Raw genomic sequence first — 56,379 nt, forward strand, 5'->3', positions numbered from 1 at the left:
AGCCGTTGCCGTCCTGGTCGAAGGTTGCGAACCGGGCGGCGATCCGTCGCTCGTACTCGGTGCTGACCATGTCTGTTCGGGCCGCCTTACGTGACGTGGGGGTTCATCTCGCAGGGAGCGTACGACGCGGCGGCGGCCGGAGAGCGCGAAAACGACGGTTGCGCCAAGACCGGGGGAATTCTGCGACAACAACGTGGCACTGTCGTAATCGTCGGCTATGGGGCGCGGGGCGCCGCTAAGCCGACAGCGGGTCCTCCTCGTCGGTGGTCGCGCTGTCGATGTCGGCGTAGACGTCGAAGAGCCGTCGTACGCCGAGGGCGCCGAGGACCCGGTTGACGTGAGAACCGTCACTCGCGCCGTGGGCGGGCAGTATCAGCCGCAGGCGGCCCCGGCAGGAGCGGATCAGGCGGCGGGCGGCGATGAGGACGCCGACCCCGCTGGAGTCGCAGAAGAAGACGTCGGACAGGTCGAGGACCAGGCTGTGGTGGCCCTCGGCGACCGCGTCGTGCACCCGCTGGCGCAGCACCGGCGAGGTCACCAGATCCAGTTCGCCCGACACCCCGAGCACGGCCCACTCGCCCTGTTCGACGTCGGTCACCTTGAAAGCCACGGCTCAGCCCTCCGCTCGCCGGATCTCCGGAACCGCCCGGAAACGGAGCGTGTTCCTACGCTTCTTGTCGCGCGGCTGCCCAGCGGCCGTTCCCCGAAACCCCGGATGACAAACGAACACCGATCGAGAAGGGTCTTGTTTCGGTCACGGTCAGTCCTGTTCGATCAGAAACAGAAGGTTTGGCCGGAGACGCGCGTGAGAGCCGAACAGTGGAGGAGTACCGGAAGCGCCTACTACCACCTGCGGTCCGTCAGGGGGCGCGCATTGCCATAAAGGGGCGTGCGTTGCCGGACGTGCCGACTACATTCGAGGTGACGGTGGAGACACGCTGGACACGGGCACGGGGAGGGGGCCGCATGGTGAAGAAGGACGTACCGCCCCGCTGGGACCGCAAGATGCAGCAGCGGCTCGCCCGCGGCGAGGCGGCCGCCCTCGGTGAGCTGTACGACCGCTTCGCCTCGCTCGTGCACGGGCTCGCGCACCGCGTCCTCGGGGACGAGCGGGCCGCCGACGGCATAACCCGCGAGGTCTTCGCCCACGTCTGGGAGCACCCCGACGCCTACGACCCCCGGCAGGGGCCGTTGCGCTCCTGGCTCGCCGCGCTGGCCCACCGGCTCGCCGTGCAGCGCCTGAGGGCCACCGAGACCGCCGCGCTCGCCCCCGGCGACAGCGGCTCCCCGCAGGCCGCGGAGGAGCTGGAGCACAAGGTGCGGCGGGCTTCCGTCGCGGCCCGCGCGGACTACATCGTGCACTCCATGCCGACCCCGCTGCGCGCCGCCCTGGAACTCGCCTACTTCCAGCGCCGCGACTACCGGCAGACCGCGGTGGACCTCGGCGTCACCGAGGACGAGGCCCGCCGCCGGCTGCGCCTGGGCCTGCAACTGCTGTCCACCGCGCACGACGCCGGGACGCCTCCCGGATACGGAGGTGGGCGGTGACCGGCGCCGAGTTCTCCGGGGCGCACGACGGCACCGGCTCCGGGGACGGTGACGTGCCCCGGGACGGCGGCGGCGACTTCGGCCGGCCGCCGCGCATACCGCTGCCCCGCAGCTCCGTCGAGGACGGCGGGCAGCCGCTGCCCGAGACCGCCGGCCCGCCGCCCGTACCGCTGAAGCTGTCGCACGACGTCCTGAAGTCGATGCTCGGCGCGTGGGCGCTGGCCGCGTGCTCGACGGCGGAGTCCCTCGCCGTCGAGGCCCACCTCGGGGACTGCGGGGCCTGCGCGGACGAGGCGCGGCGGCTGCGCGAGGCGGTCGGCCTGCTGCACCAGCCGGAGAGCCTGGACCTCGACCCCGGCCTGCGCACCCGGGTCCTGGAGGCCTGTCTGGACCGCCGGCCGGCCAGGATCCCGATTCCCGCCTGGGCGGCGCCCTACGACGCGGAGACCGCCCGCCTGGACGCCCTGCTCCAGGACATCGGCGACGCGGAGTGGCACACGCCCGTGCGGCTGCGCTGGTTCGACGGCGAGGCGGCGGCGTCCCGCCGTACGACGGTCGCCGGCGTGATCGCGCATCTGCTGACCGTGGACGGGCTGGTGGCGACGGCGCTGGGCCTGGACGACCCGCTCGGGGAGTCCCGCGCACAGGGCCCGGCCGCCCGTACCGAGGCGTTCTGGCAGGCCTCGCACTTCCCGCCGACGCGTGCGGTGCGGGTGCCCTGGCGGGAGCAGAGCCACCGGCTGGTGCAGACCGTCTCCTTCACCGGCGGCGGCGCCGGGCGCCTCGGGGTGTCGTACGGCGACTTCGAACTGCCGTTGCACGACGCGATGCTGGACCGGGCCTTCGAGTGCTGGGTGCACGCGGAGGACATCGCGGAGGCCGTGGACTATCCCTACGGGCCGCCGGCCCCCAGGCACCTGCACCGGATGATCGACCTCGCGGCCCGGATGCTGCCCGCGGTGCTGGCCGAGCGCCGACGGGCGGGGCTGGCGTCGCCCGGCCAGACCCCCCACCTGGTCCCTGCGGGACGGCCCGGCCGCAGCCTGCGGCTGGAGATCGAGGGCCACGGCGGCGGCGAGTGGGTGATCCCGCTGGACTCGCCCGGGGCGGTGGGCTCGGCGGAGTTCGAGGTGGCGCACGTGGCGCTGGACGACGTGGAGTTCTGCCGGCTGGCCGCGGGCCACGTCCCTCCGGAGGAGGCGGCCGCGGGTCAGCTGGGGGATCGGGCCGCGATCAGGGACGTACTGTTCGCTGCCGCGAGCCTGAGCCGGATGTAGGAGCGTTCGCCCACGGGGCGGGGTGGTTTCCGCCGTACGGCCGACTGCGGCCGGGTGGGGGCCGTTCGCGCAGTCCCCGCGCCCCTGAAAGCGGGGCGCAGCCCCGTCTTTTCAGGGGCGCGGGGAACTGCGCGGCCAGCCACGAACCCCCCGCAGCCGCCATCTCACAGAACCCCCCGCCCCTCGGGCGACGCCCAACCCCCCGCACGGAAAAGTGCCCTCAGCCGAAAACGACCGTCCGCCGGCCGTTGAGCAGGATGCGGCGCTCCGCATGCCACTTCACCGCGCGCGCCAGCGCCTGGCACTCCACGTCGCGGCCGATCGCGACCAGCTGGTCGGGGGTGACGTCGTGGCCGACCCGTTCGACCTCCTGCTCGATGATCGGGCCCTCGTCCAGGTCCGCCGTGACGTAGTGCGCCGTCGCACCGATCAGCTTCACGCCCCGCGCGTGCGCCTGGTGGTACGGCTTCGCACCCTTGAAGCTCGGCAGGAACGAGTGGTGGATGTTGATGATCCGGCCGCTCAGCTGCTTGCACAGGTCGTCCGAGAGGACCTGCATGTAGCGCGCCAGCACCACCAGTTCGACGTTCTCCTCGCGGACGAGGTCGAGCAGGTGGGCCTCGGCGTCGGCCTTCGTCTCCTTCGTCACCGGGATGTGGTGGAAGGGGATGTGGTACGAGTCCACCAGCTCCGCGAAGTCGGTGTGGTTGGAGACCACGGCCGCGATGTCCACCGGCAGGGCGCCGATACGGGCGCGGAAGAGCAGGTCGTTGAGGCAGTGGCCGAACTTGCTGACCATGAGGACGATGCGCATCCGCTCGTCGGCCCGGTTGATCTGCCAGTCCATGTGGAAGGAGTCACCGATCGCCGCGAAGCTCGCCCGCAGCTTGTCGACCGTCACCGGCGCGTCGGCCGAGAAGTGCACGCGCATGAAGAACAGACCCGTGTCGTGGTCCCCGAACTGCTGGCTGTCCTCGATGTTGCAGCCGGTCATGAACAGATAGCTCGACACGGCGTGCACGATGCCCTTTTTGTCCGGGCACGAGAGGGTGAGGACGTACTGGTCGGCCGGGGCGGCCTGGGCTCGGGTGGACTGATCGGTCATGCACCACAGAATCTCATGCCCCGCCCGCCCCGGCGGTCCCTGTCCGCCACGCGGACCGGCGGCTCAGGCGGTCCGGGTCATGATCTGCAGCACGTCGAGGCTGCGCGGCGGGACGTCCGGATCGTCGCCGTCGCTCGCCGCCAGGCGTATGTGCGCGTCCCGGGCGGCCCGGACCGCGTCCGGCCACCCCTGGTGGTCGAGGTACGCGGAGACCTGCGCGTCCGGCCCCACCTGGTGCATGATCCGCAGCACCCGCAGCACGGCGGTGTCGACGAGCGCCGCCTCCTGCGAGTCGCGGAATATCGTCCCGACGTATTTCTCCGCGGACCAGTTGTCCAGCCAGGTGTCCTCGACCAGCCGGTAGACCGCGTCGGTCACGTCCCCGTACCCCTCCTGCCCGGCCAGCCAGACGTTCCGCTGGAAGTCCGGGTCGGAGAGCATGTGCAGCGCGGAGCGCACATTGCTGCGCCAGCGCCACCACGGCATGTCGTTGAGTGGCATGCCGCCCATGGTGGAGGAGCGACGGCCGCGACGGGAAGAGTTCTCCGAACCTTGCACGGTCGTCGATCGTACGTTCCTCGTCACACACCTTTAACAACACCCCCGTAATTCACCTGTACGTCACCCCTCGTTGACCATGGGTCACTTCCGGGTTAGCGATGTGGCGGAATCGTGCGTGTCCATGACCGGCAGGCGCCCCACCTCAAGCACCACCCCCAGCAGCATCCCTTCCGCGGCCCACCGGCGCGTCAGAGCCACCGCTCTCTCCGTCGTGGCCATGACGGCCTGTGCCTCACTCGCGGCCGGCTGCGGCGTCGTCCCGGGGCTGTCGGCCTCGACGGACGACTCCATCAAGGTCATGACCTGGGCGCCACAGGGAACCAGCGCCACCAACAAGCCCGGCATGCCCGCCATGGCCTCCGCCTACATCAAGTGGGTCAACTCCCAGGGCGGCATCCACGGCCACAAGCTCAAGCTCGTCACCTGCAACGACCACAACTCCAGCGTGGGCGCCGCGAACTGCGCCCAGCGCGCGGTCGACGAGAACGTCGTCGCCGTGGTCGGCTCCTACAGCCAGTTCGGCGACTCCTACTTCGCCCCGCTGGAGGGCGCGGCCATTCCCTACATAGGCGGCTACGGCGCGTCGAACGAGGAGTTCACCAGCCCCGTCTCCTACCCGGTCAACGGCGGCTCGCTCACCCTGCTGGCCGGGCTCGGGGAGGCCCTGGCCGACACCTGCGGCCCCGTCACCCTGGTCCGCCCGGACAGCATCGCCGGCGACCAGCTGCCCCAGCTGCTCGACTCGGGCCTGCAGGCGGCCGGCCACGCCAAGGCGATCGACCAGCTCGCGGCCGAGGACCTCACCGAGTACGACCAGCAGTCGCAGAAGGCGCTGCAGAGCGCCAGCTCGGACTCGGGGAAGACCGGCTGCGTGGTGCCCGAGCTCGGTGACCACACGGCCACCTTCATGGACAGCTTCCAGCGGGCCCGCCAGGGCCGCCCGGCCGTGAAGACGGCCGCCGAGGTCGGCAGCGTCGACCAGACGGTGATCAACTCCACCGGCGGCGCGGGCGGCCCGTACGAGGGGTCGTACATCACCGGCTGGTACCCGGTGGCCTCGGACTCGCGCTGGGACGAGATGAAGAAGGTCATCAACGAGGAGGCCTTCGGCGACAACCGGATCGACCCGGCCGACGCCGGCGTGCAGACCACCTGGATCGCCTACCAGGTCCTCACCGCCGCGCTGGAGAAGATCGGCGACGGCGAGGTCAGCGCCGACAGCGTGCGGCACACCCTCAACGACGGCCTGAAGGTCTCCACCGGCGGCCTCACCCCGTCCCTGTCCTGGCCCTACCAGGGCAAGCTGGCCGCGGCCGGCTTCGCCCGGCTGGTCAACGCCGACGTGAACGTCCAGACGGTCAAGAGCGGCCTGCTGCAGTCGGCGAACAAGCAGGCCCTCGACATGACCAAGATCCTGGAGAACGCCGACCTGAGCTGACCGGCACGCGCACCCGCGCGCGCCGGCCGGCCGTGGTCACAGCTGGGTCGGCTGCCGCTGGGTCAGTCCGTACTTGCTCGCGATCGTGTTCCACAGCGCGGCCGCCTTCACCTTCTGGCTGCTGGCGGTGCCGCTCTCGCGGTTGCCGGCGGCGGTCTGGCCGGTGGTGCGGGCCTGGCCCTTGCGGCAGCCGTGTTTGCCCTTGGCCTGGTCGGCCCAGGCCGCGTAGTGGTTGTCGGCGTTCGCGGAGGCCTGCCAGGCCTTGGTGAGGGAGGCGGTCAGCTCGGCGTTGTCCGGCAGCTTGTCGACGGACAGCTTCGACAGCCGGGTGACCAGGTCGGCGCGCTGCTGGGCGGCGTTGCGCAGGTCGGATGCGGAGCCGTCGAGGTTCTTGCACTGCTTGACCTGGGCGACGGCGTTGATCACCGAGGCCCGGCTGCTGCCGCTGTCGGCGAGCAGCTTGTCCAGGGCGACGGCCTGCGCCTTCGCGGGGTCGGCCGCGGCCGACGAGGAACCGTCGGAGGCCGGGGCGGACGCGGCCACCGTCTTGTCGGCGTCGCCGGAGCCCCCGCCGCCCCCGCTGAACAGGGCCCCGGCGCCGATGCCGAGCACGGCGATGCCGATCCCGACGGCCGCGATCAGCGGCACCTTCGACCTGCCGCCCCGGCCACCGCGGCCGCCGTCGTCGTCATGGTCGTAGGACGCCGGGGGCGGGGTGTACGCCGGCGGCTGCTGGTAGGCGCCGTTCTGGGGCTGCTGCTGGAAGCGCGGCAGCTGGGCCGTGGACGCGGCCGGGGGCTCGCCGCCGGGCGCGCTGCGGAAGAGGTTGTCGAACTCGGCGGGCGGCTGCCGGTCGGCGCCGCCGTCCTGCGGGCCGGCGGCCGGGTACGGCGCGATGTACTGCGTGGCGTCGGCGTCGGCGTGCGCCGCGGGGGCGGGCGGGCCGCCGAGGTAGGTGGTCTGCTCGTGGGACATCTCGGGCGGCAGCGCCCCGGGACCCACCGGCGGTATGAGCTGGGTGGCCCCCTCGGAGGCCGCCGGCACCGGCGGTATGTACTGCGTGGCGCCCTCGCCCACCGGCGCGGGCGGCACTGGCGGAAGGAACTGGGTGGCGCCCTCGTCGGCGGGCGGCAGCGCACCGCCGTAGCCGCCGTGGCCCCCCTGCGGGACGGCGGGCGGCAGCGCGGCGCCCGGAGCGCCGTAGGGGTCCTGGCCGAGGGCCTGGGGCAGCGGGGCGCCGTACGGCTGCTGGGGCTGGGGAGCGCCGTAGCCGTACGACTGCTCGTAGCCGCCGCCGTACGACGGGGCGGGCGCTCCCTCCGGCGGGAGCGGACCGGCGCCGGGGGCCTGGGCCTGGGGCTGGTCGGTGTGGGGCCGGGCGGCATGCGGCTGGGCGGCCTGCGACTGGGCCGCGTGCGACTGGGCGCTCCAGGCGGCCGGGAGCTGCTCCGGAGCGGCCCACTCCTGGCCGGCCGCCTGCGGCCAGCCCTGGCCGGGCTGCTGGGGCTGCGGGCCCTGCTGGTGGCCGGGGCCCCACGGCTGGCCCCACGACTGGCCCTCGGGCGGCGCGGCGGCCGGCGCGGGCGGCTGCGCTGCGGGGACGGGTCCGCCCGTCATACCCGGCAGCAGCGGCTCGCCACCGTCGGAGGGCAGCACGATGCCTTCGCGCGCGGGCTCGCCCTGTCCACTCTGCGTCACCGGGACTCCTACTAATGGGGGACCTTGTGAATCGGGCTCACGCTACCGGGTCACCTCAGCAGGGTGCCACGCAGCCAAGGGCGCGATCTTGTTCCCTGTGACAGCAGTAACAAAACCGCCCCGCGGTGCGCTGTACATGCCGCTTCTTGCGCGACAAGGCGTGGTTTCCCACATGTTCACGCAACCGCGGGGCAGGAATTCATGCGGCCGCCTGCAGATCCAGACGCGCTCCGAACTCCCTGACCACGGGTTCGTCCCGGAACGGCTCCAACCGCTGCTGGAAGTCCTCCAGGTACTCGGCACCCCGGTTGGAGCGGACCGTCTCCAGCAGCTCGACCGCCTTCGTCCCGGTGGCACAGGCCTGTTCGATCTCGCGCTGCTGCACCTGCGCTGTGGCGAGGAGCACATAGCCGATCGCCCGGCGCCGCGCCCGGGTCTCCGGGTGCCCGTCCAGCGACTGCTGCGCGCACCGGGCGGCCGCCTCGGCCTGGCCCAGGTCGCGGTGGCAGTGCGCCAACTCGTCGGCCAGATAGGCCTCGTCGAAGTGCCTGATCCACGCCGGGTCGTCCCCGGACGCCGGATCGGCCGCCTCCATCGCCGACACCGCCCGCCCGGACGCCACCTGAGCCGACCGCACATCGCCCAGCAGGGCATGGCCGCGGGCCTCGGCCGCGAAGAACATCGCCTCCGCACGGGGGGTCACGCGACCCCGCGCCCCCTCCTGCGCCGCCCGCGCCAACTGGGCGATCTCGCGCGGGTTTCCGAGCTGCGCGGCGAGGTGGCTCATGGAGGACGCGAGCACGTAGCCGCCGTAGCCACGGTCGCCGGCCGCCTGCGCGAGGCGCAGCGACTGGATGTAGTACCGCTGGGCCAGCCCGGGTTGACCGGTGTCGACGGCCATGTACCCGGCCAGCTCGGTGAGCCGGGCGACCGCGGCGAACAACTCCCGTCCCACGGACTCCCGGTAGGACCCGGCCAGCAGCCCGGACACGACACTGTTGAGGTAGTGCACGACGACCGGGCGCACATGCCCGCTGCCGAACTGGTGGTCGAGGTCGGTGAGCGCCTGCGTCATCGCCTTCACCGCCGCGACGTCCGACTGCCCGACCCGCGGCCCCGCCTGCCGCGCCACCTGCGCGTCCGGCGCCGAGATCAGCCAGTCCCGGCTGGGCTCCACCAGCGCGGACGCGGCGACCGACGAACCGGACAGGAAGTCCCGGCGCCCCACGTCGCTGCGCCACAGCTCGCAGACCTGCTCGATGGCCCCCAGTACCGTCGGCGAGAACTGGAGACCGACGCCCGACGCGAGGTTCTTGCCGTTGGCCATGCCGATCTCGTCGATCGTGACCGTACGGCCCAGCTTGCGCCCCAGCGCCTCGGCGATGATCGCGGGCGCCCGGCCCCGCGGCTGCTGGCCGCGCAGCCAGCGCGCCACGGACGTCTTGTCGTACCGCAGGTCGAGACCGTGCTCGGCGCCGCACATGTTGACCCGGCGGGCCAGCCCGGCGTTCGAGCACCCCGCCTCCTGGATGAGCGCCTGCAACCGTTCGTTCGGCTGCCGCGCGACAAGCGGCCTTGCGGCCATGGCGTACCCCCTGCGAACTCCCTGTAGGGAAAAGATCCGGCCTTTGCGATCACTGCCCAGCGGACATACCGAAAATGCGGGACATGCGAGGATTGCCGGGTAAAGGCAGCGGAATTGCGGGGACGACCGCCACCGACCCCCCACGTGTGACTACCCGCTCACGCCCCGGTTCCTCCTGCGCGCCCCCACACATGCATCCATGCGCCCCAGTTGCGGAGAAGATGCTCCTCCCCCGCGCGCGTTACGCCCGTAACTCCAGGTGGGTGCGGGAGTTGTGTTGAGCGTGGAAGAGACGATCGTCGGCGCCGAAGCCGCTCAGATTCCGAAGCAGCGCGGGGAATCGCTGCTGGACACCGCCGTACGCTACGCCGAGGAGCGCCACTGGGACGTCTTCCCCGGCACCTGGCTGGAAGCGGTCGAGGGGGTGCAACGCTGTTCCTGTGGTGAGGTCGCGTGCGTCGCGCCCGGCGCGCACGCGGCGCGCCCGGACTGGGCGACGCAGGCCACCGGCAGTGCGACGGTGGCGCGCCGGATGTGGCAGAAGCAGCCGACGGCGTCGATCCTGCTGCCGACGGGACGTACCTTCGACGCGCTGTCCGTCCCGGAGACGGCGGGGTTTCTCGCGCTGGCGCGCATGGAGCGGATGGAGCTGACGCTGGGGCCGGTGACCCTGACGCCCGACCGCCGGATGCAGTTCTTCGTTCTTCCCGGGGCGTCGGTGAAGGTTCCGGATCTGGTCCGCAAGCTGGGCTGGTCGCCCGCGTCGCTGGACCTCACGGCGCTGGGCGAGGGTGCGTACGTGCCGGCGCCGCCGACGCGGTACGGGTCGCGGGGGGCCGTGCAGTGGGCGTGCCGGCCGACGGCTGCGAACCGGTGGCTGCCGGATGCGGAGGAGCTGATCTCGCCGTTGGCGTATGCGTGCGGGAGGGATCGGTAGGGCGCCTATGGGGCTGCCGGGTGCGGTGTGTGCGCGAGTACAGGTCGCGTGTGGTTGCTCGCGCAGTTCCTCCCCCAGCCTTCGGCCGGGGGCACCCCCAGCACCCATTACGGGGCGCTGTCCAGCCGCCCCTCTCACAGCTGCCCAGCTGCGGGCAGGCGTGCCGCAGGGCGGCACGGGTGGGCGCAGCGGCACCCTGCCGGCGCCGGTAAGCGACACCCCCCGCCTCAGCCCCCACCCACCCGCACCCTCGAAACCTCGCCGCCCCCTTAGGGTTCATCCATGACCGATGCCGTACGTGTTCGTGGGCTCTGGAAACGGTTTGGGCAGCAGGTGGCCGTCGGCGGGATCGACCTGTCGTTGCCGGCCGGGAAGTTCGTCGGGCTCGTCGGACCCAACGGCGCCGGCAAGACCACCACCCTCTCGATGGTGACCGGACTGCTCCGCCCGGATCAGGGCTCCGTCGAGGTCGTCGGCCACGACGTGTGGCGGGACCCGGTGGCCGTGAAGGCCCGCATCGGCGTCCTCCCCGAAGGCCTCCGGCTCTTCGAGCGGCTCTCCGGCCGCGAACTGCTCGGCTACTCCGGCCGCCTGCGCGGCCTCCCCGGCGCCGAGGTCGACAAGCGGGCCACCCAGCTCCTCGACGTGCTCGACCTGGCCGGCGCCCAGCACAAACTCGTCGTCGACTACTCGACCGGCATGCGCAAGAAGATCGGGCTCGCCGCCGCTCTCCTCCACAACCCCGAAGTCCTCTTCCTGGACGAGCCGTTCGAGGGCGTCGACCCGGTGTCCGCGCAGACCATCCGCGGCGTCCTGGAGCGGTACACCGCCTCCGGCGCGACCGTGGTCTTCTCCTCCCACGTCATGGAGCTCGTCGAGTCGCTGTGCGACTGGGTCGCGGTGCTGGCGGCCGGCCGGATCCGCGCGACCGGGACGCTGGAAGAAGTACGCGGGGCGCATCCCAACCTCCAGGCCGCGTTCCTCGAACTCGTCGGGGCGAGCGGGCGGGACGCGGCCTCCGACCTGGACTGGCTGGGCGGCGGGGCGGCCCGATGACCGACGTGACCGCCACCGTCGTACGGCTGAAGCTGTCGCTGCTGCGCAACGGGCTGCGGCAGTCCGGCGGCCGGCGGGCCGCGTTCGTCGCGTCGGCGGTCGCCGCGCTGCTGTTCGCGGCCCTGCAACTGCTGGGCCTGGTCCTCCTGCGCGGCCACGCGCACGCGGACGCGGTGGCCGTCCTGGGGGCCGCCGTGCTGGCGCTGGGGTGGGCCTTCATGCCGCTGTTCTTCCCGGGCGGCGACGAGACCCTGGACCCGACCCGGCTGGCGATGCTCCCGCTGCGGCCCCGGCCGCTGGTACGGGCCCTGCTGGCCGCCTCGCTGGTCGGCATCGGTCCGCTGTTCAGCCTGGTGCTGCTGGTGGGCTGCGCGGTGTCGGTGGCGCACGGTGCGGCCGGCTACGGCGTCGCGGTCGTCGCCGTGGCCCTCGCCCTGCTGGTCTGCGTGGCCCTCGCGCGCGCCGTGGCCACCGCGAACGTCCGGCTGCTCAGCAGCCGCAAGGGACGTGACCTGGCCGTCCTGAGCGGCCTGGTCATCGCCGTCGGGGCGCAGCTCGTCAACTTCGGCGCGCAGAGCCTCGGTTCGGCCGGACTGGGACGGCTCGCGCCGGTGGCCGACGTGGTGCGGTGGCTGCCGCCCGCGTCGGCGATCGGCGCGGTGCACTCGGCGAGCGAGGGATCGTACGGCACGGCGGTCCTCCAGCTCGCCCTGTCCCTCGCCGCGCTGGTGCTGCTCGTCGGCGCCTGGGCCCGGACGCTGACCCGGCTGATGACCTCACCCGACGGTTCCACGCTCCAGGCGCCCGACGCGGCCACCCGGAGCCGTTCACCGGAAGGCGGCGGTCTGGGGCGGCGGCTGCCCGGCGGGCGCACCGGTACGGTCATGGCGCGCAGCCTGCGTTACGTCTGGCGCGACCCCAAGACCAAGGCCGCCTGGGTGACCTCGCTGGCCATCGGCCTGATCGTGCCCGTCTTCAATGCCCTGCAGGGCACCGGGTCGATCTACTTCGCGTGCTTCGCCGCCGGGATGCTCGGCATCCAGATGTACAACCAGTTCGGGCAGGACACCTCCGCCTTCTGGATGGTGGCGACGACCATCTCGTCCCCGCGGGACGCCTACGCCGAACTGCGCGGGCGGGCGCTGGCCCTGCTGCTGATCACCCTGCCGTACGCCACGCTGGTGACCGTCCTGACCACGGCCCTGCTGGGCGACTGGCCCCGGCTGCCCGAGGTGCTCGGCCTCTCCTTCGCCCTGCTCGGCGCGATGCTGGCGACCGGCGCCTGGACCTCCGCCCGCTTCCCGTACTCCATCCCCCAGGAGGGCCACAAGAACGTCGCCCCCGGCCAGGCCGGCCTCGCCTGGATCGCGATCTTCGGCGGCATGGTCTCGGCGGCCCTGCTGTGCTCACCCGTCATCGCCCTGACGATCGCACTGAACGTCAGCGCGGGGGGCGACGAGTGGACCTGGCTGCTGCTGCCGGTGGGCGCGGCCTACGGCGCGACGATCACGTGGGCGGGACTGCGCGCGGCGGCCCCGCGCACGGCGGCCTGCTTGCCCGAGATCCTGCTCGCCGTCAGCAAGGGTTAGCTGCAGCACCGCGCCCCGTAATGGGCGCTGGGGGTACCCCCGGCCGAAGGCTGGGGGAGGAACTGCGCGAGCAACCACCACGCACCCGCACCCGCACCCGCCGAACCTCCCGCACTCCCTCCCCCAGAGGCGCCCTTCACTCCCCCACCCGATCAAGAAACGGCTCAACGGCCGCCCGCCAAGCCTCCGGCCGGTCATAAGGCAACAGATGCCCGGCGTCCGCCACCTCGGCGTACTCCCCTCGGGGCAGCACCCGGACCATCTCCTGCGCCTCCGCCCGCCCCAGCTCGCCGTCCACCCCGCGCACGACCAGCGTGGGGCACGGCACCTGGGCCAGCTCCTCCCAGTGCGCGTCGTACACCCAGGTCTCCCGGGACCTCAGCATCCGGTCGGGATCGAACACGGGCCGCCAGCCGTCGGCGCACTCGTGCATCACCTCGGCGTAGAACTCCCCGCGCGCGGGGTTCGGCCGCTCCACCCAGGGATCGTCCTCGCCGAACCACTTGCGTACGTCGGCGAGCGTGGCGAAGGGAACGGGCCACGACCTGAACCAGTCGGCCCACTCGCGCTGCGAGGCCGCGCCGAGCGCGGAGGCCCGCATGTCGCAGATGATCAGGCCCCGCACCAGTTCGGGGCGCTTCGCGGCGAGCTGCCAGGCGGTCAGCGCGCCCATGGCGTGGCCGATGAGCACGGCCGGGGCGAGGTCCAGCTGCTCGACGGCGGCCGCGGCGTCCTCGACGTACGCCTCGCGGGTGTAGGCGGCCTGCGGGGGCTTGTCGCTCTGGCCGTGGCCGCGCTGGTCCAGGGCGACGGCACGGTGGCGGTCGGCGAGCCAGCGGGCGGTGGACGCCCAGTGCGAGGCGCGGCCCATCAGGCCGTGCAGTAACAGCACACCGGGAGACGAGTGGGCCGGATCCTCCGCCTTGGGCGGGTCCGCGAACTCCCAGGCGGCGAGGTGTACGCCGCCGGCTCCTGTCACGTCGATGCGCCGTGCCATGGGCCTGGCACCCCCCTAGCTCCGCGTGCCTAGTGTCGCCTCGTATCGCTTCGTGGTGCTCCGGTACCGCTGCAGACTATCGAACTCCTATTCGAAAATCGGGTTCCTGCGGTCAACACCCCTCATTCGAGTGACCCCCGCCCAGGCATGATCGGCGCCGGCGGGGGGATTTGTTCTGCGGGGGGCGGACCGCTCGGGGAAAACGGTCCGAGGGGATGACCCTGAGAGCTCGGGGCTCCGGGTCAGCACTGGGGAGGACAGGCCCCGGTACCGAAAGGTACCGGGGCCAATCCCACGTCTTCGGCACATCCTCCCCGCCCCCCTCAGGTCATATGCCTCTCGCGACAGCCTTGCACGCGAAACGTTCCGGCGCTGCGATTCGGCACACTGAATCTTGGATTCGACGCGTTCGACACACCGGGGCGGGGCACCGAAGGCAAGGGCCAACTCCCGCACAGGAAACGGAAGTTGAATGATCATCCGACTACGACGGCGCTCCGGCTTCGACCGTGCTCCGGCTTCGACGGCGCTCCGGTTCCGGCGCTCAGCGCTTGGCGACGAACACGTGGGAGGCGACGTCCGCCTCCAGCTCGGCCGCCTCGCCGCCACTGCCCACCAGCACCCCGCCGGCCGCCTCCGTCACGCTCACCACCGAACCGGGCTGCACACCCGCCCGCCGCAGCGTGTACATCAGCTGCGCGTCGGTCTGGATCGGCTCGCCGATCCGGCGCACCACCACCGTCTTGCCGTCCGCGCCCGGGTCCAGGTCGGCCAGCGACACCATGCTCTCGTCCAGGAACGGGTCCGCGCCGTCCTTCTCGCCCAGCTCCTCCAGGCCCGGGATCGGATTGCCGTACGGCGACTCGGTCGGGTGCCGCAGCAGCTCCAGGACGCGCCGCTCCACGGCCTCGCTCATCACGTGCTCCCAGCGACACGCCTCGGCGTGCACCTGCTCCCACTCCAGGCCGATCACGTCGACCAGCAGGCACTCGGCGAGCCGGTGCTTGCGCATCACACGCGTCGCCAGCCTGCGCCCCTCGTCGGTCAGCTCCAGGTGCCGGTCGGTGGCGACGGACACCAGACCGTCCCGCTCCATCCGCGCCACCGTCTGGCTCACCGTCGGCCCGCTCTGGTCGAGCCGCTCCGCGATGCGGGCGCGCATGGGGACGACGCCTTCCTCTTCGAGCTCGAGGATGGTGCGGAGATACATCTCCGTGGTGTCGATCAGTCCGGACATTCGTGCCCCTCGATTACCTCTGCCGGAAGCCCCGGCGGCGTGCGCTGGCCCTGCAACCAATTCTGCCGGATCCCACTGACAAGCGGGGGACACCGGAGGAACGGGGGCGCGGGCCGTCCTTCGCCCGCCGGCCGGTGGGGGCTGGTCGCGCAGTTCCCCGCGCCCCTGAGGGGCGCTGTCCCGGCCGTTTCCTTCAGCCGCGGGCAGTCGCACGGAACCACCGGCCGTATTGACACCACACTGGTCCAGACCTGAGGGTGATCCGCGACACAGAGACACAGACGCTGACGCTGCGAAGGGGCACCGCATGAGCGACGGCACGCCCGCCGACCTGTTCTTCGACGCCGCCATCGGCCTCCTGCAACGGGTCCGCGACGAGGAGGCCGAGGCCATCGCCGCGGCCGGCACCCTCCTCGCCGACACCGTCACCTCCGGCGGCCGCCTCTTCGCCTTCGGCGCCGGGCACTCCTCCCTCGCCGCCCAGGACGTCGTCTACCGCGCCGGCGGCCTCGCCCTCATGAACCTCCTCGCCGCCCCCGGCCTCGTCGGCGTCGACGTGATGCCCGCCACCCTCGGCTCCCGCCTCGAACGCGTCGACGGACTCGCCACCGCCGTCCTCGACACCTCACCCCTGCGCGCCGGCGACGCCCTCGTGATCATCTCCCTGTCCGGCCGCAACGCCCTGCCCGTCGAGATGGCCATCAGCGCCCGCGACCGCGGCGCCAAGGTCATCGGCGTCACATCGGTCGCGTACGCCGGCGAGACCACCTCCCGGCACACCTCCGGCACCTACCTCAAGGACCACTGCGACATCGTCCTCGACTCGAAGATCGCCGTCGGCGACGCCGAGCTCACCCTCGACACCATCCCGGCCCCCTTCGCACCCGCCTCCACGGTCGTCACCAGCGCCCTGCTCCAGGCGGTCCTGGCCACCACCGCCGCCACCCTCGCCGACCGCGGCACCGAACCCCCGCTGCTGCGCTCCGGCAACGTCGACGGCGGCCACGAATGGAACGCCCGCGTGTTCGAGGAGTACCGCGACCGGATCTTCTACCGGCAATGAAGCCGCCGGCCGCTACTGCTGCCGGTCCTTCACGAGGTGGGCGAGATCCAGCGCGGTAGCGATGCGTACCCCCACGTCCTCGGCGTACGTCGCGTCGGCCCGCTCGAAACGGCTGCGGCCCGCCCCGCGCAGGAACGTCACCACACCCAGCGTCCGCCCCCGGCTGCGCAGCACCGCGCACAACGCGTGCACCGCGTCCCCGGGCCACTGCCGCTCCAGCGCCCAGGCCCTCGCCCGGTCAAGCGGCACCGAACCGGCATCCGCCCGCACACTCCCGGCCCGCGCCACGCACTGCAACGCCGGATGCCCCTCCTCGTAGCGCACCGGCAGCCCCGCCGCGCCCGTCAGCATGCTCGGCCCCGGCGCCCCCGACGGCGTGGCCGCGATCCGCACCAGCCGCACCGGCCCCACCTCACCGTCGGCCCGGGAACCGCCCACCACCCGGTCGATCACCGCATGGTCGGCGAACCCGGCCAGCGCGAAGTCCAGATGGACGGTGGCCGCCTCCGCCGGGTCCTCGCACTCCGCGGCCGCACGGGCCGCACGATGCAGCTGGTTGGCCCGGAAGCGCAGCATCGCCGCCTCCTGCTCGGCGTGCTTGGCCTCCGTGACGTCCTGGAACAGCCAGCCGACCCCGAGCGGCACCGGCTCCTCCGCAAGCGGCGACGCCAGCCGCAGGAACCCCGACCGCCAGCAGCGCCGCTGCTCCCCCTCCGGCGTCCGCACGCTCAGCCACATCTCGGCCGGCGCGGGCGGCGCCCCCTCGGCCAGCACATGCGTCAGCGCGCTCTCCAGGTCCTCGACACCCAGCGCCAGCAACTCCCCCAGCGGCCGCCCGAGCGCCGACGTACGCCCGGTACCGAGCGCCCGCGCGGCATACGCGTTGACCACGGCGGGCCGCAGATCCGCGTCCACGACGACCACACCCCAGGCCGCGTCCTCGAACAGCGCCTCGCTCAGCGCGATCGACCGCTCCAGGTCGATCTGCGCGTGCACCTCGCTGAACGCGCAGTACACCCCCGCCGGCTTCCCGTCCGGCCCGCGCACGGCCGCCGACTGCGTCCGTACGAGCACCCGTCCGCCGTCCTTCGTGAGCAGCGCGAACTCGTGCACCTGACGCCCCGGGGCATGCATGGCCGACAGCAGCCGCCCCTCCACCTCGTCGGCGTCCGCCTCCCGCACCGCCCACCCGGCGAACCCGTGCCGGCCCACCGCCTCGGCCGCCGTCCACCCCAGAATCCGCTCGGCCTCGCGGTTCCAGTGCGTGACGAAACCGTCCGCGTCGAAGGCACACAGTGCCGCGTCCATGCCGTCGAGCAGCGCCGCGAGCAGGTCGGAACCACCCGAGTCCTCCGGAACATCCCGCTCCGACTCCGGCTCGGGCTCGTCGGGCCCCAACTCGTCCGTGGCCCCACTACGCCGGGAAGCACTCACCTGGACCCCCATCAGGCTCACTCACTGCCCTTCATTCAACTCGAACGTGACGCAGCCCACACTGTGTTCCCGCAAGATTGAAGGAATCGTTGCAACCCACCGCCCGCCGCCCCCTCACAGCGCGAGCCGCAGATCCACCCACTCGTCCCCCTCCCCGTCGAGCACATACCGCTCCACCTCGGCAAACCCGTACCGCCGCGCGAACCGCAACCCGTCCTCGTTGACGCCCAGCACACACGTCTCGACGACCTCGGCCCCCTGCACACGCGCGTACCCGAGCGCATGCTCGTACAAGGCCGCCCCGAACCCCCGCCGCCGAAACTCCGGCAACACCCGCGCGATCACCGTCACCACCCCACCGACGACAGGCCGCACGGTCGAACACCCCACCAGCACCTCCCCGTCGTACGCGTTCTCCAGCCGATACCCACGCGCAAGCCGCTCCCGCGCCTCCCCGACCGACATCGCAGCAGGCGGCACGACGACGTTGTGCACATACAGCCACTCCTCCAGCGCCTCGTCCCCGCCCACAAGCCCCACCCGGAACCCGCTCACGCCGCACCCTCCGACTCAGAAACCGATCAACCAGCACCGCAGGAAAGCACCACGGAGCCGTACGCTGCACGCGCATGAAGGATCTCGGCAATCAGAGCGCGTACTGGGACGGCGCCGGAGCCACGAAGACGTTCACCCACCCCGTGAACCTCACCTGGCTGACCGAAGTCAACCGGACCGCGCGGATCCTGGACTACGGCTGCGGATACGGACGCGTCACCGCCGAACTGAGCGAACACGGCTTCTCCGACGTGTCCGGCGCGGACCCCTCTCCCACACTGATCGCACGCGCACGCCGACTGAGGCCGGACCTGCGGTTCACGGTCCTTTCGTCCCCACCGGAACTGCCATCCGAGCCCGAGACCTTCGATGTCGTCCTGCTGTTCGCCGTGCTGACCTGCATCCCGGACGACGACACCCAGCAAGCACTCTTCACCGAGCTCAACCGCCTCCTGACACCCGGCGGGCTGCTCTACGTCAGCGACATGGTCCTGCAGGACGACGAACGAAACCGGAATCGCTACGCCACCCACGCCAACCGGTTCAACACCCCTTACGGGGTGTTCACCACCGACGACGGCGCGGTCTGCCGACACCACGACATCTCTGAGCTGCACACCCTCCTGTCCGACTTCGACCTGGTGGACGAGCGCCCGATCAAGATCACCACGATGAACGGCCACCAGTCGCAGGCCGTGCAAATACTGGCCCGCAAGCGGTGAGGCTCGGTCACCTAGCAGGGAAATCGGGCCGACCCCCACATGCCTGCCCCGGCCACCTCACCATGGCCAACCGCGTGGCGACTGGCCTCGGCAAGACACACACCCTCGACGCGCTGTCCGTCGGCCACGCCCCAGGGCCGCCTCAATGTCTCGCACTGGCATCTGCGACTTCCACAGCGGGGCGACGGGTACGGCTACAGCACCCAGCGTGAAGCGTCTCCGCAAGCATCTCCAAAAAACAGTTGAGTCCGTCCCAGGAGCTTCTTAGGGTGGCGAGTACGCCGAAAGGAGGTGATCGGGTAAATGAGTGAAACCCGGACGCGCGAGGTGGCTGCGGGCTAGCGGCTCGCCACCACACGATGTGCGGTGCCGGACCAGAGTGTGCTCGAAACACTCAGCCGGCCCAATCCCAAGCAGTCACCCGACCCGCGAGCTCGCCGGTACGTCCGGCCGGCTTCTCCGCCGTCAGGCGGAGGGACCCGAGCTCGCGGGTCGTCTGCGTTTTCAGGGCCGGTAGGTCCCTGGGGCGTCAGGGGCTGAGGCGTTCCACGTGCCAGGTGCCGGCGGGGTCGGCGACGTAGCGGAGGCGGTCGTGGAGGCGGTTCTGGCGGCCCTGCCAGAACTCGACGGTCTGGGGCGCGATGCGGAAGCCGCCCCAGTGCGGGGGGACCGGGACCTGTTCGCCCTCGGGGTAGCGGGCGCTGAGCTCCGCGTAGGAGGCGTCGAGTTCGGCGCGGGAGTAGATGACCGTGGACTGGGCGCTGGCCCAGGCGCCGAGCTGGGAGCCGTGCGGACGGGTGCGGAAGTAGGCGGCGGTCTCGTCGCGGCCGGTGCGGCGGGCGGTGCCGGTGACGACGACCTGGCGGGCGATGGCGTGCCAGGGGAAGACCAGCGAGACGTACGGGTTCGCGGCGAGGTCCTGGGCCTTGCGAGAGTCGTAGTTGGTGTAGAAGACGAAGCCGCGGGTGTCGTACTGCTTCATGAGAACCGTTCGGGAGCTGGGGCGGCCCTCGGCGTCGGCGGTGGCGATGACCATCGCGTTGGGTTCGTAGATCATGCCGTCGGCGGCGGCCCGCGCGGCCTGTTCGAACCAGCGGGTGAACTGGTCCATGGGGTGTGCGGCCAGGTCGTGCTCTTCGAGGCCCTCGGCCCGGTAGTGCTTGCGCATCGCGGCGGGGTCGAGGATGGGTTCGTCGGAGGCGGCGGCGTCGCGGTCGGTCACGCGGTCATCTTGCCGTATGCACATATGGGGCCGGGGCACATGTGACGCATACCCATGGTGGCACTGAGTGCCGCTGGGCTCCCCATCTCTGGCACTCGGGGTTATGGTGCAGTTGCCTCCGCCTACACCCTTGAGGAGCCGCCCCATGTCGGACTTCGTGCCTGGGCTCGAAGGAGTCGTCGCGTTCGAGACGGAGATCGCCGAGCCGGACAAGGAGGGCGGCGCCCTGCGGTACCGGGGCGTCGACATCGAGGATCTGGTCGGGCACGTCTCGTTCGGGAACGTGTGGGGGCTGCTCGTCGACGGGGCGTTCAATCCTGGGCTGCCGCCGGCCGAGCCGTTCCCGATCCCCGTCCATTCGGGTGACATCCGGGTGGACGTGCAGTCGGCGCTCGCCATGCTGGCGCCGGTGTGGGGGCTGAAGCCGCTCCTGGACATCGATGCCGACCAGGCCCGGGAGGACCTGGCGCGGGCCGCGGTCATGGCGCTGTCGTACGTCGCCCAGTCGGCGCGCGGGCAGGGGCTGGCGATGGTGCCGCAGCGGGAGATCGACAAGGCGCACTCGGTGGTCGAGCGGTTCATGATCCGGTGGCGGGGGGAGCCGGATCCGAAGCATGTGGCGGCTGTGGACGCCTACTGGACGTCGGCTGCCGAGCACGGGATGAACGCGTCCACGTTCACGGCGCGGGTGATCGCCTCTACGGGTGCCGATGTCGCCGCGGCGCTGTCGGGTGCGGTGGGGGCCATGTCGGGGCCGCTGCACGGGGGTGCGCCGTCGCGGGTGCTCGGGATGATCGAGGAGATCGAGCGGACCGGGGACGCGGTGGGGTACGTCAAACGGGCGCTGGACCGTGGTGAGCGGCTGATGGGGTTCGGGCACCGGGTGTACCGGGCGGAGGATCCGCGGGCGCGGGTGTTGCGGCGGACGGCGCGGGAGCTGGGAGCGCCGCGGTTCGAGATCGCGGAGGCGTTGGAGAAGGCGGCGCTGGAGGAGCTGCACAATCGGCGGCCGGACCGGGTGCTGGCCACGAACGTGGAGTTCTGGGCGGCGATCATGCTGGACTTCGCGGAGGTGCCGGCGCACATGTTCACGTCGATGTTCACGTGTGCGAGGACCGCGGGGTGGTCGGCGCACATTCTTGAGCAGAAGCGGACGGGGCGGTTGGTGCGGCCGTCGGCGCGGTATGTGGGGCCGGGGGTGCGGAAGCCTCAGGACATCGGGGGGTTTGCGGATATCGCCCACTGAGGGGGCCGGCTGGGGTGCGTGAGCGACTGCGGGCGCATCGTGGCCGGTCGCGCAGTTCCTCCCCCAGCCTTCGGCCGGGGGTGCCCCCAGCGCCCCTGAAGGGGCGCTTCAGCCCAGCGTCTCGTCCAGCAGTGCCGCCCACTGGGCCACCACTCGCTCCCGTCGCGCCTTGTCGTCGGTCAGGAGGTTGGCCAGGCCCAGGCCCCGGGCCATGTCCAGGAGGCCCTGGACGGTTTCGCGGGTGCCGGGGCGGGTTTCGTCGGCGGCGAGGAGGTCGACGGCGATGCGGTGGGTCTCGCGGCCGACGCGGGCTTCGAGTTCGGTGACCCGGGGGCGGAGCTGGTCCTCGTTGGAGGCGGCGACCCAGAGATGGAGGGCGGCGCGGAAGAGGGGGCCGGTGAAGAGGTCGACGATGGCGGAGACGGCTGCCCGGCGGTCGCCGGTGGTGCCCTCGGGGAACAGGGCGCGCAGGGCCGTGGAGCGTTCCTCGGCGACGTATTCGACGGCGGCCGTGAAGAGGTCCTCGCGGGTCGGGAAGTGGTGCTGGGCTGCGCCCCGGGAGACGCCGGCGCGTTCGGCGACGACGGCGACGGTGGAGCCCGTCCAGCCGTGTTCGGCGAGGCAGGCCACGGCGGCTTCCAGGAGCCGCTGCCGGGTGGCCCGGCTGCGGTCCTGTTTCGGGGCGCGTTCCGCCGTGCTCACAACCGTGTTCACCGCCGTGCTCCCACCCGTGTTCACACCACCCACGCCGCGTCCCGTCGTTCGAGGAAGGCCGTCATCCCCTCGCGGGCCTGGTCGGAGGAGAAGAGCCTGGCCGAGAGTGCGGTGAGGGTGGCCGCGTCCCGGTCGAATGTCTCCAGCACCCTAGCCGTGAGCAGCTGTTTCGTCGCGGCCAGGGCCTGGGGTGCGGAGCGGCGGAGGCCGTCGAGGACGGGGGCGAGGGCGGTGTCGACGTCGTCGGCGGTGGTGGTGAGGAGGCCCAGGTGTACGGCCTCGGGCGGGGTGAAGCGTTCGCCGGTGAGGTAGTAGCGGGCGAGGGTGCGGGGGTCGGTGCGCGGGAGGAGGGGCAGGGAGATCACCGCGGGGGCGACGCCGATGCGTACCTCGGTGAAGGCGAAGGTGGACTCGGTGGAGGCGGCGGCGATGTCGCAGGCGGCGAGGAGGCCGAGGCCGCCCGCGCGGACGTGGCCGGTGACGCGGGCGACGACGGGCTTGGGCAGTTCGACGATCTGGCGGAGGAGGCCGACGAGCGCGTCGGGGTCGGGCGGGTCGCGCAGGTCGGCGCCGGCGCTGAACGTCGTACCGGTGTGGGTGAGGACGACGGCGCGGACGTCGGGGTCCTTGGCGCAGTCGGTGAGGGCCTCGGCGAGTCCGGCGACGAGGGCGGCGGACAGGGCGTTGCGGGTGGTGGTGGCGTCGAGGCTGAGGGTGGTGACGGCACGCGCGTGTGTCCGTCCGATCAGCGTTCCGATCGACGTCATGGGCGCTCCTCGGGTTCCGTGGTCTTGGTGAGGGCGCGCAGTTCGCGGCGGAGTATCTTCCCGGAGGCGGCGCGGGGCACTCCGGCGATGAAGGTGACCTTGCGGACGCGTTTGTAGGGCGCGACGCGTTCGGCGACGTAGAGCATGGTCTCGTTCTCGGTGAGGTCGTCGGCGGTGGGCCGGCGGACGACGAAGGCGTGCGGGATCTCGTTGCCGTCCTCGTTGTAGGCGCCGACGACGGCGGCGTCGGCGATGCCCGGGTGGGTGATCAGGAGGGCCTCCAGTTCGGCGGGGGCCACCTGGAAGCCCTTGTACTTGATGAGTTCCTTGACCCGGTCGACGATGTACAGCCAGCCGTCGGCGTCGACGTGGCCGACGTCGCCGGTGTGCAGCCAGCCGTCGGCGTCGATCATGTGGGCGGTGGCGTCGGGGCGGCCGAGGTAGCCCTTCATGACCTGGGGGCCGCGGATGGCGATCTCGCCGGGTTCGCCGATGCCGAGGTCCTTGTGCGGGTCGTCGAGGGAGACGATGCGCATCTCCGTGCCGGCGATGAGCTTGCCGACGGTGCCGGGCGGTGCCTCGCGCAGCGCGTCGAGGGGGACGATGTGGGTGCCGGGGGAGAGTTCCGTCATGCCGTAGGCCTGGCCGACGGGCGGCAGGCCGAGGCGTTGCCCGCCGGCGGTGGCGAGTTGTGCGTCCAGGGGTGCGGCGGCGCTCATGACGTACTTCAGGGAGGACAGGTCGTACTGCTCGACCAGTGGGTGCTTGGCGAGGGCGAGGACGATGGGCGGGGCGACCCACAGGCCGGTGATGCGGTGGTTCTGGATCGCGGCGAGGAAGGTCTCCAGCTCGAAGCGGGGCAGGACGACGACGGTGGCGCCTTTGCGCAGCGGCGCGTTCATGAGGGCGGTGAGGCCGTAGATGTGGAAGAACGGCAGGACGGCGAGGATGCGGTCGCCGGGGCCGGACGGGACGGAGACGTCCAGCTGGGCGAGGTTGGTGGCGATCTGCCGGTGGGTGAGCATCACGCCCTTGGGGACGCCGGTGGTGCCGGAGGAGTACGGCAGTGCGGCGACGTCCTCGACGGGGTCGATGTCGACCTGCGGTTCGGGGGCCTGGCTGGCCAGCATGTCGATGAGTGAGCGGTGTCCGGGTGCGCTGTCGCAGACGAAGATCTCCGCTACGCCGCCGGCGAGTTCGGCGGCCCGGCGGGCGGCTTCCAGGAGCGGTGACACGGTGACGATCCAGCGGGCCGCGGAGTCCCTGAGCTGTTTGGCGAACTCCTCGGGAGTGGCGAGCGGATGCACGGTGGTGACGGAGGCGCCCGCGCGCGTGGCCGCGTAGAAGGCCGTGGGGAAGGCGACGGTGTTGGGGCTGTGCAGGGCGAGTACGTCGCCCTTGCGGACGCCGGCCTCGGCGAGTGCGGCGGCGATCCGCCGGTGGAACCGGTCCAGTTGTGCGTAGGTGATGGTGGTGCCGTCGGTGCCGTCGATGAGGGCGGGCGCGTCGCCGAACTCGGCGGCCCCGCCGAGCACGGCGTCGTGGATGGGGAGTTCTACGGGCGGAACGTCTGCGTACTCGCTGCGGAACACGGTTCCTCCAAGGCGGCCTCGGGCCTCAGTACGGCCTGCGCAGGACCTGAGTGGGGCCTCAGTACGACTTGGGCAGGCCGAGGGTCTGGTGGGAGACGTAGTTGAGAATCATCTCCCTGCTCACCGGAGCAATACGAGCCACGCGCGCGGCCGTTATCAACGAGGCGAGCCCGAATTCCCGCGTGAGTCCGTTGCCGCCGAGGGTGTGCACGGCCTGGTCGACGGCCCGCACGCAGGCCTCGCCTGCCGCGTACTTCGCCATGTTGGCGGCCTCGCCTGCGCCGATGTCGTCGCCCGCGTCGTAGAGGTGGGCCGCCTTCTGCATCATGAGGCGGGCGAGTTCGAGGTCGATGTGTGCCTGGGCGAGGGGGTGGGCGACGGCCTGGTGGGCGCCGATGGGGGTTTTCCAGACGGTACGGTCGCGCGCGTACTCGATCGCTTTGGAGAGCGCATAGCGGCCCATGCCGATCGCGAACGCGGCCGTCATGATGCGCTCCGGGTTGAGGCCGGCGAAGAGCTGGAGGAGTCCCGCGTCCTCGTCGCCGACGAGGGCGTCGGCGGGCAGTCGTACGTCGTCCAGGGTCAGTTCGAACTGCTTTTCGGCCGCGTTGAGTTCCATGTCGATGAGGCGTTTCTGGAACCCCTCGGCGTCCGTGGGGACGATGAACAGGCAGGGCTTGAGGCGTCCGGTGCGGGCGTCCTCGGTGCGGCCGACGATCAGGACGGCGTCGGCCATGTCGACGCCGGAGATGAAGACCTTGCGGCCGGTGAGGAGCCAGTCGCCGCTCGCCGGGTCGCGGCGGGCGGTGGTGGTGATGCGGTGGGAGTTGGAGCCGGCGTCGGGTTCGGTGATGCCGAAGGCCATGAGGCGGGTGCCGTCGGAGAGGCCGGGCAGCCAGGCCCGCTTCTGTTCGTCGGTGCCGAAGCGGGCGATCACGGTGCCGCAGATCGCGGGCGATACGACGAGCATGAGGAGCGGGGAGCCCGCGGCGCCGAGCTCTTCCAGGACGATGGAGAGTTCGGCGATGCCGCCGCCTCCGCCGCCGTGCTCCTCCGGAAGGTTGACACCGAGGTAGCCGAGCTTGCCGGCCTCCTGCCAGAGCTCGGTCGGGGGGCGGCCTTCGGCGATCGTGCGGGTGATGTAGTCGCGGCCGTACTTCGCGCCGAGGGCGGCTACCGCTGCGCGGAGTGCCCTGTGTTCGTCGGTTTCGATTTGGGGGCTCATGGTGGCTCCTTCGGGTGCGGGTGCGTCGTGGCTGGTCGCGCGGTTCCTCCCCCAGCCTTCGGCCGGGGGTACCCCCAACGGCCCTAAAGGGGCGCTTGTACTACCGCCAGCAGGGAGCCGGGCTCCACCTGTTGGCCGAGCACCACTCGCAGCTCGCTCAGCGTGCCCGTGACCGGCGCTGTGATCTGGTGCTGCATCTTCATCGCCTCCAGCCAGAGGAGGGGCTGGCCGGCCTCCACCGTCGCCCCCACCTCCAGCCCCTCCGCCATCCGTACGACCGTTCCCGGCATCGGTGCCAGCAGCGACCCCGGTGCCAACTGAGCCTTGGCGTCGGGGAAGCGGGGCAGGGCGGTGAGGGGCGTGTTGTTGACGTGGATCCGGTCGCCGTACCGCGCCACCTCGAACTTGCGGTGTACGCCGTCGATGTCGAGTACGACGAGACGCGCGCCGGCGTGCACGACCCGTACGCCCTCTGCCGTGAGGCCTTCGCGGGTGTGCCGGTAGCGGGCCTCGTGCTCCTCGCCTGCCATCAGGTAGCGCTTGGTCTGGGGCTGGGAGGGCAGGTTGCGCCAGCCGCCGAAGGGGGAGCGGCCGTGGGCGTCGGCCAGGGCGGCGGCGAGGGGGGCGTGCGGGTCGGCGGTGGGCGCCGTCAGTTCGGTGAGGTGGCGGTCGTAGAAGCCGGTGTCCATGCGGGCCGTCGCGAACTCCTCGTGGCGCAGGGAGCGGACGAGGAGGTCGCGGTTGGTGGTGGGTCCGTGCAGGGTGGCCTGGTCGAGGGCGTGGGCCAGTTTGCGCAGGGCCTCGGCGCGGGTGGGGGCGTGGGCGACGGCTTTCGCGAGCATCGCGTCGTAGTGCACGCCGATCTCGTCGCCGTCGGTGTAGCCGGTGTCCAGGCGGACGCTGTCCGGTACGGCGAGGCGGTGCAGGGTGCCGGTCTGCGGGGCCCAGTCGCGGGCGGGGTCCTCGGCGTAGAGGCGGGCCTCGATCGCGTGGCCACGCGCGCGTGGGGCGTCGAGGGGGAGGGTGTGGCCCTCGGCGACGCGGATCTGTTCGGCGACGAGGTCGAGGCCGAACACGGCTTCGGTGACGGGGTGTTCCACCTGGAGGCGGGTGTTCATCTCCAGGAAGTGCGCCTTGCCGTCGGCGACGAGGAACTCGACGGTGCCCGCGCCGGCGTAGGCGACGGAGCGCGCGGCGCGCACGGCCAGTGCGTGCAGCTCCTTCACCAGGCCCTCGGGGAGCCCGGGTGCCGGTGCCTCCTCGATGACCTTCTGGTGCCTGCGCTGGAGTGAGCAGTCGCGGGTGCCGAGCGGCCAGACCGTGCCGTGCGTGTCGGCGAGGATCTGCACCTCCACATGGCGGCCGTGCTCGATGTAGGGCTCGACGAAGACCTCGCCGTCGCCGAAGGCGCTGGCGGCCTCGGCGCGCGCGCCCTCCAGCGCGGCGGCCAGTTCGTCGAGGCGGCGCACGACGCGCATGCCGCGCCCGCCGCCGCCGGCGGCCGCCTTGACGAGTACCGGCAGGTCGGCGTCGGTGACCTCGCCGAGCGGGGCGATTCCCATGAGCTCCTTGGCACGGGTCTTGGACGCCATCGCCTCGATCGCCTCCGGGGGCGGCCCGATCCAGACCAGGCCGGCGTCGATGACGGCGCGCGCGAAGTCGGCGTTCTCGGAGAGGAATCCGTACCCGGGGTGCACGGCGTCCGCGCCGGCGCTCACGGCGGCCTTCACCACCAGGTCGCCGCGCAGGTAGGTGTCGGCGGGCGTGGCGCCCGGCAGCCGTACGGCGGTGTCGGCCACGCGCGCGTGGAGCGCGTTCTCGTCGGCGTCCGAGTGCACGGCGACCGTGCGGATGCCGAGTCCGGCGCAGGTGCGGAAGATCCGGCAGGCGATCTCGCCGCGGTTGGCGACGAGCAGGGTGGAAATCACGTGGTCCCTCACATCCGGAAGACGCCGAAGCCGCCGCGTGCGCCTTCGTAGGGGGCGGTGTGGATGGCGGACAGGCACAGGCCGAGGACGGTGCGGGTGTCGCGCGGGTCGATGACGCCGTCGTCGTACAGCCGCCCGGACAGGAACTTGGGCAGGGACTCGGCCTCGATCTGCTGCTCGACCATGGCGCGCAGGGCCGCGTCGCCGTCCTCGTCGTAGGGCCGGCCCTTCGCGGCGGCCGACTGGCGGGCGACGATCGAGAGCACGCCGGCGAGCTGCTGCGGGCCCATGACGGCCGACTTGGCGCTGGGCCAGGCGAACAGGAAGCGGGGGTCGTAGGCGCGTCCGCACATGCCGTAGTGGCCGGCGCCGTAGGAGGCGCCCATGAGGACGGAGAGGTGCGGGACGCGGCTGTTGCTGACCGCGTTGATCATCATCGCGCCGTGCTTGATGATGCCGCCCTGCTCGTACTCCTTGCCGACCATGTAGCCGGTGGTGTTGTGGAGGAAGAGGAGGGGGATGTCGCGCTGGTTGGCCAGCTGGATGAACTGGGCGGCCTTCTGGGACTCCTGGCTGAACAACACACCCTGGGCGTTCGCCAGGATGCCGACCGGGTAGCCGTGCAGGCTCGCCCAGCCGGTCGCGAGGCTGCTGCCGTACAGCGGCTTGAACTCGTCGAAGTCGGAGGCGTCGACGAGCCGGGCGATCACCTCGCGGGGGTCGAAGGGGATCTTCAGGTCCTCCGGGACGATGCCGAGAAGGTCGTGGGCCGGGTACTTGGGGGGTTCCGCCGGGCCGGGGTCGGGGTGGGCCTTGCGGTGGTTGAGGCGGGCCACCACGCGGCGTGCCTGGCGGAGCGCGTCCGGTTCGTCGACGGCGAAGTAGTCGGCGAGGCCCGACACGCGCGCGTGCATCTCCGCGCCGCCCAGGGACTCGTCGTCGCTCTCCTCGCCGGTGGCCATCTTCACCAGGGGCGGTCCGCCGAGGAAGACCTTCGCGCGCTCCTTGACCATGATCACGTGGTCGGACATGCCGGGGATGTAGGCGCCTCCGGCCGTCGAGTTGCCGAAGACGACGGCGATCGTGGGGATGCCCGCGGCAGAGAGCCGGGTGAGGTCGCGGAAGACGGCGCCGCCCGGGATGAAGATCTCCTTCTGGGAGGGCAGGTCGGCGCCGCCGGACTCGACGAGGCTGATGCAGGGCAGCCGGTTGGCGAGGGCGATGTCGTTGGCGCGCAGGGCCTTCTTCAGCGACCAGGGGTTGCTGGCGCCGCCGCGCACGGTCGGGTCGTTGGCGGTGATGAGGCACTCCACGCCCTCGACGACCCCGATGCCGGTGACCAGCGAGGCGCCGACGGCGTACTCGCTGCCCCAGGCGGCCAGCGGGGACAGCTCCAGGAAGGGCGTGTCGGGGTCGAGGAGGAGTTCGATGCGCTCGCGGGCGAGGAGCTTGCCGCGCCCCCGGTGCCGTTCGACGTACTTGGCGCCGCCGCCCGCGAGGGCCTTGGCGTGCTCGGCCTCCAGGTCGGCGAGCCTGGCGAGCATGGCGTCGCGGTTCGCCCGGTGGTCGGGGGTGTGCGTGTCGAGGGTGGTCTCGATGACCGTCACAGCAGGGCCTCCGGGATGTCCAGGTGGCGGGAGCGGAGCCATTCGCCGAGGGCCTTGGCCTGGGGGTCGAAACGGTGTTGGGCGGCCGCACCCTCGCCGAGGATGCCCTCGACGGTGAAGTTGAGGGCGCGCAGGTGGGGGAGCAGGTGCCGGGTGACCGGCAACTCGGCGGTCTCCGGGAGGAGACGGCGGAAGGTGTCCACGGTCAGGGTGTGCGCGAGCCAGCGCCACGCCTCGTCCGAGCGCACCCACAGGCCGACGTTGGCGTTCCCGCCCTTGTCCCCGCTGCGGGCCCCGGCGACGAGCCCGAGGGGCGCCCGCCGGGTGGGGCCGGCGGCGGGGAGCGGCTCGGGCAGGGGTGGTGCGGGCGGGTCCTGGAGTACGAGGGTGTCCTGGGCCGGCGGCACGGGGATCCGTCGTCCGTCATGGAGGACGGCCACATGGGGCACGTCGCCATGGGGGACGTACACATCCTCGAAGACCCCGTAGGGTGCGCCCTTCCCGGGTGGGGCGAGCACATGGAAGCCGGGGTAGCTGGCGAGCGCCAGTTCCACGGCGGCGCCGGTCAGCGCCCGGCCCACGGTCTCCTGGTCCCGGTCCCGTACGACGAGCCGGAGCAGCGCGCTGGCCGTCTCCTCGGTGGCCGCGTCGGGGCGGTCGGTGCGGATCAGCTCCCACGTGGTGCCGGACGGCGGCGACTTGGCGAGGGCGTCGGCCATCTGCTCCCGCACCAGCGCGGCCTTCGCCTCGATGTCGAGCCCGGTGAGCACGAAGACGACCTCGTTGCGGAAGCCGCCCAGCCGGTTGCGGCCGACCTTGAGGGTCGGGGGCGGGGCCTCGCCCCGGACCCCCTCGATCCGTACCCGGTCCGGGCCGTCCTGGCTGAGCCGGACGCTGTCCAGGCGGGCGGTGACGTCGGGGCCCGCGTAGCGGGCGCCGCCGGTCTCGTAGAGGAGCTGGGCGGTCACCGTGCCGACGTCCACGAAGCCGCCGGTGCCGGGGTGCTTGGTGATGACACAGCTGCCGTCCTCGTGGAGTTCGGCGAGCGGGAACCCGGGGCGTCTCAGGTCGCGGCCGGCCCCGGCGCCGGCTCCCGCAGCGGCTCCTGCGTCCGCGAAGAAGGCGTAGTTGCCGCCGGTGGCCTGGGTCCCGCACTCCAGGACGTGCCCGGCGACGACGGCGCCGGCGAGCCGGTCGTACTCCCCCGGCTCCCAGCCGAAGTGGGCGGCGGCGGGCCCGGTGACCAGGGCCGCGTCGGTGACCCGGCCGGTGACCACGATGTCGGCGCCGGCCCGCAGGCACGCGGCGATCCCGAAGCCGCCGAGGTAGGCGTGGGCGGCGAGGCTGCCCGGGTGGGCGGCGGTGAGGTCGTCGCCCTCCACATGTGCGACGCGCACGGGTATGCCGAGCCGGTCGGCCAGCTGCCGTACGGCGTCGGCGAGTCCGGCCGGGTTGAGGCCGCCGGCGTTGGTGACGATCCGCACGCCCCGCTCCTGGGCCAGTCCCAGGCAGTCCTCCAGCTGGCGCAGGAAGGTGCGGGCGTATCCGGCGCCGGGGTCCTTGAGCCGGTCGCGGCCCAGGATGAGCATGGTCAGCTCGGCGAGGTAGTCGCCGGTGAGGACGTCGAGCTCGCCGCCGGTGAGCATCTCGCGCAGCGCGTCGAAGCGGTCGCCGTAGAAGCCGGAGGCGTTGCCTATGCGCAGGGTCACGGGGTGCCGCCCTTCGGGGTGCGGCCGGGGCCGGGCGGGCCCGCGAAGGCCTGGGCGACGTCCAGCCAGCGGTCGGCGTCCGGGCCGGCGGCTTCGAGGGCGAGGTCGGCGCGGTGGGCGCGCTGGGTGACCAGGAGGCAGAAGTCGAGGGCCGGGCCGGTGACCCGGTCGTCGGCGTCCTCGGGGCCGTACGCCCACAGTTCGCCGGACGGGGCGGTCAGTTCGACGCGGAACTCCTCGAACGGCACGGGCAGTCCGTGCACGCCGAAGGCGAAGTCGCGGGTGCGGACGCCGAGTCGGGCGATGTGCCGGAGCCGGTCGGTGGGGGTGCGGGTCACGCCCAGCGCGTCGGCGATGTCCAGGCCGTGCGCCCAGGTCTCCATCAGCCGGGCGGTGGCCATGGAGGCGACCGACATAGGGGGGCCGTACCAGGGGAAACGGGCCCGTGCGGGCGCCGCGCGCAGCGCCCGGTCCAGGGCCTCGCGCCCGGCCCGCCAGTCGGCCAGCAACCGGGCGGGGGGCTTGGCCGCGCCTTCCTCCGCCCCGTTGTCCACGAAGTCCCCGGGTTGGGCCAGCGCCTTCTCGACCTCGCGGGAGAAGGCGTCCTGATCGGTCACGGCCAGCAGCGAGGAGTGGTCGGTCCAGGCAAGGTGGGCGATCTGGTGGGCGACGGTCCAGCGGGGCGCGGGGGTGGCGAGAGCCCACTGCTCGGTTCCCAACTCGGCTACCAGCCGGTCGAGTTCCGCACTCTCCTCACGCAGGTCGTCGATGACGGGCGTCGGATCGGACATGGGGGGGAGCATGGCAGCGGGGCCGGAAACAATCAAGCACGCTTGCATGAATTTGGGAGAGCCGCGGCCGGCTCTCCTTGGCGACATCTGGAGTCACCCTGGGGCAATCCTTGGCACAAGCCGTCGTGGCAGGGGGACCGCATGCCATATGTTCGATGCGAACATCCGGCGATGGAGTGATGTGTGAGGCGTGCGGGGCGTGCGGAGGACAGATGAACTCGCCGTAGGGGCGCGGACGACCGGGGCGCGGACGACCGCCGTCGTGGCACCCCCGGCAGGCGGGCCAGGCGGCTACCCGGTGGACGCGGGCATCGAGGACGCGCCCCCGCGTGAACCTCCCCGCTTCTGGCCCCTTCTCCTCGTGGCCGCCGCCGTCCTGCCCGGGACCGCGCTCTTCCTCGCGGGCCAGGGCGTCAGCAAGGCCGCGCTGCAGGCCTGGCAGACGGTGTGCCTCGCCGTGATCGTGCAGGCGACACCGTTTCTGCTGCTCGGTACGGCGCTGTCGGGGGCGATCAACGCGTTCGTACCGGAGCGGGTGTTCACCCGGCTGCTGCCGAAGCGGCCCGCGCTCGCGGTTCCGGTCGCCGGGGTCGCCGGGGTCGTGCTGCCAGGGTGTGAGTGCGCGTCGGTGCCGGTGGCGAACAGCCTGATCGGGCGTGGGGTCACCCCGGCCGCCGCGTTCGCGTTCCTGCTCTCCGCGCCCGCCATCAACCCGGTCGTGCTGACCGCCACCGCCATCGCCTTCCCCGGCACCCCCCTCATGGTGCTGGCCCGGCTGCTCGCCTCTCTGGTCACCGCGGCCGTGATGGGCTGGCTGTGGCTCTGGCTGGGCCGGGAGGAGTGGCTGCGGCCCGCCGTACGGCACACCGGGCACCAGCCGGGGCACAACCGCTGGACGGAGTTCCGGCGCGGCTTCCAGCACGACTTCCTCCAGGCCGGCGGTTTCCTGGTGGTCGGCGCCATGGCCGCGGCCACCTTCAACGTGGCCGTACCGCGGTCGGTCCTCGACACCTTCTCCGGTTCGCCCTGGCTGTCGGTGCTGTTCCTGGCCGCGCTGGCGGTCATCCTCGCGGTGTGCTCGGAGGCGGACGCGTTCGTGGCGTCCTCGCTCACCGGTTTCTCGCCCACCGCCCGGCTGGCGTTCATGGTGGTCGGCCCCATGGTGGACCTCAAGCTGATCGCGCTGCAGGCGGGCACGTTCGGGCGGGCCTTCGCCGCCCGCTTCTCGACCGCCACGACGGTCGTCGCGGTCCTGTGCAGTGTGCTGGTCGGAGGAGCGCTGCTGTGAGACGTCCGCTTCAGGTGACCCTGCTGGTCCTCAGCGGCCTCGGCCTGCTGCACGCCTCCCTCTTCACCGACCTGTGCCTGCGCTACGTCAAGCCCGGGATGCGGCCGCTGCTGATCGCGTCCGGGTTCGTGCTGCTGGTGCTGGGCATCGTGGAGGCGGCGATGCGGGAAGGACGGGACGCGCGGAAGGGGCACGGCAGGCACGGTGGCCACGCACATGGCGCCCACGCACATGTCGCCGGACCACACGAGGAGCCGGAGGAGCACCACGGTCACGACCACTCGACCGTCCCCCGGGTCGCCTGGCTGCTCCTGCTCCCCGCGCTGAGTCTGCTCTTCTACGCCCCGCCGGCGCTCGGCGCGTACACCGCGGCCCGGCAGCCCGCCAAGGTCATCGCGGAGCAGGACGGCTTCGATCCGCTGCCGAAGACCTCGCCGCTGCCCATCACGCTCACGGACTTCACCACGCGGGTGCAGCAGGACCGCTCGCTGGCCATCAAGGCGCGGACGGTGGAGATGAGCGGGCTGGTCACGCCCGTCGCGGGGGGCGGGAGCTGGGACCTGACCCGGATCATCATCTCCTGCTGCGCGGCCGACGCGCAGTCCGTGAAGGTGCGGATCTACAGCGACAGCATCCCGGCCGCCAACACCTGGGTGTCCGTCACCGGGAACTGGCATCCCGGCGGGAAGCTGGGCACGAAGTCCGCGCCGGTCGCGCTGGACGCCCAGACCGTGAAGAAGATCCAGCGCCCGGCGAACGGCTATCAGGACGCGCTGCCGTTCCCGTCGGGCTGAGTGCCGACGACCGGCTCCGGCTGGACGGCGGCGACCGCCGGCTCCGGCTGGGCGGCGACCACCGGTTTCCGGCCGCGTCCCACCTGGGAGCGGACCGCGCCGATGCTCGCCGCGATGACGAGGGCGACGGCGGCCGCCTGGGTCGCCGACAGGGCCTGGCCGAGGACGAGGAAGCCGGCGGTGGCGGCGATGGCCGGTTCCAGGCTCATGAGGACGGCGAAGGTGTGCGCGGGAAGGCGGCGCAGGGCGAGGAGTTCGAGGGTGTAGGGCAGAACCGAGGAGAGGACCGCGACCGACGAGCCGAGGGCGACGGTGGTCGGGTCCAGGAGCCTGCTGCCGGCTCCGGCGATGCCCAGGGGGAGGAACAGCAGGGCCGCGACCGCCATGGCCAGGGCCAGACCGTCGGCCTGCGGGAAACGGCGGCCGGTGCGGGCGCTGAAGATGATGTAGGTGGCCCACATGGCGCCGGCGCCCAGGGCCAGGCCGACACCCACGGGGTCGAGGCCGCTGAAGTCCCCGCCGCCGAGCAGGAAGACACCGCCCAGCGCCAGTCCCGCCCAGAGGGCGTTGATCAGGCGCCGGGAGGCCAGCACGGACAGGGCGAGCGGCCCGAGCACCTCGAGGGTGACGGCGAGGCCCAGCGGGATGCGGTCGACGGCCTCGTAGAAGAGGCCGTTCATCGCGCCCATGGTGATGCCGAAGACGATCACCGTGCCCCAGTCGGTGCGGGAGTGGCCGCGCAGCCGCGGCCGGCAGACGACGAGCAGGATCACCGCGGCCGCGAGCAGCCGCAGGGTCACCACGCCGAGCGCGCCCGCCCGGGGCATCAGGGTCACCGCGAGGGCCCCGCCGAACTGCACGGAGATCCCTCCGGCCAGCACCAGCCCGACGGGCCCGAGCGAGCCGAACCGGCCCGGTGCGCCGGTGGCGCCGGTGGCGGCGGGCGCGGACACCGAAGCGACCGTGGGCGTCGACGTCGGCTGTGAGGTGCTGGGGGTGGTCACGGGCGGTCCAGGAGAGTCGCTGTTCATTACGATGCACTTCTCAGTCCAGGGTAATGGACTCTGACAGGCGCGTGAACCCTTTATGGGGCTGTCCTGGATGGTGAGATGCCGAGGCGTCGAGGCGTCGAGGCGTCGACGGTACCCAGGGCGTCGGTTGGAACGGCCCTGAGCGCCGAGGCCCCGGGACGGCTGATTGCCGTACCGGGGCCCCGGGACATGCGGTGGCTCGCTCACGATCCGCCTTGTCTTACCGCGAGCTGGCCCCGAGGACGACACGTTCGGCCTCGCCCCCTTTGCAGGGCGAGGCCGAACGGCAGTGAAACGAATCTTCAAGCGGCGCCGGAGACTACTTCACGTCGACGTAGTCGCCGGTCGCCGTCGAGGCGCCGGTGGTGGCGTTGGTGGCGAACGAGTAGCGGTAGTAGCCGTCGACGGTGGCCTTGGAGGTGGTCTTGAGGGCACCGCCGGTACCGGCGGTGATGGTCTTGAGGGTGGTGTAGGTGGTGCTGCCCTTCTTGCGGAACTGCAGCTGCACCTTCTGCGACGCGTAGCCGGAGTACTTGCCGGTGTTCCAGTCGGCGCGCGTCAGCTTGCCGGTGACGGTGATGGTCTTGCCCTTCTTCACCGGCTCCGGGGTGGCGTCGACGGTCAGCTTGGAGGCCTTCTTGATCTTGCCGGTGCCGATGTTGTCGTCAAAGCTGGCGCTGGCATTGAGGTCGTAGCCGCCGATGGCGAGCTTCCAGGTGCCGGCGGCGCCGTTGTTCTTCATGTCGGTGGCCGCGTGGATGTTGAAGACGGCCTTGCAGCTGTAGACGCCGGTCTGGGTGGTCGACTCGGTGCAGATCGGGTCGTCGTCGGTGCCCAGGGCGCCGGTGATGGTGTCCGTGCTGGAGGGGTCGGTGCCCTGCCAGAGGAAGGCCTCGGTGAGCGCGACGCCGCTGGAGCTGGTGGCGGTGTAGGTCGCGGTGACGGACTTGTTGGTGGTGGTGCCGAGGACGATGTCCTTGCCGCCGTTGACGACACCCTTCGAGAAGGTGATGGTCCCGATCCCGGTCTTCGGCCGGACGGTCTGCGCGGAGTTCGCCGCGTGCCCGGCGTGCGCGGACCTCACGGAGAAGGAGCTGAGCTGCGCCTTCGCGCTCGGGCTCGACGCCGCCTGGGCGGCCACCGGAACAGCGAGCGCGGACAGTGCGACCGCACCGGACAGAGCGGTGGCCGCGACACGTATACGCATGTGAATCCCCCTCGGATCGCGAGGGGCCCGGCGAGTCGCCCCGGCCGGGCCCATTGGCGTACGCAGCCTACGAACAACATGGAGAATTCTTGAAGATCCATTGTGCAATAGGTGTGTAACAAGGCTGATGTGACGGACACTCACCAGAGGTGCGGCCTGTCCGTGGTGGCTCAGGTGCCCGGCCAGGGCTCCTCATCGCGGAACAGGGGGCGGCCGTCGGGGAGTGTGGTCGGGACGGGCGAGCCGTAGTCGGTCTCTCTATATATCCGCGCCTCCATACGTCCGGCCCCCATGGCAGCTCCTGCACAACGCCTCAGCGGCCGACGACGTGCCCATGCGCACCGCTCACCCGCGAAAGTCGGGGTCAGTCGGCGTCCTGCTCGCCGAGGAGGAGTTCGTCCCCGCTGGGGAAGCGTGCGGTGCCGCCCTCCTCCCAGGTGAGGACGATCGCCAGGCCGCCCATCGGCCCCCAGGCGGCCGTCACCGTCTTCACCCTTCGCCACCGGCCCTCGTAACCGATCACGTCACCGGGGACGACGAGGGCCGCGCGCTTCGTAGGGACACCTAATCGGTCCCGGCGGGACGGACGTGGTCCAAAGGGGTGCCCCACTCGATGCCACCCCCTCGCGGGCGAATGTACGCGGTGCGGCTGATGACCCGCCCGGTGTCCTTGAGGCGTTCCTCGATCACGCCCTGGAGCTCGCCGGTGCGTCCCGAGGTTCTGTCTTCGACGAGCGTGCCCTGCGGATACGGCAGGGTGCCGTGATCGAGCGTCGTGGCTGGCTTCTCAACCCGTGTCATGCATCCTCGTCCCAGCTGGGCATACGTGTGTCACCCAAGAGAACTGCCGCAGTGCGAAGCCAACTTGCACAGCTCTTGCACAACGTCCGGGTGCGGGAGGGGCGGAGTGAGACGATGGGACACAACGGACGTCGAGCGGGGAAGACGTACAGGATGAGCGCGATCAGGATTCCCGGACCCGGTACGAACGTCGCCGTCTGCCGCAAGGCACGCGGCCTCAGCCAGGTCGCCCTTGCCCGACGGGCAGGCGTGTCGGTTTCCCTGCTCAGCAAAATCGAGATCGGCGACCGAGCCCTCACGCAAGGCATCGCAGCCTCCCTCGCACAGGCCATGGGGCTGACTCTCGATGAGCTGTTGGGCACGGAGCCCGTCGCCAAGACGGACGAGGCGAGCCTGGCCACGCTCAACTACGCCATCCGGCGCTTCGACATCCCGGACGCCCCGCCACCGCATCCTGAGGACCTCCCGGGCGCACTGGCCCGGCTCAACGAGCTCCGCTACCGCACCGAGCTGGGGGCGGTCCTTCAGGAGCTGCCCGGGTTACTGGCGAAGTCGACCAACTACGCCCATGCCACACAGTCGCCTGACGCGTGGACCCGGGTCGCCGACACCTATTCGGTGGTGTACTGGCTGGCGGCCCGGTTCCGGTGGATGCACCTGGCCGAACTGGCCGTCATGAAGCAGAGGCTGGCCTCGGAGCGCGCGCACCCGATCGCCGCCACGGTGGCCGCCCGTGACGAGGCCGGAACCTTTCTCAACTCAGGGGACTTCGCGGGCGGATTGGCGATCGTTGACCGCGCGATCGTGGAGGCCGAGTCGACGCTTGAGGGACGCGACCGCGCGTTCGGCCTCGGCATCCTGCACCTGCGCGGGCTCACCCTGGCCGGTCGGCTCAAGGACGAGGCCGCCGCTGGGGAGCACATCCGGGCGGCATGGCGGACGGCCGAGGAGTACGGCACGGACGCCGACGAGCACGGCATCCACTTCGGGCCGGACCAGACCGCCACCCACGTCATCTCGACTTACTCCGACATGGACCAGCACCGCCGAGCGCTGGACACGGCTGACGACCTCATCCGGGAAGGCACCTCACTGCCCGCGACCCGCATCGGTCCGCTCCACATGAACCTGGGACGGTCGCACCTGGCCTTGGGCGACCGGGACTCCGCCCTCGAAGCCCTCGAAGAAGCCTGGAACATCGCCCCCGAGATGGCCCGCGTCCACCCGACGAGCCAGGAGCTGATGCGCGTGCTGACCTCACTGCACCGCCGCAGCAACCCGAGGCTGACACGGCTGGCCAAGCGAGCTGGTGTGCCTTTCTGACCCCAGGAAGGCAAGCCGGCGCAGACACCATCACACAACAGCCCGGTCCGCCGAACACGGTCGCAGGCCAGGCTGCCGAAGCCGTGGGGACTCGGCTTCGGCAACCTGACGTCGGAAATCAGGGGCGCATCATGCGTGGATGCCCTTGACGAAAACCGCTCTCCCGTGTGTGTACGGATCGGCCCCTTCCACCTCGAATCCCGCCGAGGCCAGAATTCCCGCGAGAGCATCGGCCATGCACTGAACGACAGTTTCGTAATGCCGGAGCGCCGAAGGGATGCTTGAGAAGTCGCCCCTCTCTAGAATCTCCACAGCAGCGGCTCTCAGATCTTCACCCGTACGCCATTCGACAAAGACGCCACCACCGGTGGACGGGTCGACGTGCACGCGCGTGCCGGACGTCTCGGGTGACGAGTCGCCTTCGACGTCGCCCCGATGGACGGGAAGCCCGCCCCGTTCCAGTTCCCGGCACACCTTGTCAGCCAGTGCATTTCGTGCGGCGATGACGTCCGGTGATGCTTTCGGCGGTATGCCGAATCCGCGCTTGCTCACTAGCTTCTCACTCTCTCGTTCTGTTCTTCGCACGTCAGTGACGCCTCACGCGCCGCCACCGGCCCGTTTGACGTATCTGGCCAGCACTTCCTTCGCTGCACTACCTCAGGCGGGGTCGTACGGGACTGAATAAGTGATCGGTGCGCCAGGCTTGAGAGCGTCGGCCGGTTCCGAGGCGCACGCGCCACAAGGCGATTCTGATGCAGAACTCGACTAGATCTTCGAGTCCACGGGCCCTGACGTTGGCGACGACGGCCTCAGGCAGACCCGGTGCGGCGTCGGCGGGGGCCCGCTTGGCCGCGGCCTGGGTGGCCGCGTCCGCCTCCGTGCCGGCCGAGGCGGCGGCGCTCCACATAAGGCGGCTTGCAGATTCCGGTCTCGGCCTGACCAGCTATACACGTCACTCTGCCGACTTCAGGCCACTTCACCGCGCACCTTCGTCCACCTCCGCTGACCGCGGGCGGCCCGGACAGCGACTACAACGCCCTGCACGACGCCTTCACCGCGGGCGGCTCAGATGCCCGGCCAGGGCTCCTCATCACGGAACAGGGGGCGGCCGTCGGGGAGTGCGGTGGGTACGTTCGCCCCGTAGTCGGCCTCCATGTGGGCCGCTTGTTCATGGGCCGCCTGCATATGGACCGCCTCCACGTGGGCCGGCCCCATGTGGGCCTCGTAGGCGGGCTGGGGCCATAGTGCCGCGGCTGCGTACACGTCGTGGTGGTAGTCGTACAGGTTCCCGTGCGGCTGCTGGTAGGCGTACCCGCCGTCCCCGTCGACCTGCGCCCCCGCGTAGGAGACCTCGGGCACCCCCGCCCCCACGGTCCCCGCGGTCTCTGCCGCCGGGACCGCGCCGCCCTGTTCCACGAAGAGCGGCAGCCGCAGTTCTCCGGTGTCCATCACCGCGTTGTTCTGGGAGCGGTGGAGCCGGGAGTAGGCGCCGCCGCGGGCGAGGAGTTCGTCGTGGCGGCCGGTCTCGACGATGCGGCCGCCGTCGACGACGAGGATGCGGTCGGCGTCGGGGGCGAGGTTGAGGTCATGGGTGATCATGATGGTCGTACGGCCCGCCATCAGGCGGCGCAGCGGCTTGACGACCCGGCGGGCGGCCATCGCGTCCAGGCCGGTGGTCGGCTCGTCGAGGACGAGGACGGGGGCGTCGCGCAGGATCGCGCGGGCGATGGCCAGGCGCTGGAGCTGACCGCCGGAGAGCCGGGCGGAGTTGGGGTCGACCCTGGTGTCGTAGCCGTCGGGGAGCCGGACGATGAAGTCGTGGGCGTCGGCAGCCTTCGCCGCGTCCTCGATGGCCTGGTCGCTGGCGCCGGGACGGCCGCAGGCGATGTTGGCGCGGACGGTGTCGTGCAGGACCAGGGTCTCCTGGGGGAGCAGGGTGATGTACTCGCGCAGGCGGGCCAACGGGAAGTCGCGGATCGGGATGCCGTCGAGGAGGACCTCGCCGCTGTCCGGGTCGTAGAAGCGGAGCAGCATTTTGGAGACGGTGGACTTGCCGGCGCCGCTGGGGCCGGTGATGATCACGAGTTCGCCGGGGCTGACGGCGAAGGAGAGGCCCTCCAGGGCGGTCCGGTCGGCGCCGGGGTAGCGGAAGCCGACGTCGCGGACCTCGACGGCGCCGTCCGGGCGGCCGGCGGCGGTGCCGGTGCCGCGGCGGGGGTCGGTGACCGACGGCCGCACGTCCAGGATCTCGATCAGGCGTTCCGCGCCCGCCGTGGCGGCGGTGACGGTGAGGCCCAGCTGGGCGAGGCCGCGCACGGGCGGGTAGAGGTAGCCGAGGAAGGCGGAGAAGGCGAGGAGCTGGCCGAGGGTCATGCGGCCGGTGGAGATCTCCCAGGCGCCGATGCCGATGACGGCGAGGACGCAGACCGTCTCGATGACCTGGACGAGCTGTTCGTAGGCCTCGTTGAGGCGGGTGGAGCGCACGGAGGCGCGGAACCAGGCGCCCGCCTCCTCGTTCAGGCGCCGGCGCTCGGCGTCGCGGCGGTCGTACGCCTGGGTCAGCACGATGTTGCCGAGTGACTCCTCGACGACGGAGGTGATCGCGCCGTCGGCGACCCGGCCCTCCCTGGACACGTCCTTGATGGAGCCGGAGAAGCGGCGGGCGGCCAGCCAGAACAGGGGCGCCAGAACGAAGGTGGCGGCGGCCAGGTCCCAGCGCAGCCAGAACGCGGCGGCCGCGTAGAAGATGGCACTGAACAGGGCGGACGCGGCGCCGACGAGCCCGGACACGACCATGGTCTCGATGGCCTCGACGTCGCTGGTCAGGCGGGAGAGCAGGTCGCCCTGGCGGTGGCGCTGGAAGAAGTGCGGGGGCAGCTGCTGGACGTGGTCGAAGACGTGTTCGCGCAGCCGCATCACGAAGCGTTCGGTGGTCCAGGCGGCCAGGGAGTTGCCGGCGTACGCGACGATCGCGCCGACGATCGCGATGGCCAGCCATTTGCCGGCCGGGCTCCAGAAGGCGCTGAGCGAGCCCTTCTGCAGCGCGTGGTCGGTGAGGTCGCCGAAGAGCAGGATGGCCTCGGTCTCGGCGAGTGCGGCGATCACCGTGCACACCCAGACGATCACCAGCCAGCGGCGCAGGCCCCGGGTCAGCGGCCAGAAGCGGCGGAAGGCGACGCGGGCCGGGATGGTGGGCGTGTACTCGTCCTCGTACTCGTCCTCGTCGTCGCGCTCCTCTTCATCGGCCTCGTATTTCGAGTCGGCGACTTCGTACTCGTATTCCGCGTCTTCGCTCTCCTTCGCGCGCATTTCGCACTACCTCCGCTCTCCGACGCTGGAATCACCGACATACAGGAGCGTAAAAGGACCGACGGAGAACCGTCGGTCCTTTTACGGCCTACTCAGTTGTCCCGGTCGCCGGGGATGGGCTTGGGAGCCGGCTTCGGCGCGCGCTTCTTCGGCTTCGGCGGCGGCGGGGGCAGCTGCTTCTTGGGCTTGGGGGGCAGCGGGGCGAGCTTCTTGAGGCTCATTCCGACTCCTTGAGAGTTCGAAGTGCAAGTGGTGCGGGATGGTACGAGAATTCTCTTGGGGCAACGTCCGGGGATTTTGGATCGTCATCCTCGGCAATCCCCGCCGCCCGACATCGAAGAACTTACACGGCCCAGTTCCCAAGCAACGGCAAAGTCGGCCCGAAAACGGCAAGCAGGCGCTGTGAATACCTATGTAACGGCTGTATAACGACCCCGAACCTGAGAGTTCTCTTATGAACCTGAGAGCCACCTTATGAAGCTGAGCGGAAGGAGCCCCGGGCAGGCGCTCGCCGCACCCCGGGCAGGCCTCAGCGGCGGGCCATGTACAGGTCGAACGCCTTGTGGAGCAGCCTGTTGAGCGGGAAGTCCCACTCTCCGACGTACTCGACGGCCTCGCCGCCGGTGCCCACCTTGAAGCGGAGCAGCCCCAGCAGGTGGTTGGACTCCTCCAGGGTGTCGGTGATGCCCCTGAAGTCGTAGACGGCGGCGCCGAGTTCGTGGGCGTCGCACATCATCCGCCACTGCATGGCGTTGTTGGGCTGGACCTCACGCCGGCGGCTGGTGGAGGCGCCGTAGGAGTACCAGACGTGGTCGCCGACGGTGAGCATGGTGGCCGCGGCGAGGACGTCGCCGTCGTGGTGGGCGAGGTAGAGGCGCATGCGGTCGGGGTGTTCGGCGGCGAGCGCGGTCCACATGCGCTGGAAGTAGGCGAGAGGGCGCGCGACGAAGCGGTCGCGCTCGGCGGTCTCCGTGTACAGGCCGTAGAAGGCGGGCAGGTCCTCGTACCCGCCGCGCACCACCTTGACCCCGGCCTTCTCCGCCTTCTTCACGTTGCGCCGCCACTGCTGGTTGAGCCCGCGCTGGATGTCCTCCAACGACCGCCCGGCGAACGGCACCTGGAACACGTACCGGGGCTGCCCGGCCGCGAACCCCTCCTCCCCGCCCGCCTCGGCCTGCCGCCACCCCGCGCGGCGCAGCCGTTCGGCGAGGCCGGCGCCACGGGCGTCGTACGACGTCGGCTCGGTGTCCCCCAGCCGCCGGGCGGCCGGATCGGCGACGGCCTCCTTCACCGCCTCCGCACTCCACCGCCGTACGACGACCGGCGGCCCCATCTTCACCGCGAACGCCCCGCGGCCCTTCAGATACGCCAGCAGCGGGTCGAGCCACCGCTCCGGCTCCGGGTCGTGCCAGTCGATGGCGGGCCCCTCCGGCAGGTACGCCAGATACCGCTTCACCCTGGGCACCGCCCGCAGCAGCACCAGCCCGGCCCCCACGATCCGCCCCTCCACGTCGAACCACCCCAGGCTCTCGGCCTCCCAGTCGGGCTTCACGTCCCCCCAGGACGGCAGCTGCATATGGCTCACGGAAGGACGGGACCCGGCGAAGGCGAGATGCTCGGCACGGGAGATGGGCCGGAGGCGAAGGACTGCGGTCATGGGCGGAGCTCCTGGACAGGTCGGCGACGGCTCACTGACGACGCCGACCGGCCGGAACGACGGACGGGGCCGCGGCCAGGGCGGCCCACGGGACCGGTGGCGTCGGCATCAAGAACAACAGACGCACGCCCGCCGGGAATCGTTTCGGCGCGCGGGTGGGCGAGAGCGTGTCGGCGGCATCCGGGGGACAGGCCGGCTCGGACTCCGAGCGGTTCGGTGAGCATGCCACCCGGCACACCAGGCGCACTCACCCGATGGCGCATGCCGAACCCGCTCCCGGCGCGCGTCACTTCCCCTACCGTCTCCCCGTCACTTCACTTCCCCTCCCCGTCCAGCCCCTCCGCCAGCACCTCCGCCAGATGCCGCCCCCGCACCCCCGCCAGCTGCTCCAGCTGGGTCCGGCAGGAGAAGCCGTCCGCGAGGATCACCGTGCCGGGCTCCGCGTCCCGTACCGCCGGCAAGAGCTGTTCCTCCGCGCAGGTCCTCGACACCTCGAAGTGGCCTTTCTCGAAGCCGAAGTTGCCCGCCAGGCCGCAGCAGCCGCCGGCGAGGGCGCCGGTGAGGCCGGCGGACTCGCGGAGGCGGCGGTCGGGGGCGTCGCCGAGGACCGCGTGCTGGTGGCAGTGGGTCTGGCCGGTGACCGGACGCTCCAGGCGGGGCGGGGTCCAGTCGGGGGCCAGGCGTTCCAGTGTCTCCGCGAAGGTGAGCACGCGCGCGGCGAGGCGGGCCGCCCGGGGGTCGTCGGGGAGCAGCTCCGGCAGGTCGCTGCGGAGAGCGGCGGCGCAGCTGGGCTCCAGGACGACGAACGGCGGGGGGTCCGGGAATCCGTCTTCCGGACCCGACTCGGACTCCGGCTCCGGCTCCGGCTCCGGGTCAAGGTCAGCGTCAGGGCCAAGGCCAGGGTTCGCGTCCGGCTCCGCCCCGCGCCCCTCGGCGGCGTCCACGTCCGACGGCGGCAGCAGCAACGGCTCCAGCAGGTCCAGAGTCTCGCGCAACACCGCACGGGCCCGGTCCAGTTGGCCCGTCGAGAGATACGTCAGGCCGCAGCAGGCGCGGGTCCGGCGCGGATTCAGCAGGGACATGCCGTAGCCCTCCAGCCCGCCGTCGGCCGATCGCCGCGCCCTCAACGGCCGGGTCGGCAGTGCCACGACCCCCACGCCCGCCGCCTCCAGGACCCGTACGGCGGCACGGCCCACGGAGGGCGACAGGTGCTCGGTGAACGTGTCCGGCCACAGGAACGCCGGCCGCCTCGGGAGGTCCGGCTCCTGTCCCGCCCGCGCGTCCGCCCGCCAGGCGCGCAGCCGCCCGCGCTCCCGCCGCCGCTCCCAGCGGCTGAACGGTTCCGCCGCCAGGCGCGGGATCCGCCGCTCCGGTGCGATCCCGCCCAGCCGCTTGGCGAGCCCCGCCAGGGGGCGCAGGGAGACGAGCGCGTTGACCAGCCGTGCCGTGCGGGTCCGGGCCACCAGGCGCAGCCACCTCGGCAGCCGGCCCATGCTGTAGTGGGCGGCCGGGCGGCGCCGACCGGCGTAGTGGTGGTGCAGGAACTCCGCCTTGTACGTCGCCATGTCCACCCCGACCGGGCAGTCCGACCGGCAGCCCTTGCAGGACAGGCAGAGGTCGAGGGCGTCGCGGACCTCCGTCGAGCGCCAGCCGTCCGTCACCAGTTCGCCCGCCAGCATCTCGTGCAGCAGCCGGGCCCGGCCGCGCGTGGAGTGCGCCTCCTCGCCCGTGGCCCGGAAGGACGGGCACATGACGGCCGCGCCGGACGGCTCGGTCGTACGGCACTTCGCCACGCCCACGCAGCGGCGGACCGCCGCCGAGAAGTCGCCGCCGTCGGCGGGGTACCCGAAGGCGACGGGGATCGGCTCGCGCGGGAGGACGGCGAAGCGGAGGTTCGTGTCCAGGGGGGCGGGGCGGACCAGCATGCCCGGGTTCAGGAGGTCGTCCGGGTCCCACACCCCCTTCGCCCGCTCGAACAGCGCCACCGTCTCCGCGCCGTACATCCTCGGGAGGAGTTCCGCTCGCGCCTGCCCGTCCCCGTGCTCCCCGGACAGGGAGCCGCCGTGCGCCACCACCACGTCCGCCAGTTCCTCCGAGAGACGGCGGAAGCGGGCCACGCCGGCCTCGCTCAGCAGGTCGAAGTCGATACGGACGTGGATGCAGCCGTCGCCGAAGTGGCCGTACGGCGTGCCGCGCAGGTGGTGGGCCGTCAGCAGGGCCCGGAAGTCACGCAGGTACGCGCCCAGGCGGGCCGGCGGCACCGCGCAGTCCTCCCAGCCCGGCCAGGCCTCACTGCCGTCCGGCAGCCGCGTCGCCGTACCGGAGGCGTCCTCGCGGATGCGCCACAGCGCGCGCTGCCCGGCCGCGTCGGTGACGACCAGCGCGTCGAGGACGTCCGCGGCCCGGACGACCGTCTCCGCACGCGCGCGTGCCTCCGCCGCCGTCTCCCCGCCCGTCTCGACGAACAGCCAGGCGCCGCCCCGGGGCAGTCCGGCCGGGGACGGCACCAGGTCGGCCGCCATGCCCTCGACCGTGAGGGGGCCGTACGGCAGCAGCCCGGCCGCGGCCTCCGCCGCCGCGCTCTCGTCGCCGTAGCCGAGCACCGCCAGCGCACGCGCGCGTGGCGCCGCCACGAGCCGTACGGTCGCCTCCGTGAGGATCCCCAGCGTGCCCTCGCTGCCGCAGAAGGACCGGGCGACGTCCGCGCCCTTCTCGGGGAGGAGGGCGTCCAGGGCGTAGCCGGAGATACGGCGGGGGAGGTCGGGGAAGCCCGTGCGCAGGCGCGCCAGCTCCCCCTCGGCCAGCTCCCGCAGGCCGTCCGGTGCCCCGGCCCAGTCCCGCCCCAGCCGCAGCCGCCGCCCCCGCGCGGTGATCACGTGCAGCTCCCGGACGCTGTCCGCCGTCGTCCCCCAGGCCACCGAATGCGACCCGCAGGAGTTGTTGCCGATCATCCCGCCGAGCGTGCAGCGGCCGTGCGTGGAGGGGTCCGGGCCGAAGCGCAGGCCGTGCGGGGCGGCGGCCTCCTGGAGACGGTCGAGGACCAGACCCGGCTGGACGACGGCCGTACGGGTGGCCGTATCGAGGCGGACCAGGCGGTTCATGTGGCGGGTGAAGTCCAGGACCACGCCCGTGCCCGTCGCCTGGCCCGCGATCGACGTGCCGCCGCCCCGGGCCACCACCGGTACGCCACGGGGCCGGCACAGCTCCAGTACGGCCGCCACGTCGTCCGCGTCCCGGGGGGCCACGACCCCGGCCGGAACCCGCCGGTAGTTGGACGCGTCCATGGTGACCAGCGCCCGGGACGTGACATCGAAGCCGACCTCACCCCGGACGGCACTGCGCAGCTCCGCCTCGAGTTCCGAGAATTCCGACATGCGTCCACTCAACCAGCCCGCCCGGCGATACGACCCGCTCGCGCGCACGCCGGCCCCGTGCCCCGCCCCGCGCAGGCGCACCCGCACGCGTCTCACCCGACGGACGAGGTTTCGCCCAGGTTTCCCCCACCGGCTAACCTCACCCCGTGGCTGACATCCAGATCCCCGCTGACATCAAGCCCGCCGACGGACGCTTCGGCGCTGGCCCCTCCAAGGTGCGGACGGAAGCGCTGGACGCGCTGGCCGCCACCGGTACCTCCCTGATGGGCACCTCGCACCGCCAGGCCCCGGTCAAGAACCTGGTCGGCCGGGTCCGCGAGGGCATCAGCGCCCTGTTCTCCCTCCCGGACGGCTACGAGGTCGTCCTCGGCAACGGCGGCTCCACCGCCTTCTGGGACGTCGCCACCCACGGCCTGATCGACAGCAAGTCGCAGCACCTCAATTTCGGCGAGTTCTCCTCCAAGTTCGCCAAGGCCGCCAAGCTCGCCCCCTGGCTGGCCGAGCCCACCGTCATCGCCTCCGACCCGGGCACCCACCCGGAGCCGCAGGCCGAGGCCGGGGTCGACGTGTACGCGTTCACGCACAACGAGACCTCCACCGGTGTCGCCATGCCGATCAGGCGGGTCGCGGGCGCCGACGAGGGCGCGCTCGTCCTCGTGGACGCCACCTCCGGCGCCGGCGGCCTCCCGGTCGACGTCGCCGAGACCGACGTCTACTACTTCGCCCCGCAGAAGTCCTTCGCCTCCGACGGCGGCCTGTGGATCGGCGTCTTCTCCCCGGCCGCGATCGAGCGCGCCGAGCGCGTCCACGCGTCCGGCCGCCACGTCCCGGAGTTCTTCAGCCTCCCCACGGCGATCGACAACTCCCGCAAGAACCAGACGTACAACACCCCGGCCCTCGCCACCCTCTTCCTGCTCGACCAGCAGCTGGAGTGGCTCAACGGCCAGGGCGGCCTCGCCTGGTCGACGGCCCGCACGAAGGACTCCTCGACCCGTCTGTACACCTGGGCCGAGGAGTCCAAGTACGCCACCCCGTTCGTCGCCGACCCGGCCAAGCGCTCGCAGGTCATCGGCACGATCGACTTCGCCGACGAGATCGACGCGGCCGCCGTCGCCAAGGTGCTGCGCGCCAACGGCGTCGTCGACACCGAGCCCTACCGCAAGCTCGGCCGCAACCAGCTGCGCATCGCGATGTTCCCGGCGATCGACCCGGCGGACGTCGAGGCGCTGACGAAGTGCGTCGACTACGTGATCGAGAAGCTGTAGGGGCTCGGCGACTCTGCCCGGCAACTCCCGTAACAAGCTGCTGGTTTACCCGGAAGGCATGATCAAGGCAAAGCCTTCCGCGGGCAGTTGAGTCTCCTTCGTCGCACACCGGACACTGTGTGCCCCATGCGACGAAGGAGATCCACGCGCACATGAACAGACCGATACCGGGCACCGTCGAGGTAGGGGTGCGCCACATCCTGAGCGACAAGGTCACGGGTTTCCTCGTCCGTACCCGGCGCATCACCTGGAAGGACAACGTCTTCCGGGTACGCCGGCCGCAGTCCGGCAAGCAGACCGTGGAGCTCACCTGCCCCGTCTGCGACGCGTCCCTGCTGGCCGAGGTCCGCACCGAGGCGCACGCCCGCCGGACCAGGGTCGTCTTCGGCGTCCTGGCCGCCCTCTGCCTGGTCGCCTTCTTCGCGGCCTTCGCCTACGCCGTCCACGAGGGCGGCAAGACCCTGCCCGAGGGCCAGTCGCTGCCGACCCTGTTCCCCGTCAGCATCGTCTCGATCTTCGTCACGTTCGCCGTCACTCCCGCGCTCTTCATCCGGAGCCGCGTCTACAACGGCGTCAGCCTGCTGGACGCCCCCAAGCCACGCCGCCGGCACGCGGTCAGGCCGGTGCGGGGCTGAGCGCCGGGAGCGACGAGGGGCGCCCGGGGCGGGTGCACCGGGCGCCCCTCGGGCGTTCACTGCCCCTCGACGAGCTTCGCGTACGCCTTCGCGTCGAGCAGCCCGTTGGAGGACGCCCCGCCCTTGGCCTTGATCCTGAAGAGCCACATCTCGTAGGGGTCGGCGTTGACCTCCTCGGGGCTGTCGACGACGTCCTCGTTGATCGCGACGATCTCGCCGTCGAACGGACTGAAGATGTCGGACGCCGCCTTGACCGACTCCACCGTGCCGACGGGTTCACCCGCCTGGATCTTCCTGCCGACTTCGGGCAGCTCGAAGAAGACGATGTCGCCGAGGTTCTTCTGGGCGTGGTCGGTGATGCCGACGGTCATGCTGCCGTCGGCCTCGGTGCGGATCCACTCGTGGTCGTCGGTGTAGCGGAGGTCGGCGGGCACGTTGGACATGTCAGCTCCATCAGCCGTCGTGGTGCGGTGCCCGGCCGCCCCTGTCGACGGCCGGCGGGAACAGCCTGCGGCACCGCTCCCCGGAGCCGTGTATTTCGGGCATCACGGTCCGCCACCCGGGTGACGCCCACCGCACCACGCCACCGCACCACGCCGCCGCTTCACGACGCCGTACAGGTCACCACAGGCACACCCCCACCCCCGGGAGCGCCCCCGAAGCCGAAGCTCGCCGACCCGCCGGCCGGGATCGCGCCGTTGTGGGAGGCGTTGACCGCCGTCACGGTCGCCCCGCTCTGGGTGTACGACGCGTTCCACATGGTGGTGACCTTCTGCGCCCCGCTCCAGGTCCAGGTCACCGTCCACGAACCGGTCGCCGTCGAACCGGTGTTGGTGACCGTCACGTCCACGTTGAACCCGCTCCCCCAGTCGCTGCTGACGGCGTAGGAGGCCGCACAGGAGGCGGACGTACCGCCGCCACCGCCCCCGCCTCCTCCCCCGCCCCCGGTGCCCGGGAACAACGGCGCCTTGACGCTCGCCAGGTACCCGTCCTTCACCGTGTCCACGGTCACCCAGTCGTCCTTCAGGATCCCGCCGGTGTCACCGGAGTTGGGGTTCCAGGACCAGAAGGTCCACTGGAAGGAGTCGGCACCGTACGTCGACGTCGGCCGCAGGTAACTCACCAGCGCGGCCAGCCACTTCTGGTCCACGGTCGAGGCGAGCGTCGTACCGAACTCGCCGACCCACACGGGCGCGATGTTCTGCTTGAAGATGTAGCCCCAGTACGAGTCCCACACGCCCGGCATGTTGGCGGGGAACGTGGGATCGCTGAACCAGCTCTGCTGGGCCACGCTGGTGGCGTAGTCGTGGGCGGAGTACACCACCCGGTTCGGCACGGACAGCTGGACCGGATACCGGCCGACGCCCATCAGGTTGCCGCCCCACCAGCCCGAGACGCCGCTGTACGTCTGGACGCCCTCGACGAAGACGAGCAGGTCGGGGTTGACGGACAGGACGGCGTTCCCGGCGCGTTGGGCGGCCAGCCGCCAGTCGAGGGAGGCGTCCCCGCAGCCCCAGCAGGCCGGATCGTGGGGCTCGTTGTGGAGGTCGATGCCGATGACGGTCGGGTCGGCCGCGTACCGCGCCGCGAGCGCCTTCAGATCGGCGATCCAGGTCGACTCGGGGACGGACGAGGTGTACCAGAGCGCCGACTGGCCGCCGGCGTCCGGCCGGTGCCGGTCGAGGATGACCTTGAGCCCGTCCTGCCCGGCGTAGGCCACGATCCGGTCCATGACCTGGAGCGAGTTCAGCCCCTGCAGGTCGGCGTTCTTGCCGTTGCTGAAGTCGATACTGTCGGGCACGGTCGTGCTCTTGAAGATGTCGTCGCTGTAGGGCAGCCGGATGGTGTTGTAGCCCAGCGCTCTCATCTGGTCGATCATGCTCTTGTAGTCGCGCGACCAGAGGCCGTGCACCACGTAGTTGGCGGTCTCGAAGCCGAACCAGTTGATCCCGGCGATCCGGACCGGCTGCCCGGCCGCGTCCAGGATCTGCCGGCCGCTGGTGTGCCAGTAGCCGGCGCCGGGGGCGTCCGCCGCGTGCGCGGCGTCTGTCGCACCGGCGAGGCCGGCGGACAGGGGCAGAAGGAGCGCGGCGGCGGCAGCACACAGCGCTCGTCGCAGGCTGCGTAAGCGGAACATGTGCCTGTTCCTCTCGGAGTCCCACTGGAAAGGCGCGGCCCCGGAACCATGGGAGCGCTCCCATGCACCGCGTACCTCCCAGGAAACTGAGACACCGTCATGACGTCAAGACGTGCGGCGGCTCGGCCTGCTCGCGTCGGTCGTCAGGTGTCGGGGTTGCCGACCGTGACGGTGACGGCGCCGATCGCGCCGGTGCTGCCGAGGGTGACCGAGACCGTGACGGGCCGGACCGGGTTGGGCGGGACGACCGGGTTGGGCGGCACGGCGCGGGAGACCAGCAGGAAGGCGGGCCCGACCTTGAGCGTCGTGGTCGCCGCCGCCGAGAAGGGCAGGTCGTCGCGGTGCGCGCCGACGAGGTCGTACGGGTGGCCGCTCGGGTCGCCGGTGCCGGTGGTGTCGTCCAGGCTGCTGATGATCTGGGCGGTGCCGCCGCCGGCGGCCTTCGGAAGGGTGATGACGGAGACGTCGAGGGTGCCCGTGACGGCGATGTTCTCGCTCGGGCCCCTGAAGACGCCCTTGATCGGCAGGCTGACCGAGCGGACCTGCGGCACGGCGGCGGCCCGGGCCGTCCGGGCGGGCCCGGCCGTGGCGGTGCCGGCCGTGGCGGTGCCGGCGGTGGCGGGGACGGCGGTGGCGGGGACGGCGGTGGCGGGGACGGCGGTGGCGGGGACGGTCAGGCCCAGGGCGGCCGTGAGCAGGCAGACGTTCCCGGCCAGGCGCAGGGCGTTACGGCGCATGGGTGCTCCCGTTCCGTGCGGCGGGACCCGGTCGCGTGTTGCCGCCCCCGTCCCGCGGGACGGTTTCCAGCCTGCACGGGCCTGACGGCCGCCGCCCCGCCGGTGAGCCGGAAGAGTGACGTCCGGCGGGCGGCCGTACGCCCGCTCAGTGCCGGCGCGCGGACGGGCGCCGCAGCCGCCGCAGCCCGAAGAGGGCGAGCACGGCGATCCCGACGGCGACGGCACCGACCTTGGCCCCGGCGCTCGGGGAGCTCCCGCCGTCGCTCCCGGCGGCCGAACCGCCGCCGGCCGACGGCGACGCCTTGCCCGACCCGCCCGGCACGTCCTGGGCCTGCACCGGGCTGTCGGCGCCCTCGCTCCCGTACATCAGCTTGGTGCCGTCGGCGGAGTAGGTGATCGACTCGCCCTGTTTCTGGAGCGGCACGTCGAGCCGCCCCTCGCGCTTGATCTTCCCGCCGTTCCAGTCGTAGTAGATGCCGCCGAAGTAGCCGCGTACGGCGAGTTGCGTGCCGTCGGGCGAGAAGGCGGCGTCGGTGGCCCACAGGTCGACGGCGGCGACGGGCTTGAAGATGTTCGTACCGGTCGGGGAAAGGGTCGCCGGGCCCTCGTACAGGTGCCCGCCGTCCTCCTTCTTGTCGATGATGTACACCCGCCCGGTCTTGGGGTGGACGACGAGCGACTCGGCGTTCCGGGCGCCGTTCGCGTACTTGACGACGTACTGCGTGGCCCGGACGGTCTGGTCGACCAGCTTCTTCGGCTCGGGCAGCCGATAGATCCAGACGTACGGCCAGCTGCCGTCGAGGTTGTCGCCGATGTCGCCGACGTAGATCTGGTTGTCGGGGCCGATGGAGATGGCCTCGACGTCCCGGGGCGTGCCGACGCCGCTGAGCGTGATCCTCGCGACGGTCTTCCCGGTCGCGCTGTCGACGGCGTAGATGTACGGGCCGTCGCCGCTGTCGTTGTGCGTCCAGTAGATGCCGGGGTGCAGGTGGGAGGCGGCGAGACCGCTGGACTCGGCGATCCGCGGGTCCTTGATCGTGAATCCCCGGTCACCGGCGCCGTCGGCGGCGGAGGCGGGTGCGGCGGCGAGGGCACCCGTGAGCAGGACACCGGCGAGGAGGGCGAGCGATCGTGGACGCATGGGCCCAAGCCTGCCATCCCGCGCTGTGTCCGAACGCGGCGGACGTGTCGGTCCTCACACCCCGCCGCTCCCGCTGATCGTCCATCATGAGCGGATGCTCAGGTTCATGCCCGTCGGGGACTCGATGACGATCGGCAGCGCGGGCGAGCACACATGGCGGTACCGCATGTGGCAGCACCTGTGCGCGACGTACGGCGGCCCGTTCACGCTGGTCGGCCCCCGCGAGACGCTGTACGACAAACAGGCCGAGGCACCCACCTCGTACGCCTACGCCGACCCCGGCTTCCCGCGCGCCCACCTGGCCGGCTGGGGCGAGGGCTGGCTGCACATGGCGCCGCTGATCGGGGAGGCGGTGCGCTCCTGCCGCGCCGACGTCCTCCTCGTCTCCCTCGGCCTGATCGACCTGGGCTTCTACACGAACGCGGAGCAGACGGCGGCCAACGCACGGACCTTCGTCGCGAACGCACGGGCGGCCGACGCGGGCATCCACTTGGTGCTGCTGCCGGTGATCCCGAACATCCGCGCGACGACGGACGAGCCGTTCGCGGAACAGGTGACCCTCTTCAACGAACTCCTGGCGAAGACCGCGGCCGACCTCGACGAGCCCCGCTCCCCGGTCCTCATGGCCGCGCCGCCGGATTCGTACGACATCCACACGGACACCTACGACGGCACCCACCCGAACGCGAGCGGCGAGCACCGGATCGCGGGGGCGTTCGCGGAGGCGATGTGGCAGGGCTGGGACCTGGGCGGGGAGTACACGGCCGGAACGAGCTGACCGAATTCGGCCGCTCCCCGGTCACCCTGCGTATCGTTGAACCGCGCGGCTGCACCCGTGCGGAGAGCAGCCGGGGAGGAGCGCCAGGATGACCGTCCTCGAAGACAGGATCGCGATGGCCAAGAGCGACGACGAGATCACGCTCGACGAGCTGTTCGAGCAGATCGAGAAGATGCCCGCCCCCGAGGGATACAAGGTCGAGATCGTCGAGGGGACCGTCTTCATGTCGCCACAGCGGGACACCCGATCGCCGACCCCTGCCAGCGCCGCTGCCATGTCTACACCAACCCCAAGGGCGACGACTACACGACCGAGACGCGGGTGGACTTCGGCACCGACATCGATCTGACCGGCACGGTGGTGGACCTCGTCCTCAAGACCGACGAGTTCCCGAGCGACTAGCTCTCCCGCCGGGGAGCCGACCGGCGACTCCGGCACCACGGGGCGCGCTTGCCCGGTCGACGTGGGCCTCCTCGCGGAACCTCCGGCCAACTGACTCCAGGTCCTTGCTTAGAGCGCACTCCACGCCGTTGGCTGGGTGACCATGAAGTACACGCAGCTCGGACGTACCGGACTCAAGGTCAGCCGACTCGTCCTCGGCACCATGAACTTCGGACCGCAGACCGACGAAGCCGACAGTCACGCCATCATGGATGCCGCGCTGGGCGCGGGGCTGAATTTCTTCGATACGGCCAATGTCTATGGGTGGGGCGAGAACAAGGGCCGTACGGAATCGATCATCGGGAACTGGTTCGCGAAGGGCGGCGACCGGCGCGACAAGGTCGTGCTCGCCACCAAGGTGTACGGCAACATGGCCGCCGACGGCGACGCCTGGCCCAACCACGACAAGCTCTCCGCGCTGAACATCCGGCGCGCGGTCGACGCCAGCCTCAAGCGGCTGCAGACCGACTACATCGACGTCTACCAGTTCCACCACGTCGACCGGCGGACCCCCTTCGAGGAGATCTGGCAGGCGATCGACACCCTCGTCACGCAGGGGAAGATCCTCTACGTCGGCTCCTCCAACTTCCCCGGCTACAAGATCGCCCAGGCCAACGAGATCGCCGCCCGGCGCGGCGGGACCATCGGGCTGGTCAGCGAGCAGTGCCTCTACAACCTCGCCGAGCGCCGTGCCGAGATGGAGGTCATCCCGGCCGCGCAGGAGTACGGCCTCGGGGTCATCCCCTGGTCGCCGCTGCACGGCGGCCTGCTCGGCGGTGTGATCAAGAAGGAGGTCGAGGGCGGGCGCCGGGCCAGTGGCCGGGCCGCCGACTCCCTCGCCAACACCACCATCCGCGCCCAGATCCAGGCCTACGAGGACCTGCTGGACAAGCACGGCGTCGAGCCGGGCGAGGCCGCCCTGGCCTGGCTGCTCACGCGTCCGGGGGTGACCGGCCCGATCGTCGGTCCCCGGACCGCCGAGCAGCTGGAGTCGGCGCTGCGGGCCGTGGAGCTCGAACTGAGCGCGGACCTGCTGGACGGCCTGGACGAGATCTTCCCGGGCCCGGGCCCCTCCCCGGAGGCCTTCGCCTGGTAGTTCCGTTGGCAGTTCCGTCAGGGTGAGCGCCCCGTCAGGGGCGCGGGGAACTGCGCGACCAGCCACCGACGGCCCGCGGCCGACGACGGCGGCCGCAGTTCCCCAGCCGGCCCTCACCTCATCGCAGAGGCCACGGCAACCACCACGAACAACAACACGAGCGCACCGGCCATGATCCGGTTCCTGGTCTTCGGGTCCACGGCAACGAGCCTAACCGGCCGCCCCCAGCTCCCAGCGGGCGACCACCTCGTACCGCGGCTGCTCGCCCGGCACCCCCGACGTCGGCAGACTGCTCCGCACCAGCGCCAGCTCCCCGACCGTCCAGGCCCGGCTCGCGAACTCCGCGAGCAGCGCGACGTACGGCCGTACCTGTACCGCGTCCCGGCTGCGGGCCACCGTCAGGTGGGCCTTGTAGCGGCGGTGCTCCCCCATCGGCAGGCCCGCCTTCCGGGCCGCCGCCTCCGTGCGGTCGGCCAGCAGGCGGAGGGTGTCCAGGTCGCCCTCGGCCCCGGCCCACAGGGCCCTGCCGTGTCCGAACTGCCCGCCGCCCGCGACGGCCAGCGCGAAGGGCGGGGTGCGGTGGGCGGCGCGGGCGAGGCGCTCCGACAGGGCCGGTACGACGTCGTCGTCGACCTCGCCGTAGAACGCGAGCGTGTAGTGCCAGCCGGGGCGGCCGGTCCAGCGCAGCGCCTCCGCGCCGGGCAGCCGCTTCAACCGGTCGACCTCGGCGGCGAGTTCGGCGGCCACCTCAGGCGGGGGCAGCACGGCTGCGAAGAGTCTCATGGAGGCAACCCTGCCAAAAAAACGATTGCGCGCGGGACGTACGGCGGCGTGAATCGCTGCATGGAGAGCATGGAGAGCACGGAGACCAACGGGAAGATCAGGATCCGGGACGGCCGCGCCGAGGACATCCCGGTGGTCCTCGGGATGTTCGACAGCGCCGTGGCGTGGCTGGCGGCCCAGGGGCGGACCCGGCAATGGGGCACCACTCCCTGGTCCGAGAACCCGAAGGCGGTGGAGATGATCACCCGGTACTTCGCGGAGGGCAGCCCCTACATCGCCGAGTACGACGGCGTCCCGGCCGCCACCCTCACCCTCACCGACGCGCCCGGCCCCTACCTCGCGCCCGTCGACGAGCCCGAGCGGTACATCCACATCCTGGCCTCGGACCGCCGGTTCAAGGGCTCCGGCACCGGCGCCGCGCTGCTCGCCCACGCGGCCGCGGAGACCCGCCGGGCCGGGATCTCGCTGCTGCGGGTCGACTGCTACGCGGGCGACGACCGCAAGCTGGTCGCCTTCTACGAGAGCAACGGCTTCACCCCGACCGAGACCTTCACCGTCAGCGTGCCGGGCGACGACGACTGGCCGGGACAGGTGCTGGCCCGGAGGCTGTAGTCCGCCTCCGGGCCGGCTCCCGCCGCCGTACCTGTCTCAGGCGGCCGGTGCGAGCTCTTCCTGCTGTTCTCTCGGGACGAAACGGACCCGCGGGTGACCGCCGTGCCAGCCGACCGACAGGCGGAGGTTGCCGACCCGGGCCAGGACGAGGCCGATGCCGATCGCCGCGGCCGCGGCGATCGCACCGCCGACGGCGAGGCCCGCCCGGACGCCGTAGGTGTCCGTGATCCAGCCGGCGATGGGGGCGCCGATGGGTGAGCCGCCCATGAACACCATCATGTAGAGGGCCATCACCCGGCCCCGCATGGCCGGGTCGGTGCCCATCTGGACGGTGGTGTTGGCGGTGACGTTGACCGTCATGCCGAAC

The 56,379-nt window shown here is 71.7% G+C and carries 51 protein-coding genes and 1 pseudogene (2 of these 52 cut by a window edge); 18 read left to right on the plus strand and 34 right to left on the minus strand.

Features of this window, described 5'->3' with window-relative positions:
• Both ACFY6U_RS26075 and ACFY6U_RS26080 read right to left on the minus strand, forming a co-directional pair.
• A protein-coding gene (locus ACFY6U_RS26075; RefSeq protein ID WP_390041964.1) for an EF-hand domain-containing protein crosses the window boundary here: on the minus strand, window positions 1–70 show its 5' portion. It extends 443 nt beyond the left edge of the window; the window shows 70 of its 513 coding nt (coding positions 1–70); the start codon lies at window positions 68–70; the stop codon falls past the left edge of the window.
• Window positions 71–235: 165 nt separating this feature from the next.
• Window positions 236–610, minus strand: a complete 375-nt coding sequence (locus ACFY6U_RS26080; RefSeq protein ID WP_390041966.1) for an STAS domain-containing protein — start codon at window positions 608–610, stop codon at window positions 236–238.
• Between the two features lie 356 nt (window positions 611–966).
• Here ACFY6U_RS26080 and ACFY6U_RS26085 point away from each other — a divergent pair, with 356 nt between their 5' ends.
• Window positions 967–1,548, plus strand: coding sequence for a sigma-70 family RNA polymerase sigma factor (locus ACFY6U_RS26085; protein WP_390041968.1), 582 nt, complete (start codon window positions 967–969; stop codon window positions 1,546–1,548).
• A complete protein-coding gene (locus ACFY6U_RS26090) occupies window positions 1,545–2,825 on the plus strand; it encodes a maleylpyruvate isomerase N-terminal domain-containing protein (RefSeq protein ID WP_390041970.1) in 1,281 nt (426 codons plus the stop codon). Before ACFY6U_RS26085 ends, ACFY6U_RS26090 begins: the two co-directional genes overlap by 4 nt.
• A gap of 220 nt (window positions 2,826–3,045) precedes the next feature.
• Here ACFY6U_RS26090 and purU read toward each other — a convergent pair whose 3' ends face one another.
• Together purU and ACFY6U_RS26100 are read right to left on the minus strand one after the other, a co-directional pair.
• The gene (gene purU / locus ACFY6U_RS26095) at window positions 3,046–3,930 is read right to left on the minus strand and encodes a formyltetrahydrofolate deformylase (protein ID WP_390041972.1); all 885 of its coding nucleotides are present in this window, start codon (window positions 3,928–3,930) and stop codon (window positions 3,046–3,048) included.
• A 63-nt stretch (window positions 3,931–3,993) separates the two neighbouring features.
• On the minus strand, window positions 3,994–4,440 hold the full coding sequence (locus ACFY6U_RS26100) for a hypothetical protein (protein ID WP_390041974.1): 447 nt from the start codon (window positions 4,438–4,440) through the stop codon (window positions 3,994–3,996).
• A 172-nt stretch (window positions 4,441–4,612) separates the two neighbouring features.
• On the opposite strand from ACFY6U_RS26100, the gene ACFY6U_RS26105 reads away from it, so the two are divergent.
• Window positions 4,613–5,929, plus strand: a complete 1,317-nt coding sequence (locus tag ACFY6U_RS26105) for an ABC transporter substrate-binding protein (protein WP_390041976.1) — start codon at window positions 4,613–4,615, stop codon at window positions 5,927–5,929.
• A gap of 36 nt (window positions 5,930–5,965) precedes the next feature.
• On the opposite strand, the gene ACFY6U_RS26110 is transcribed toward ACFY6U_RS26105, so the two are convergent.
• Window positions 5,966–7,627 (minus strand): hypothetical protein, encoded by a 1,662-nt coding sequence (locus ACFY6U_RS26110; RefSeq protein WP_390041978.1) that lies wholly within the window; start codon window positions 7,625–7,627, stop codon window positions 5,966–5,968.
• A gap of 199 nt (window positions 7,628–7,826) precedes the next feature.
• Entirely contained in the window at window positions 7,827–9,212 is a 1,386-nt protein-coding gene (locus ACFY6U_RS26115; RefSeq protein ID WP_366356063.1) for a transcriptional regulator, read from the minus strand.
• A 274-nt stretch (window positions 9,213–9,486) separates the two neighbouring features.
• Here ACFY6U_RS26115 and ACFY6U_RS26120 point away from each other — a divergent pair, with 274 nt between their 5' ends.
• The 3 genes from ACFY6U_RS26120 (at window position 9,487) to ACFY6U_RS26130 (ending at window position 12,794) form a co-directional block, all read left to right on the plus strand.
• Entirely contained in the window at window positions 9,487–10,149 is a 663-nt protein-coding gene (locus tag ACFY6U_RS26120) for a bifunctional DNA primase/polymerase (protein ID WP_390041980.1), read from the plus strand.
• Between the two features lie 282 nt (window positions 10,150–10,431).
• Window positions 10,432–11,205, plus strand: coding sequence for an ABC transporter ATP-binding protein (locus tag ACFY6U_RS26125; protein ID WP_351484209.1), 774 nt, complete (start codon window positions 10,432–10,434; stop codon window positions 11,203–11,205).
• Entirely contained in the window at window positions 11,202–12,794 is a 1,593-nt protein-coding gene (locus ACFY6U_RS26130; RefSeq protein WP_390041982.1) for a transporter, read from the plus strand. Before ACFY6U_RS26125 ends, ACFY6U_RS26130 begins: the two co-directional genes overlap by 4 nt.
• A gap of 136 nt (window positions 12,795–12,930) precedes the next feature.
• Here the strand turns inward: ACFY6U_RS26130 and ACFY6U_RS26135 are convergent, their stop codons facing one another.
• Complete coding sequence (locus ACFY6U_RS26135) at window positions 12,931–13,791, minus strand: alpha/beta fold hydrolase (protein ID WP_390041984.1); 861 nt, start codon at window positions 13,789–13,791, stop codon at window positions 12,931–12,933.
• 544 nt (window positions 13,792–14,335) lie between these two features.
• Complete coding sequence (locus ACFY6U_RS26140) at window positions 14,336–15,028, minus strand: metal-dependent transcriptional regulator (protein WP_093501586.1); 693 nt, start codon at window positions 15,026–15,028, stop codon at window positions 14,336–14,338.
• Window positions 15,029–15,335: 307 nt separating this feature from the next.
• Between ACFY6U_RS26140 and ACFY6U_RS26145 the strand changes: the two genes are divergently transcribed.
• Entirely contained in the window at window positions 15,336–16,091 is a 756-nt protein-coding gene (locus tag ACFY6U_RS26145; RefSeq protein WP_390041986.1) for an SIS domain-containing protein, read from the plus strand.
• A 12-nt stretch (window positions 16,092–16,103) separates the two neighbouring features.
• Here ACFY6U_RS26145 and ACFY6U_RS26150 read toward each other — a convergent pair whose 3' ends face one another.
• On the minus strand, window positions 16,104–17,525 hold the full coding sequence (locus ACFY6U_RS26150) for a PAS domain-containing protein (RefSeq protein ID WP_390041988.1): 1,422 nt from the start codon (window positions 17,523–17,525) through the stop codon (window positions 16,104–16,106).
• A 114-nt stretch (window positions 17,526–17,639) separates the two neighbouring features.
• The gene (locus tag ACFY6U_RS26155) at window positions 17,640–18,080 is read right to left on the minus strand and encodes a GNAT family N-acetyltransferase (protein WP_390041990.1); all 441 of its coding nucleotides are present in this window, start codon (window positions 18,078–18,080) and stop codon (window positions 17,640–17,642) included.
• A 74-nt stretch (window positions 18,081–18,154) separates the two neighbouring features.
• Here ACFY6U_RS26155 and ACFY6U_RS26160 point away from each other — a divergent pair, with 74 nt between their 5' ends.
• Window positions 18,155–18,802 (plus strand): class I SAM-dependent methyltransferase, encoded by a 648-nt coding sequence (locus ACFY6U_RS26160; RefSeq protein WP_390041992.1) that lies wholly within the window; start codon window positions 18,155–18,157, stop codon window positions 18,800–18,802.
• 529 nt (window positions 18,803–19,331) lie between these two features.
• Here ACFY6U_RS26160 and pdxH read toward each other — a convergent pair.
• Window positions 19,332–20,024 carry a pyridoxamine 5'-phosphate oxidase gene (gene pdxH / locus ACFY6U_RS26165; RefSeq protein WP_390041994.1) on the minus strand — a complete coding sequence of 231 codons (693 nt, stop codon included), beginning with the start codon at window positions 20,022–20,024 and terminating at the stop codon, window positions 19,332–19,334.
• 145 nt (window positions 20,025–20,169) lie between these two features.
• Here pdxH and ACFY6U_RS26170 point away from each other — a divergent pair, with 145 nt between their 5' ends.
• Window positions 20,170–21,270, plus strand: coding sequence for a citrate synthase 2 (locus ACFY6U_RS26170; RefSeq protein WP_294003455.1), 1,101 nt, complete (start codon window positions 20,170–20,172; stop codon window positions 21,268–21,270).
• Between the two features lie 108 nt (window positions 21,271–21,378).
• Here ACFY6U_RS26170 and ACFY6U_RS26175 read toward each other — a convergent pair whose 3' ends face one another.
• The 8 genes from ACFY6U_RS26175 to ACFY6U_RS26210 form a co-directional block, all read right to left on the minus strand.
• Window positions 21,379–21,984, minus strand: a complete 606-nt coding sequence (locus tag ACFY6U_RS26175; protein ID WP_390041996.1) for a TetR/AcrR family transcriptional regulator — start codon at window positions 21,982–21,984, stop codon at window positions 21,379–21,381.
• A 20-nt stretch (window positions 21,985–22,004) separates the two neighbouring features.
• Window positions 22,005–22,751, minus strand: a complete 747-nt coding sequence (locus ACFY6U_RS26180) for an enoyl-CoA hydratase family protein (protein WP_390041997.1) — start codon at window positions 22,749–22,751, stop codon at window positions 22,005–22,007.
• Window positions 22,748–24,343, minus strand: a complete 1,596-nt coding sequence (locus ACFY6U_RS26185) for a 4-coumarate--CoA ligase family protein (protein WP_390041999.1) — start codon at window positions 24,341–24,343, stop codon at window positions 22,748–22,750. Before ACFY6U_RS26185 ends, ACFY6U_RS26180 begins: the two co-directional genes overlap by 4 nt.
• Before the next feature lie 58 nt (window positions 24,344–24,401).
• Window positions 24,402–25,568, minus strand: coding sequence for an acyl-CoA dehydrogenase family protein (locus tag ACFY6U_RS26190; RefSeq protein WP_390042001.1), 1,167 nt, complete (start codon window positions 25,566–25,568; stop codon window positions 24,402–24,404).
• Between the two features lie 83 nt (window positions 25,569–25,651).
• Window positions 25,652–27,496, minus strand: coding sequence for an acetyl/propionyl/methylcrotonyl-CoA carboxylase subunit alpha (locus tag ACFY6U_RS26195; RefSeq protein WP_390042003.1), 1,845 nt, complete (start codon window positions 27,494–27,496; stop codon window positions 25,652–25,654).
• A gap of 8 nt (window positions 27,497–27,504) precedes the next feature.
• Window positions 27,505–29,103, minus strand: coding sequence for an acyl-CoA carboxylase subunit beta (locus ACFY6U_RS26200; protein WP_390042005.1), 1,599 nt, complete (start codon window positions 29,101–29,103; stop codon window positions 27,505–27,507).
• Window positions 29,100–30,812: an acyclic terpene utilization AtuA family protein gene (locus ACFY6U_RS26205; protein ID WP_390042007.1), complete on the minus strand. Its 1,713-nt coding sequence runs from the start codon at window positions 30,810–30,812 to the stop codon at window positions 29,100–29,102. The genes ACFY6U_RS26200 and ACFY6U_RS26205 overlap by 4 nt, the downstream gene beginning before the upstream one ends.
• On the minus strand, window positions 30,809–31,603 hold the full coding sequence (locus ACFY6U_RS26210; RefSeq protein WP_390042009.1) for a TIGR03084 family metal-binding protein: 795 nt from the start codon (window positions 31,601–31,603) through the stop codon (window positions 30,809–30,811). The genes ACFY6U_RS26205 and ACFY6U_RS26210 overlap by 4 nt, the downstream gene beginning before the upstream one ends.
• A 199-nt stretch (window positions 31,604–31,802) precedes the next feature.
• On the opposite strand from ACFY6U_RS26210, the gene ACFY6U_RS26215 reads away from it, so the two are divergent.
• Window positions 31,803–32,891 (plus strand): permease, encoded by a 1,089-nt coding sequence (locus ACFY6U_RS26215; protein WP_390042010.1) that lies wholly within the window; start codon window positions 31,803–31,805, stop codon window positions 32,889–32,891.
• Entirely contained in the window at window positions 32,888–33,685 is a 798-nt protein-coding gene (locus ACFY6U_RS26220) for a TIGR03943 family putative permease subunit (RefSeq protein WP_390042012.1), read from the plus strand. The genes ACFY6U_RS26215 and ACFY6U_RS26220 overlap by 4 nt, the downstream gene beginning before the upstream one ends.
• Here ACFY6U_RS26220 and ACFY6U_RS26225 read toward each other — a convergent pair.
• The 4 genes from ACFY6U_RS26225 to ACFY6U_RS26240 all read right to left on the minus strand — a co-directional run bounded on the left by ACFY6U_RS26225 (window position 33,655) and on the right by ACFY6U_RS26240 (window position 36,724).
• Complete coding sequence (locus ACFY6U_RS26225; protein WP_390042014.1) at window positions 33,655–34,689, minus strand: DMT family transporter; 1,035 nt, start codon at window positions 34,687–34,689, stop codon at window positions 33,655–33,657. The two genes, ACFY6U_RS26220 and ACFY6U_RS26225, sit on opposite strands and share 31 nt — an antisense overlap.
• A 346-nt stretch (window positions 34,690–35,035) precedes the next feature.
• Window positions 35,036–35,923 (minus strand): hypothetical protein, encoded by an 888-nt coding sequence (locus ACFY6U_RS26230; RefSeq protein WP_390042016.1) that lies wholly within the window; start codon window positions 35,921–35,923, stop codon window positions 35,036–35,038.
• 364 nt (window positions 35,924–36,287) lie between these two features.
• The gene (locus tag ACFY6U_RS26235) at window positions 36,288–36,416 is read right to left on the minus strand and encodes a hypothetical protein (RefSeq protein ID WP_390042018.1); all 129 of its coding nucleotides are present in this window, start codon (window positions 36,414–36,416) and stop codon (window positions 36,288–36,290) included.
• A gap of 71 nt (window positions 36,417–36,487) precedes the next feature.
• Window positions 36,488–36,724, minus strand: coding sequence for a hypothetical protein (locus ACFY6U_RS26240; RefSeq protein ID WP_390042020.1), 237 nt, complete (start codon window positions 36,722–36,724; stop codon window positions 36,488–36,490).
• Window positions 36,725–36,877: 153 nt separating this feature from the next.
• Here ACFY6U_RS26240 and ACFY6U_RS26245 point away from each other — a divergent pair, with 153 nt between their 5' ends.
• Entirely contained in the window at window positions 36,878–38,047 is a 1,170-nt protein-coding gene (locus ACFY6U_RS26245) for a helix-turn-helix domain-containing protein (protein ID WP_390042022.1), read from the plus strand.
• A 129-nt stretch (window positions 38,048–38,176) separates the two neighbouring features.
• Here the strand turns inward: ACFY6U_RS26245 and ACFY6U_RS26250 are convergent, their stop codons facing one another.
• The 5 genes from ACFY6U_RS26250 to ACFY6U_RS26270 form a co-directional block, all read right to left on the minus strand.
• Complete coding sequence (locus tag ACFY6U_RS26250; protein ID WP_390042024.1) at window positions 38,177–38,599, minus strand: hypothetical protein; 423 nt, start codon at window positions 38,597–38,599, stop codon at window positions 38,177–38,179.
• A gap of 513 nt (window positions 38,600–39,112) precedes the next feature.
• Window positions 39,113–41,356, minus strand: a complete 2,244-nt coding sequence (locus ACFY6U_RS26255) for an ABC transporter ATP-binding protein (protein ID WP_390042026.1) — start codon at window positions 41,354–41,356, stop codon at window positions 39,113–39,115.
• A gap of 92 nt (window positions 41,357–41,448) precedes the next feature.
• Complete coding sequence (locus ACFY6U_RS26260; protein WP_388922044.1) at window positions 41,449–41,577, minus strand: hypothetical protein; 129 nt, start codon at window positions 41,575–41,577, stop codon at window positions 41,449–41,451.
• Window positions 41,578–41,885: 308 nt separating this feature from the next.
• On the minus strand, window positions 41,886–43,013 hold the full coding sequence (locus ACFY6U_RS26265; RefSeq protein ID WP_390042028.1) for a lipid II:glycine glycyltransferase FemX: 1,128 nt from the start codon (window positions 43,011–43,013) through the stop codon (window positions 41,886–41,888).
• Between the two features lie 314 nt (window positions 43,014–43,327).
• Window positions 43,328–46,387, minus strand: coding sequence for an FAD-binding and (Fe-S)-binding domain-containing protein (locus ACFY6U_RS26270; RefSeq protein ID WP_390042030.1), 3,060 nt, complete (start codon window positions 46,385–46,387; stop codon window positions 43,328–43,330).
• Window positions 46,388–46,533: 146 nt separating this feature from the next.
• On the opposite strand from ACFY6U_RS26270, the gene serC reads away from it, so the two are divergent.
• Window positions 46,534–47,652: a phosphoserine transaminase gene (serC, locus tag ACFY6U_RS26275; protein WP_390042032.1), complete on the plus strand. Its 1,119-nt coding sequence runs from the start codon at window positions 46,534–46,536 to the stop codon at window positions 47,650–47,652.
• A 152-nt stretch (window positions 47,653–47,804) separates the two neighbouring features.
• Window positions 47,805–48,287 carry a hypothetical protein gene (locus ACFY6U_RS26280; protein ID WP_390042033.1) on the plus strand — a complete coding sequence of 161 codons (483 nt, stop codon included), beginning with the start codon at window positions 47,805–47,807 and terminating at the stop codon, window positions 48,285–48,287.
• Window positions 48,288–48,343: 56 nt separating this feature from the next.
• Here ACFY6U_RS26280 and gcvH read toward each other — a convergent pair whose 3' ends face one another.
• From gcvH to ACFY6U_RS26300, 4 genes are all read right to left on the minus strand, one after another.
• Window positions 48,344–48,730, minus strand: coding sequence for a glycine cleavage system protein GcvH (gene gcvH / locus ACFY6U_RS26285; protein WP_390042035.1), 387 nt, complete (start codon window positions 48,728–48,730; stop codon window positions 48,344–48,346).
• 161 nt (window positions 48,731–48,891) lie between these two features.
• Window positions 48,892–50,424 (minus strand): cellulase family glycosylhydrolase, encoded by a 1,533-nt coding sequence (locus tag ACFY6U_RS26290; protein WP_390042036.1) that lies wholly within the window; start codon window positions 50,422–50,424, stop codon window positions 48,892–48,894.
• Between the two features lie 143 nt (window positions 50,425–50,567).
• Window positions 50,568–51,161 carry a hypothetical protein gene (locus ACFY6U_RS26295; protein ID WP_390042038.1) on the minus strand — a complete coding sequence of 198 codons (594 nt, stop codon included), beginning with the start codon at window positions 51,159–51,161 and terminating at the stop codon, window positions 50,568–50,570.
• A 145-nt stretch (window positions 51,162–51,306) separates the two neighbouring features.
• Entirely contained in the window at window positions 51,307–52,302 is a 996-nt protein-coding gene (locus tag ACFY6U_RS26300) for a WD40 repeat domain-containing protein (protein WP_390042039.1), read from the minus strand.
• Between the two features lie 94 nt (window positions 52,303–52,396).
• On the opposite strand from ACFY6U_RS26300, the gene ACFY6U_RS26305 reads away from it, so the two are divergent.
• The 3 genes and pseudogenes from ACFY6U_RS26305 to ACFY6U_RS26315 all read left to right on the plus strand — a co-directional run bounded on the left by ACFY6U_RS26305 (window position 52,397) and on the right by ACFY6U_RS26315 (window position 54,617).
• Window positions 52,397–53,080 (plus strand): GDSL-type esterase/lipase family protein, encoded by a 684-nt coding sequence (locus ACFY6U_RS26305; protein WP_390042041.1) that lies wholly within the window; start codon window positions 52,397–52,399, stop codon window positions 53,078–53,080.
• An 88-nt stretch (window positions 53,081–53,168) separates the two neighbouring features.
• Window positions 53,169–53,482 (plus strand): annotated as a pseudogene (locus ACFY6U_RS26310) (hypothetical protein).
• A gap of 142 nt (window positions 53,483–53,624) precedes the next feature.
• The gene (locus ACFY6U_RS26315) at window positions 53,625–54,617 is read left to right on the plus strand and encodes an aldo/keto reductase (protein WP_390042043.1); all 993 of its coding nucleotides are present in this window, start codon (window positions 53,625–53,627) and stop codon (window positions 54,615–54,617) included.
• A 210-nt stretch (window positions 54,618–54,827) separates the two neighbouring features.
• On the opposite strand, the gene thpR is transcribed toward ACFY6U_RS26315, so the two are convergent.
• Window positions 54,828–55,400: an RNA 2',3'-cyclic phosphodiesterase gene (thpR, locus tag ACFY6U_RS26320; protein ID WP_390042045.1), complete on the minus strand. Its 573-nt coding sequence runs from the start codon at window positions 55,398–55,400 to the stop codon at window positions 54,828–54,830.
• Window positions 55,401–55,469: 69 nt separating this feature from the next.
• Here thpR and ACFY6U_RS26325 point away from each other — a divergent pair, with 69 nt between their 5' ends.
• Window positions 55,470–56,012, plus strand: a complete 543-nt coding sequence (locus ACFY6U_RS26325) for a GNAT family N-acetyltransferase (protein ID WP_390042047.1) — start codon at window positions 55,470–55,472, stop codon at window positions 56,010–56,012.
• Window positions 56,013–56,048: 36 nt separating this feature from the next.
• On the opposite strand, the gene ACFY6U_RS26330 is transcribed toward ACFY6U_RS26325, so the two are convergent.
• Window positions 56,049–56,379 carry the end of an MFS transporter gene (locus tag ACFY6U_RS26330; protein WP_390042049.1) on the minus strand. Its footprint extends 1,019 nt past the window's final position, so 331 of the gene's 1,350 nt are visible here — the last part of the coding sequence; its start codon lies off the right edge, out of view — the gene reads right to left on this strand; it ends in the stop codon at window positions 56,049–56,051.

This window comes from Streptomyces sp. NPDC013157 (genome assembly GCF_042899865.1).
In the GTDB taxonomy this organism is placed as follows: domain Bacteria; phylum Actinomycetota; class Actinomycetes; order Streptomycetales; family Streptomycetaceae; genus Streptomyces.

Bases quoted from the DNA above. Each gene is read 5' to 3' on its own strand.
- ACFY6U_RS26100 (WP_390041974.1), bottom strand. From the start codon at position 4,440: ATGGGCGGCATGCCACTCAACGACATGCCGTGGTGGCGCTGGCGCAGC.
- ACFY6U_RS26260 (WP_388922044.1), bottom strand. From the start codon at position 41,577: ATGAGCCTCAAGAAGCTCGCCCCGCTGCCCCCCAAGCCCAAGAAGCAG.
- ACFY6U_RS26105 (WP_390041976.1), top strand. From the start codon at position 4,613: ATGACCGGCAGGCGCCCCACCTCAAGCACCACCCCCAGCAGCATCCCT.
- ACFY6U_RS26265 (WP_390042028.1), bottom strand. From the start codon at position 43,013: ATGACCGCAGTCCTTCGCCTCCGGCCCATCTCCCGTGCCGAGCATCTC.
- ACFY6U_RS26085 (WP_390041968.1), top strand. From the start codon at position 967: ATGGTGAAGAAGGACGTACCGCCCCGCTGGGACCGCAAGATGCAGCAG.
- ACFY6U_RS26140 (WP_093501586.1), bottom strand. From the start codon at position 15,028: ATGTCCGGACTGATCGACACCACGGAGATGTATCTCCGCACCATCCTC.
- ACFY6U_RS26315 (WP_390042043.1), top strand. From the start codon at position 53,625: ATGAAGTACACGCAGCTCGGACGTACCGGACTCAAGGTCAGCCGACTC.
- ACFY6U_RS26290 (WP_390042036.1), bottom strand. From the start codon at position 50,424: ATGTTCCGCTTACGCAGCCTGCGACGAGCGCTGTGTGCTGCCGCCGCC.
- ACFY6U_RS26270 (WP_390042030.1), bottom strand. From the start codon at position 46,387: ATGTCGGAATTCTCGGAACTCGAGGCGGAGCTGCGCAGTGCCGTCCGG.
- ACFY6U_RS26295 (WP_390042038.1), bottom strand. From the start codon at position 51,161: ATGCGCCGTAACGCCCTGCGCCTGGCCGGGAACGTCTGCCTGCTCACG.
- ACFY6U_RS26300 (WP_390042039.1), bottom strand. From the start codon at position 52,302: ATGCGTCCACGATCGCTCGCCCTCCTCGCCGGTGTCCTGCTCACGGGT.
- gcvH (WP_390042035.1), bottom strand. From the start codon at position 48,730: ATGTCCAACGTGCCCGCCGACCTCCGCTACACCGACGACCACGAGTGG.
- ACFY6U_RS26160 (WP_390041992.1), top strand. From the start codon at position 18,155: ATGAAGGATCTCGGCAATCAGAGCGCGTACTGGGACGGCGCCGGAGCC.
- ACFY6U_RS26180 (WP_390041997.1), bottom strand. From the start codon at position 22,751: ATGACGTCGATCGGAACGCTGATCGGACGGACACACGCGCGTGCCGTC.
- ACFY6U_RS26230 (WP_390042016.1), bottom strand. From the start codon at position 35,923: ATGCGTATACGTGTCGCGGCCACCGCTCTGTCCGGTGCGGTCGCACTG.
- ACFY6U_RS26305 (WP_390042041.1), top strand. From the start codon at position 52,397: ATGCTCAGGTTCATGCCCGTCGGGGACTCGATGACGATCGGCAGCGCG.
- ACFY6U_RS26130 (WP_390041982.1), top strand. From the start codon at position 11,202: ATGACCGACGTGACCGCCACCGTCGTACGGCTGAAGCTGTCGCTGCTG.
- ACFY6U_RS26170 (WP_294003455.1), top strand. From the start codon at position 20,170: ATGTCGGACTTCGTGCCTGGGCTCGAAGGAGTCGTCGCGTTCGAGACG.
- ACFY6U_RS26245 (WP_390042022.1), top strand. From the start codon at position 36,878: ATGAGCGCGATCAGGATTCCCGGACCCGGTACGAACGTCGCCGTCTGC.
- ACFY6U_RS26210 (WP_390042009.1), bottom strand. From the start codon at position 31,603: ATGTCCGATCCGACGCCCGTCATCGACGACCTGCGTGAGGAGAGTGCG.
- ACFY6U_RS26115 (WP_366356063.1), bottom strand. From the start codon at position 9,212: ATGGCCGCAAGGCCGCTTGTCGCGCGGCAGCCGAACGAACGGTTGCAG.
- ACFY6U_RS26280 (WP_390042033.1), top strand. From the start codon at position 47,805: ATGAACAGACCGATACCGGGCACCGTCGAGGTAGGGGTGCGCCACATC.
- ACFY6U_RS26135 (WP_390041984.1), bottom strand. From the start codon at position 13,791: ATGGCACGGCGCATCGACGTGACAGGAGCCGGCGGCGTACACCTCGCC.
- ACFY6U_RS26325 (WP_390042047.1), top strand. From the start codon at position 55,470: ATGGAGAGCACGGAGACCAACGGGAAGATCAGGATCCGGGACGGCCGC.
- ACFY6U_RS26125 (WP_351484209.1), top strand. From the start codon at position 10,432: ATGACCGATGCCGTACGTGTTCGTGGGCTCTGGAAACGGTTTGGGCAG.
- ACFY6U_RS26190 (WP_390042001.1), bottom strand. From the start codon at position 25,568: ATGAGCCCCCAAATCGAAACCGACGAACACAGGGCACTCCGCGCAGCG.
- thpR (WP_390042045.1), bottom strand. From the start codon at position 55,400: ATGAGACTCTTCGCAGCCGTGCTGCCCCCGCCTGAGGTGGCCGCCGAA.
- ACFY6U_RS26255 (WP_390042026.1), bottom strand. From the start codon at position 41,356: ATGCGCGCGAAGGAGAGCGAAGACGCGGAATACGAGTACGAAGTCGCC.
- purU (WP_390041972.1), bottom strand. From the start codon at position 3,930: ATGACCGATCAGTCCACCCGAGCCCAGGCCGCCCCGGCCGACCAGTAC.
- ACFY6U_RS26240 (WP_390042020.1), bottom strand. From the start codon at position 36,724: ATGACACGGGTTGAGAAGCCAGCCACGACGCTCGATCACGGCACCCTG.
- ACFY6U_RS26145 (WP_390041986.1), top strand. From the start codon at position 15,336: ATGAGCGACGGCACGCCCGCCGACCTGTTCTTCGACGCCGCCATCGGC.